The sequence below is a fragment of the Pseudomonas neuropathica genome (assembly GCF_015461835.1).
Classification (GTDB): Bacteria; Pseudomonadota; Gammaproteobacteria; order Pseudomonadales; family Pseudomonadaceae; genus Aquipseudomonas; species Aquipseudomonas neuropathica.
On the sequence record NZ_JACOPX010000016.1, the window covers coordinates 1 to 57,128 of the forward strand.

The following is a 57,128-nucleotide window of genomic DNA, read 5'->3' on the forward strand; positions in this document are numbered from 1 at the left end:
TAGGAGAGGCTCTGATTGGAGAGGACATCGCGCTGAAGGAAGTGGCTGATGACGCTTGGGAACTGTACCTTTGCAGCCACTGTTTAGGCAGGCTTGAAAGCGGCGCCAAACGCGTTTCAAGCCTGTAGAGGTGTAAACGATGTCCCCGGTCTAATTTGTAAAGGATGTACCGGTCTCTACAGTGAGGGGGTAAAGCCCTTGATCTTAAATGCGGAAACTACCCACCAACTGCTTCAACCGCGCCGCCTGCTGCTCAAGATCCGAGCACGCCCGCAACGTCGCCTGCAAGTTCTCCACACCTTCCTGATTCAGCGTGTTGATCTCGTTGATATCGACATTGATCGACTCGACCACCGCCGTCTGCTCTTCAGTCGCGGTGGCCACCGACTGGTTCATGCCGTCGATTTCGCCGATACGCTGAGTCACGCTGCCCAGACGTTCGCCGGCCTGGTTGGCGATGCCGACACTGCTTTCACTCTCACGCTGGCTCTCGGTCATGATGCTGACCGCCTGACGCGCGCCGACCTGCAGCTCTTCGATCATCTTTTGCACTTGCTGCGCCGAATCCTGGGTGCGGTGCGCGAGGTTGCGCACTTCATCTGCGACCACGGCGAAACCACGCCCGGCTTCACCGGCACGCGCTGCTTCGATCGCCGCGTTGAGCGCGAGCAGGTTGGTCTGCTGGGAAATGCTGGTGATCACTTCGAGAATCTGACCGATGTTCACCGTGTTGCTGTTCAGGGTTTCGATGTTGCCGCAGGAATCGCTGATCTTCGCCGACAGCTGTTGCATGGCCTGGATGGTTTTATCCACAACCTGCTGACCGTCGACCGCGAGGCTGCGGGCATCGCTGGAGTGCTGCGAGGCGAGGGCGGCGTTCTGGGCGATTTCCTGCGCGGCGGCGCCGAGTTGGTTGATCGCGGCGGCGACGCTGTTGGTACGGCTGGACTGCTGATCGGAGTTGTACATCGACGAGTTCGACGCCGCGACTACGCGCAGGGCGACTTCGTTGACCTGGCCGGTGGCCGAAGACACTTCACGGATCGAGGTGTGAATGCGCTCGACGAAACGGTTGAACGAGGTGCCTAGCGCGCCGAATTCGTCGTTGCCGTGGATCACCAGGCGTTTGGTCAGGTCGCCTTCACCTTCGGCGATGTCGTGCATCGCGCGGCCCATGGTCAGCAACGGTTGCATCAGCACGCGAATGAGCATGCCAAGCAGGGCGATGATGATCACCACGGCAATAACCATGGCGATCAGCGCCGAGGTGCGGAATTCGCTGAGCATCGCGAACGCGGTGTCCTTGTCCAGCACCAGCGCCACGTACCAGTCGGCCGATGGCACGCCGTTGATGTGGGTGAAGGAGATCAGTTGGGTCTTGCCGTCGAACTCGACTTCTTTCAGACCCGGGCTGACTTTCGGCGCACCATTGGGATAGGCCTCGGCAAGGGTCTTGAGTACCAGTTTGCTGTCCGGGTGGATCAGGATCTTGCCGTCGGCACTGACGATGAATGCGTGACCGTGGCCACCGAAGTTCAGCGAGTTGATGATTGCGCTGACGCTGGTCAGGTCGATGTCGGCACCGGCGACGCCGAGCATCTGCCCCTGGCGCTGAACAGGTGTTGCGACAGTGATCACCAGTTTGCCCGAGGACGCGGCGATGTACGGTTCGGTGACGATGGTCTGTTGTGCGCTGTTTGCCGCTTTGTACCAGCCACGTGCACGCGGATCGTAATCCGGCGCGCGATTGCCGGCCGGCACCGAGAACATCACGCCGTCAGCGCCGCCGAAATAGCTGAGCTGGAAATTGCCGGTGTAGGCGGGCAGGTCGATGATGCGTTTCAGGCTGGCGGGGGCATTACCGTCGACGGCGACTTGCTGCGACAGCGATTGCAGCAACTGAATGCGGCTTTCCAGCCAGGTCTGGATGTTGCTGGTCGTCAGGCTGCCCAGCTCCTGCATCGAGGCTTCGGTGCTGCTGTTCAAGGCTTCGCGCTGTCGATAGTCGTTGAAGAAAATGAAACAGGCGAACGCAACGGCCACCACGAGGGCGGCAGCCAGCAAGATCTTGTGGCTGAATTTCATGTTTCTGGTCATCGAATGAACTACCGCGAAGGGACTGGTCAAGAAAGGGCGGCAATTTGCCACACTTGGGGGCTTTGCGCTGCTTTTATGTCGACCGCGTTGCGCCAAAGATTAGGCGTCTCTGGCGAAAGGCGACGAAATGCTCGATAGCCCTACAAAGTGTCTGATTTATCGGCAAATGCCAGACGGGCGGCCTGATAAATAGCCGTTCGGCCACGGAACCAGATGAGGGTTTTCTCTTCTAAGCTTCTGGTTGGCACCATGCCATCCCCCCTCGTTCCAGGAGTTACACCATGTCGCTGCGATCTCTCGCCCTTCTGTCGTTTTGCGTGCTGTTGGCCGCATGCAGCAAGGTCAATCAGGAAAACTATTCGAAGCTCTCGGCCGGTATGGCCAAGGCCGAAGTCGAGACTTTGCTCGGCAAGCCCACCGATTGCTCGGGCGCGCTCGGCATGTCCAGTTGCACTTGGGGCGACAAGAACAGCTTTATCAGCGTGCAGTACGCCGGTGACAAAGTGCTGATGTTTTCCGGCCAAGGCCTGAAGTAAACCGGGGCTTCGCGCCCACGGAGAAGAAAAATGAAGCGGTTATTGCTGATCCTTTTTGCCGGCCTGGTACTGGCCGGCTGCGCCACTTCCGGCGTCGACCCGTTGGCGCCGAAAACCGTCAACAGCGTCAATCTCAAGCGCTATCAAGGCACCTGGTACGAGCTGGCGCGCTTGCCGATGTACTTCCAGCGCAATTGCGCACAGTCCGAAGCCCATTACACCCTCAAGCCTGACGGCAATGTCGCGGTGCTCAATCGCTGCCTGACCCCGGACTGGCAGTGGGAAGAGGCCAAGGGCACGGCTTATCCACAGGTGCCGGGCAAGACCGACAAACTGTGGGTCGAATTTGATACCTGGTTCTCGCGTCTGATTCCGGGTGTGGCGAAAGGTGAATACTGGGTGTTGTACGTCAGCGATGACTACAAGACCGCCATCGTCGGCGACCCGAGTCGCAAGTACATGTGGTTGCTGTCGCGCACACCGACCGTCAATGGTGTTGTGCGTGAGGAGTTGCTGAGCAAGGCACGTCAGCAGGGCTATGACACGACGCGATTGATCTGGCGCGCGTCGGATCGGCAGATGGCCAAGACTTCGAACTGAAGAACACCACAAACCCCCTGTAGGAGTGAGCCTGCTCGCGATAGCGGTGTGTCAGCCATGAATATGTGACTGATACACCGCTATCGCGAGCAGGCTCACTCCTACATTGGGTTATGTGTGTCAGCCTAAAAGGTCACGCAGGACCTGGGTGAAGGCGCGTGCACTGTCTTCTTCGCCAGCATGCCGGCCATCACGCACAACCCATTGGCCATTGACGAGCACATCGCGCACCTGACGATCGCCCCCGGCAAACAACCAGCGATTCAAAATCCCGTCACCTGTGGCGGTCGCCAGATACGGATCGTTGCCATCGAGCACAATCCAGTCCGCACGCTTGCCCACTTCCAGCGCACCGATCGGCTGCCCCAACGCTTGCGCGCCGCCTTCCAGCGCCGCGTCATACAGCGTGCGCCCGACCATCGGTTGATCCGCGCTATACAAGCGATTGCGCCGCTGATCGCGCAGGCGCTGGCCGTATTCCAGCCAACGCAATTCTTCGACCACGCTCAGTGACACATGGCTGTCGGAACCGATGCCCATGCGTCCGCCCTGCGCGAGGAAGTCCACCGCCGGGAAAATCCCGTCGCCCAGATTAGCCTCCGTGGTCAGGCACAGGCCGGCAATGGCGCGACTCTTGGCCATCAGCGTGACTTCTTCCGGATTGGCGTGAGTCGCGTGGACCAGGCACCAGCGCTGATCGACTTGGGTATTTTCGTAGAGCCATTGCAAAGGGCGACGACCGCTCCAGCTCAGGCAATCGTCGACTTCTTTTTGCTGCTCGGCGATGTGGATGTGCACCGGGCATTGCTTGTCGCTTGCCGCCAATACTTCACTGATTTGTTGCGGCGTGACCGCACGCAACGAGTGGAAGCACAACCCCAGCGATTGCGCCTTTTGTTGCGCCAGTAACGGCTGTAAGCGCGATTGCAGGTTCAGGTAATTTTCAGTGCTGTTGATGAAGCGGCGTTGGCCGTCATTCGGCGTCTGGCCGCCGAAACCAGAGTGGCTGTAGAGCACCGGCAACAGGGTCAGACCGATGCCGCTTTCACTCGCAGCCTGGCTGATGCGCAAGGCCAGTTCAGCCGGATCGGCGTAAGGCTGACCATTGCTGTCGTGGTGCACGTAGTGAAATTCAGCGACGGAGGTATAACCGGCCTTGAGCATTTCGATGTACAGCTGACGGGCAATCACGCCGAGTTGATCCGGGCTGATTTTTCCGACGAGCCGATACATCAGATCGCGCCACGTCCAGAAACTGTCATTCGGATTACCGGCCACTTCAGCCAGACCCGCCATCGCCCGCTGGAAGGCGTGGGAGTGCAGATTCGGCATGCCCGGCAGCAGCGGGCCGCTCAGCCGTTCGGCGCCGTCTGCGGTGGAATCGGCCTGAATCTGGGTCAGCAGGCCATCGGCGCTGACCTCAAGACGTACATTGTTGGCCCATCCGTTAGGCAGCAGCGCGCGTTCAGCAAAGAAGGCGGACATGGTTCAGCACCCCATCGTGTGTTATTTGTATATACATATACAGACGTTTGCCTGCCCGGTAAACTCCGGCAAGCTAGCCACTTTCACCAATGAACAGGGATCAACCGTGCCGACTCCGCCTCCAGTCTCCCCGTTGGCCGCGAACATGGGCGACAGTCCGGCGCCCTTGTACGCCCGCGTCAAACAGATGATCACCCAGCAGATCGACAGCGGAAACTGGCCGCCGCACTACCGCGTGCCGTCCGAAAGCGAGCTGGTCAATCAGCTCGGTTTCAGCCGCATGACCATCAACCGCGCCCTGCGCGAGATGACTGCTGATGGTCTGTTGGTGCGCATGCAAGGCGTCGGCACCTTTGTCGCCGAACCGAAGAGCCAGTCCGCGCTGTTCGAAGTGCACAACATCGCCGACGAAATCGCCTCCCGTGGCCATCGCCACACCTGCCAGGTCATCACTCTTGAAGAAGAGGCTGCCGGTTCCGAGCGCGCGCTGGCGCTGGACATGCGTGAAGGGCAGAAGGTATTCCACTCGCTGATCGTGCATTACGAAAATGATATTCCGGTGCAAATCGAAGACCGTTTCGTCAACGCACTGGTCGCGCCGGAATACCTCAAGCAGGATTTCACTCTGCAGACGCCTTACGCGTATCTCAATCAGGTGGCTCCGCTGACTGAGGGCGAGCACGTGGTTGAAGCGATTCTGGCCGAGCCCTCCGAGTGCAAGTTGCTGCAGATTGAAAAGGGCGAGCCGTGCTTGCTGATTCGTCGTCGCACGTGGTCGGGACGCCAGCCGGTTACCGCTGCTCGACTGATTCACCCAGGTTCCCGTCATCGTCTGGAAGGACGCTTTCATAAATGACTCAAGTGAAGGTTTTACGCGCCGAAGGCTACCCGCGCATGCCGTGGAAAAACGGTGGCGGCAGCACTGAAGAAATCACCCGTGACGCGGGTGCCGGTCTGGACGGTTTTGGCTGGCGCCTGTCGATTGCCGACATCGCTGAGTCGGGCGGTTTTTCGACGTTCGCCGGTTACCAGCGGGTGATCACCGTGTTGCAGGGTGACGGCATGACCTTGTGCGTTGACGGCGACGATACGCGGCCGCTGTTACCGCTCGACCCGTTTGCTTTTAGTGGTGAGAGCCAGGTGTCGTGCACGCTGCTCGGTGGCGCGATTCGCGACTTCAATCTGATCTACGCGCCACAGCGTTACAGCGCGCGCTTGCAGTGGCTGAATGGCGAGCAGCGCTTCTTCAGCTCGGCGGGGACGGTATTGGTGTTCAGTGTCAGTGAGCTGTTGGACGTTCAGGTCGGTGACACTGCATCGCAACTCGGTCGCCATGATTGCCTGCAGTTGGACGGTAACGCCGGGTTGGTCGAAGTCTCCGTCAATGCGGGTTGCTGCGTCATTGAACTGACTGCACGCTGATTCCGAAATCTTAAAAGATCGCAGCCTTCGGCAGCTCCTACAGGGTGTACATCAAACCCAATGTAGGAGCTGCCGAAGGCTGCGATCTTTTGCTTTTGGGGTGTTCCCAACCCACGCACCAACTTGTTACCGAACGCCCCAGCGTGGCGCAAAATCACGCTCTCGTAACAATCCCCCAACTCCCCAGAATACGCCCGCAAAAAATTTCATCCACGCCAGAACCCTCGATTCAGGCGCCCTCCAGCCCTGTCCGCAATTTTTCTTGAACGACCCTCCAACAAGTTGGCCGCTTGATTGCATATGCTTGTATGTACAAGTAAAGACGTATGCGTATGAGTTGTTCGAGACTCTCCGCAGCGTCCACTGATTCGCTTGTCGCGCATTGATGCACGCAGGCTGCTTGCCCACTGCCAGGGTTGGTTTGAATTGATCGCTGAGGAGTCTTTTTCGTGACTGACAATAAGCCTACAAAGTTTCGCAACGTTGAGATCCGCGCTGCCCGCGGCAACAAGCTGACCGCCAAGAGCTGGCTGACCGAAGCGCCGCTGCGCATGCTGATGAACAACCTCGACCCGGAAGTCGCCGAGAACCCCAAAGAGCTGGTGGTTTACGGTGGTATCGGTCGCGCTGCGCGTAACTGGGAGTGCTACGACAAGATCGTCGAAAGCCTGACCAATCTGAACGACGACGAGACCCTGCTGGTGCAATCCGGCAAGCCGGTCGGCGTGTTCAAGACCCACACTAACGCCCCGCGCGTACTGATCGCCAACTCCAACCTGGTGCCACACTGGGCGAGCTGGGAGCACTTCAACGAACTCGATGCCAAAGGCCTGGCCATGTACGGCCAGATGACCGCCGGCAGCTGGATCTACATCGGCAGCCAGGGCATCGTTCAAGGCACCTACGAAACCTTCGTTGAAGCCGGTCGCCAGCACTACAACGACAACCTCACCGGCAAGTGGGTCCTCACCGCCGGTCTGGGCGGCATGGGTGGTGCGCAACCGCTGGCGGCAACCCTCGCCGGCGCTTGCTCGCTGAACATCGAATGCCAACAAGTCAGCATCGATTTCCGCCTGAAAAGCCGTTACGTCGACGAGCAGGCCAAAGACCTCGACGACGCTCTGGCGCGCATCGACAAATACACCAAAGAAGGTAAAGCGATCTCCATCGCGCTGCTGGGTAACGCTGCAGAAATTCTCCCGGAACTGGTCAAGCGCGGCGTGCGCCCGGACATGGTCACCGACCAGACCAGCGCCCACGACCCGCTCAACGGTTACCTGCCGGCGGGCTGGACCTGGGACGAATACCGCGCTCGCGCCAAGACCGAACCGGCCGCTGTAATCAAAGCCGCCAAGCAGTCGATGGCGGTGCACGTCAAAGCCATGCTGGAATTCCAGAAGCAAGGCATCCCGACCTTCGACTACGGCAACAACATTCGTCAGATGGCGCAGGAAGAAGGCGTCGAAAACGCGTTCGACTTCCCGGGTTTCGTACCGGCTTACATCCGTCCGCTGTTCTGCCGTGGCATCGGCCCGTTCCGTTGGGCGGCGCTGTCGGGTGATCCGCAAGACATCTATAAAACCGACGCCAAGGTCAAAGAGCTGATCCCGGACGACGCTCATCTGCACAACTGGCTGGACATGGCCCGCGAGCGCATCAGCTTCCAGGGTCTGCCGGCGCGTATCTGCTGGGTCGGTCTGGGTCTGCGCGCCAAGCTTGGTCTGGCCTTTAACGAAATGGTCCGCAGCGGCGAGCTGTCGGCGCCGATCGTGATCGGTCGCGACCACCTCGACTCCGGCTCGGTCGCTAGCCCGAACCGTGAAACCGAATCGATGCAGGATGGTTCCGACGCTGTGTCCGACTGGCCACTGCTCAACGCGCTGCTGAACACCGCGAGCGGCGCGACCTGGGTTTCCCTGCACCACGGCGGCGGCGTCGGCATGGGCTTCTCGCAGCACTCGGGCATGGTGATTGTTTGCGACGGTACGGACGAAGCGGCCGAGCGTATTGCGCGCGTACTGCACAACGACCCGGCCACCGGTGTCATGCGTCACGCCGATGCCGGTTACCAGATCGCCATCGACTGCGCCAAGGAACAGGGGCTGAACCTGCCGATGATTACCGGTAAATAAATGCAAAACCCCTGTAGGAGTGAGCCTGCTCGCGATGAGGCCGGCACAGTCAGCAAATTTGCTGACTGACACACCGCAATCGCGAGCAGGCTCACTCCTACAAAAGCAAAAGCCAAAAAAGAACAAAACCCGGAACAATCCACAGAGGTTGAATCATGGCTGTTAACACCGATCGTGCAGGCAACAAACCGTTGATCGAGAGGCGTTCGATCGACTACATCCCGGAAGCGGAAAGACACGGTCGTCTGTTTAGCCAGTTCACCCTGTGGATGGGTGCCAACCTGCAAATCACCGCGATTGTCACCGGGGCCTTGGCCGTGGTGCTGGGCGGGGATGTGTTCTGGTCGTTGATTGGTTTGTTGATCGGCCAACTGCTCGGCGGCGGGGTGATGGCGTTGCACGCTGCGCAAGGGCCGAAACTGGGTCTGCCGCAGATGATTTCCAGCCGCGTGCAATTCGGCGTTTACGGCGCGGCAATCCCGATCGTGCTGGTGTGCCTGATGTACCTGGGTTTCACCGCGACGGGCACCGTGCTTTCCGGTCAAGCGTTGGGTCAGTTGTTTAACGTCAGTGACAGCGTCGGCATCCTGATTTTTGCCAGCGTCATCGTGCTGGTGACGGTACTCGGTTATCGGGTGATCCACTGGATCGGCCGTGTTGCCAGCGTGATTGGCGTGATCGCTTTCGTCTTCCTGTTCTGGCGCCTGATGAGCCAGACCGACGTCGGCGCACTCCTGCAAATTCGTCATTTCAGCTGGAGCAGCTTCCTGCTCGCGGTGTCGCTCGCGGCCTCCTGGCAGATCGCTTTCGGCCCCTACGTGGCTGACTATTCCCGTTACCTGCCGAGCAACACCTCGGCGGTAAAAACCTTCTTTGCCGCCGGTGCCGGTTCAGTGGTCGGCGCGCAAGTGGCGATGATCCTCGGTGTGTTCGCTGCGGCTTCGGCCAACGGCCAGTTCGCCGGTCATGAAGTCGCCTACATCGTCGGTCTGGGCGGCACCGGTGCCACCGCCGCGCTGCTGTACTTCAGCATCGCGTTCGGCAAGGTGACCATCTCGACGCTGAACTCCTACGGCAGCTTCATGTGCATCGCGACCATCATCAGTGGTTTCAAAGGTCACCTGACCGTTACGCGCATGCAGCGTCTGGTGTTCGTGCTGGTGATTGTCGGCGCAGCGACCCTGATTGCGCTGCTTGGTCAGCACTCGTTCCTCGGTGCGTTCAAGTCTTTCATCCTGTTCCTGCTCGCGTTCTTCACACCGTGGAGTGCGATCAACCTGGTGGATTACTACTGCATCACCCGCGAGCGCTACGACGTGCCGGCGCTGGCCAATCCGAACGGTCGCTACGGGCGCTGGAACCTGCTCGGCATCAGCGTCTATGTGTTCGGCGTGTTGGTGCAGTTGCCGTTCATCTCCACCAAGTTCTACACCGGCCCGCTGGTGGCGGCCCTCGGTGATGTGGACATTTCCTGGATCATCGGTCTGGTGCTGCCGGCTGCCGTCTACTACGTGTGTGCAAAAAAATGGCACAGCGCGGTACCTGATCAACTGATTCTGCCGGTCGAGCAGAACAGCGTTGTACCACCTGAAAAAAGTGGGGCCGGGCGCGCTGCGGCGCAGGCCTGATTGGACGTGGACAGGGCTGGATGCCTCTTGACTGCCGTAAGCCAATTCATGATTAGGAGCGTCGAAACAATGAAATCGAACAAGACCCTGCTCACCACACTGCTGTCCATGGGCCTGCTGGCCAGTGCCGGTGCGACCCAAGCCGCTGGCTGGTGCGAATCGGGCAAGCCGGTGAAATTCGCCGGCCTGAACTGGGAAAGCGGCATGCTGCTGACCGACGTGCTGCAAGTGGTGCTGGAAAAAGGTTACGACTGCAAGACCGACAGCCTGCCGGGCAACTCCATCACCATGGAAAACGCCCTGAGCAGCAACGATATTCAAGTGTTCGCCGAAGAGTGGGTCGGCCGCAGCGAGGTCTGGAACAAGGCCGAGAAGGCCGGCAAGGTTGTCGGTGTCGGCGCTCCGGTCGTGGGCGCGGTAGAAGGCTGGTACGTGCCGCGTTACGTGATCGAAGGCGACGCCAAGCGCAAGCTTGAGCCGAAGGCCCCAGACCTGAAAAACATCGCTGACCTAGGCAAATACGCCGCCGTGTTCAAGGACGCCGAAGAGCCGTCCAAGGGCCGTTTCTACAATTGCCCGGCCGGCTGGACTTGTGAACTCGACAACAGCGAAATGCTGAACAGCTACGGTCTGGAAAGCAGCTACACCAACTTCCGTCCGGGCACCGGCCCGGCGCTGGATGCGGCGGTGCTGTCGAGCTACAAGCGTGGCGAGCCGATCCTGTTCTACTACTGGTCGCCAACCCCGCTGATGGGCCAGGTGGATCTGGTCAAGCTCGAAGAAAAACCGGGTGTCGACAAGACCGTAAGCATCAAGGTCGGCCTGTCGAAGACCTTCCACGAGCAAGCCCCGGAACTGGTGGCCGTGCTGGAAAAGGTCAACCTGCCGATCGACCTTCTGAACCAGAACCTGGGCCGCATGGCCAAGGAACGTATCGAGTCGCCAAAACTGGCGAAAATCTTCCTCAAGGAACATCCTGAGGTCTGGCATGCGTGGGTCAGTGAAGACGCTGCCAAGAAAATCGACGCGGCGCTGTAGGTCGATACCTCCCGGTCAACCGTGAGGCTGGCCGGGAGATATGCCGTAAACGCTTGATTGAGATTTCTGATTGAGAGCCGCTTATGTTTCCCGAAAGCTTTACCTTTTCCATCGCCGACTGGGTCAACGGTTGGGTCGATTCGCTGGTCACCAACTACGGTGATGTGTTCCGCCACATCTCTGACACGCTGCTCTGGGCCATCGTCAACCTCGAAGGCCTGCTGCGTGCGGCGCCGTGGTGGTTGATGCTGGCGATCGTCGGTGTCGTCGCCTGGCACGCCACGCGCAAAGTGGTGACCACGGCGGTCATCGTCGGTCTGCTGTTCCTCGTCGGCGCCGTTGGCCTGTGGGACAAGCTGATGCAGACACTGGCGCTGATGATGGTCGCGACGATCATTTCGGTGCTGATCGGCATCCCGCTGGGGATTCTCTCGGCGCGCAGCAATCGCCTGCGTTCGGTGCTGATGCCGCTGCTCGACATCATGCAGACCATGCCCAGCTTCGTGTATCTGATCCCGGTGCTGATGCTGTTCGGTCTGGGCAAGGTCCCGGCGATTTTCGCCACGGTGATCTACGCCGCACCGCCGCTGATTCGCCTGACTGATCTGGGCATTCGCCAGGTCGACGGCGAAGTGATGGAAGCGATCAACGCGTTCGGCGCCAACCGCTGGCAGCAACTGTTCGGCGTGCAACTGCCGCTGGCCCTGCCAAGCATCATGGCCGGGATCAACCAGACCACCATGATGGCCCTGTCGATGGTGGTGATCGCTTCGATGATCGGTGCCCGAGGTCTGGGTGAAGATGTGTTGGTGGGGATTCAGACCCTCAATGTCGGGCGTGGCCTCGAAGCCGGTCTGGCGATCGTGATTCTCGCAGTGGTCATCGACCGCATTACTCAGGCGTACGGTCGGCCACGGCATGAGGTGAGCAAATGAGCAACGCAACCGTGAGCAAGATCGAAGTCAAAAACGTCTTCAAGATTTTCGGCAACCGCGCCAAGGATGCACTGGCGATGGTCGGCCAGGGCAAGACCAAGGATCAGGTGCTGAACGAAACCGGTTGCGTGGTCGGCGTTAACGATCTGTCGCTGAGCATCGGCACCGGCGAGATCTTCGTGATCATGGGCCTGTCCGGCTCGGGCAAGTCGACGCTGGTGCGCCACTTCAACCGGCTGATCGACCCGACCAGCGGCGCGATCCTCGTCGACGGCGTGGACATCCTGCAATACGACATGGACGCCCTGCGCGAATTTCGCCGGCACAAGATCAGCATGGTGTTCCAGAGCTTCGGCCTGCTGCCGCACAAGTCCGTACTCGACAACGTCGCCTATGGCCTGAAAGTGCGTGGCGAGAGCAAGCAAATGTGCTCGGAGCGCGCGCTGCACTGGATCAACACCGTGGGCCTGAAGGGCTACGAAAACAAATACCCGCACCAGCTCTCCGGCGGCATGCGCCAGCGTGTCGGCCTGGCCCGCGCCTTGGCGGCGGACACCGACATCATCCTCATGGACGAAGCGTTCAGTGCGCTGGATCCACTGATCCGCGCGGAGATGCAGGACCAGTTGCTGGAGCTGCAAAAGACCCTGCACAAGACCATCGTCTTCATCACCCATGACCTCGATGAAGCGGTGCGTATCGGCAACCGCATTGCGATTCTCAAGGATGGCCGGCTGATTCAGGTCGGTACGCCGCGCGAGATTCTGCACTCCCCGGCGGATGAGTACGTTGACCGGTTTGTGCAGCGGCGGGCGGCGGTGGTTTAGATAGATTTGTGTTGGCTGGGCTGGCCTCATCGCGAGCAGGCTCACTCCTACAGTTGGAATGCGTACCCCTGTAGGAGTGAGCCTGCTCGCGATAGCGTCGGTGAAGCTGCATCAATGTTCGAATGAGGTTAGTGATGTCCCAGGCTGAAAAAGTCGTTATCACAGGCAGCCCCCTGCGTTGGCAGGACGTGGTCGCCGTCGCCCGTCACGGTGCTCGTCTTGAGTTGTCGAGCGACACCTGGGCGCGCATCGAAAACGCGCAAGGCATCGTCCAGCGCATCGTCGCCAGCGGCGAGCGTGCCTATGGCGTCAACACCGGCCTGGGCGGTTTGTCCAATGTCTCGCTGCAGGACGAACAACTCAGCCAGTTGTCGCGCAACACCTTGCTCAGCCATGCCTGCGGCGTCGGCCCGGTGCTGCCCGATGAGCAGACTCGCGCGATCATCTGCGCGGCGATTCACAACTACAGCCACGGCAAATCCGGCATCCATCGCCGGGTCGTCGAAGGCCTGCTGGCGCTGCTCAATCGCGGCATCACCCCGCAAGTGCCGTCGCAAGGTTCGGTGGGTTATCTGACGCACATGGCGCACATCGGCATCGCGTTGCTCGGCGTCGGCAATGTCAGCTATCGCGGCCAGATCACCTCGGCGCAACAGGCATTGGCCGAAGAAGGCTTGAAACCGGTGCAACTGGGTGCGAAGGACGGTTTGTGCCTGGTCAACGGCACGCCGTGCATGACCGGCCTCAGTTGCCTGGCGATTGCCGATGCGACGCGGCTGCTGCAGTGGGCCGACGTCATCGGCGCCATGAGTTTCGAAGCCCAGCGCGGCCAGATCGATGCGTTCGATGCTGAGATCATCGCGCTGAAACCGCATCCGGGCATGCAGCAAGTGGGTATCAATCTGCGCGCCTTGCTCGATGGCAGTGAGGTGATCGCGTCGAGCAAAGGCATTCGTACTCAGGATGCGCTGAGCATCCGTTCGATCCCGCAGGTACACGGTGCCGCGCGTGATCAACTCGATCACGCGATCAAACAGGTCGAAGCCGAACTCAACGGCTGCACTGATAACCCGCTCCTGCTGGGCACGCCGGACAATTTCCGGGTGATGTCGCAAGCCAACCCGCACGGCCAATCGGTGGCGATGGCGGCGGATCTGCTGGCGATTGCCATGGCCGAAATCGGTTCGATTGCCGAGCGTCGTCTCGATCGTTTGGTGAACCCGCACGTCAGCGGTTTGCCGGCATTTCTGGTGGCCAATCCGGGAGTGAATTCCGGGATGATGATCGTGCAATACGTCGCCGCGTCACTGTGTGCGGAAAACCGTCAATTGGCGCAACCGGCGGTGCTCGATAACTACATCACCTCGGGCTTGCAGGAAGACCATTTGAGCATGGGCACCAATGCCGCGCTGAAGCTGCATCGCGCGCTGGAAAACTGCACGCAGATCCTCGCCATCGAGTACCTGCTGGCAGCGCAGGCGTTTGAATTCCTCAAGGAGCAGCGCTTTGGCGTGGGCACTGACCGCGCATGGCGACTGCTGCGCGAAACGGTTCCGGCCTACGATCAGGATCGCTGGCTGGCGCCGGATATCGCTGCTGCTGCGAGCGTGTTGAAAGCCCCGAATCTGCCGCACAACGCTTTACCGAATTTGCACTGAAAAATACCCACGCCAGCGTGCCAAGGCGCGACTCCCCAAAAGGCGAGACGCGACGGACAACGGACATCTCCGGAGCGTCTGGCGAGTTAATAACAAACTCTCAAAAGGAGCACAAAATGACTGCGCTGAACCTGATTCCCGGCCAACTGAGCCTGGCCCAACTGCGTGACGTCTACCAGAACCCGGTCAAGCTGACGCTCGACAACAGCGCCTCGGCGCAGATCGAAGCCAGCGTTGCCTGCGTTGAACAGATTCTCGCCGAGAACCGCACCGCCTACGGCATCAACACCGGTTTCGGCCTGCTGGCCTCTACGCGCATCGCCAGCGAAGACCTCGAGAACCTGCAGCGTTCGCTGGTGTTGTCCCACGCCGCCGGTGTTGGAGTGCCGATCAGCGATGAGCTGGTGCGGCTGATCATGGTGCTCAAGGTCAACAGCCTCAGCCGTGGCTTTTCCGGCATTCGCCGTGTGGTGATTGATGCGCTGATCGCGCTGATCAATGCCGAGGTTTATCCGCACATTCCGCTGAAGGGTTCGGTGGGCGCGTCGGGCGATCTGGCGCCGTTGGCGCATATGTCGCTGGTGCTGCTGGGTGAGGGCAAGGCGCGTTACAAGGGTGAGTGGGTGGAAGCCACTGAAGCGCTGAAAATCGCCGGTCTTACGCCGCTGACGTTGGCAGCGAAAGAAGGTCTGGCGCTGCTCAACGGTACTCAGGTTTCTACCGCGTTTGCCCTGCGCGGTCTGTTTGAAGGTGAAGACTTGTTCGCTGGCGCACTGGCGCTGGGCGGTCTGACGGTTGAAGCGGTATTGGGTTCGCGTTCGCCGTTCGATGCACGCATTCATGCGGCGCGTGGCCAGAAAGGTCAGATCGACGCTGCTGCCGCTTACCGCGATCTGCTCGGTGAACGCAGTGAAGTCTCCGACTCGCACCAGAACTGCGAAAAGGTTCAGGATCCGTATTCGTTGCGCTGCCAGCCGCAAGTCATGGGCGCTTGCCTGACGCAGTTCCGTCAGGCCGCAGAGGTTCTGGCTGTTGAAGCCAACGCCGTTTCCGACAATCCGCTGGTGTTTGCCGCTGAAGGCGACGTGATTTCCGGCGGCAACTTCCACGCCGAACCGGTGGCCATGGCCGCTGACAACATGGCGCTGGCTATCGCCGAAATCGGCTCGCTGAGCGAGCGTCGTATTTCGCTGATGATGGATAAACACATGTCGCAACTGCCGCCATTCCTCGTCGCCAATGGCGGGGTGAACTCCGGCTTCATGATTGCCCAGGTGACCGCTGCGGCGCTGGCCAGCGAGAACAAGGCGCTGTCCCATCCGCACTCGGTGGACAGTTTGCCGACCTCGGCCAACCAGGAAGACCACGTGTCGATGGCCCCGGCGGCTGGCAAGCGTCTGTGGGAAATGGCTGAAAACACTCGCGGGATTCTTGCGGTGGAATGGCTGGCGGCGGTGCAAGGTCTGGATCTGCGTAACGGTCTGAAGACCTCGGCGAAGCTGGAGCAGGCGCGGGCGATTCTGCGTAAGGAAGTGCCGTTTTATGAGAAGGACCGGTTCTTCGCGCCAGATATCAATGCGGCGACTGAGTTGTTGGCTTCGCGCTGCCTGACCGAGCTGGTTTCGGCGAAGCTTTTGCCTAGTTTGTAAGTGTTTTTTCAGGGAGAGCGTTGTTGTTGCTGACATCAATCCCCCTCACCCCAGCCCTCTCCCCCAAGGGGGAGAGGGGGAAGGGAGCCGATCTTCAAGTTTTTCAGAGCCTGGAGTTCGGCTCAAAATTTTCAGGTCGGTGTACCTCGACAGAACAACCCGGTCAGTCCCCTCTCCCTCCGGGAGAGGGCTAGGGTGAGGGGGCTTTTCAGAGGCTACCCACCAAACCAAACACAACGGAGGCCAACAGTGAAAACCCTCTGGCAACACTGCCACGTCGCAACCATGGCGCAGGGCGTCTACTCGATCATCGAAGATGCGGCCATCGTGACGTCCGGTGCGCTCATCGAGTGGATCGGCCCGCGTAATCAACTGCCATCTGGCGAATACCCGGCGGTCAATGATCTGCAAGGCGCGTGGGTCACCCCAGGCCTGATCGACTGCCACACTCACACGGTGTTCGGTGGCAACCGCAGCGGCGAATTCGAAAAACGTCTGCAAGGCGTTAGCTATGCCGAAATCGCAGCCTCCGGCGGCGGCATCGCCAGCACCGTGCGCGCGACGCGCGAAGCCACTGAAGACGAGCTGTTCGCCAGCGCCGCGAAACGCCTGAAAAGCCTGATGCGTGACGGCGTGACCACGGTTGAAATGAAGTCTGGTTACGGTCTCGATCTGGCCAGTGAACGCAAGATTCTTCGGGTCATCCGGCGTCTGGCCAAGGAGTTGCCGATCAGCGTGCGCAGCACCTGCCTGGCGGCCCACGCGTTGCCGCCGGAATACAAGGATCGCGCTGACGATTACATCGATCTGATCTGCACGGAGATGCTTCCGGCGCTGGCTGCCGAAGGGCTGGTCGACGCCGTGGACGCTTTCTGCGAGTACCTGGCGTTTTCGCCAGAGCAGGTCGAGCGTGTGTTCATTGCTGCGCAAAAACTCGGCCTGCCGGTGAAACTGCACGCCGAGCAACTGTCGTCGCTGCACGGCTCCAGCCTCGCCGCGCGCTATAAGGCGTTGTCCGCCGATCACCTGGAATTCATGGACGAAGCCGACGCCATCGCCATGGCCGAAGCCGACACCGTCGCGGTGCTGCTGCCGGGCGCATTCTACTTCCTGCGTGAAACCCAATTGCCGCCGATGGACGCCCTGCGCAAGCACAAGGTGAAGATCGCCATTGCCAGCGATCTCAACCCCGGTACTTCGCCGGCGCTGTCGTTGCGCCTGATGCTGAACATGGCCTGCACCTGTTTGCGCATGACCCCGGAAGAAGCCCTGGCCGGCGCGACCATTCACGCTGCACAAGCGCTGGGCATGGCCGACACCCACGGTTCGCTGGAAGTCGGCAAGGTCGCGGACTTTGTTGCCTGGCAAATCGATCGTCCAGCGGATCTGGCTTATTGGCTCGGTGGTGATCTGGATAAACGCGTCGTGCGTCACGGCGTCGAATCAAATCTGTAGGAGGGCGTTTGTGGATAAGGTTCTGAACTTCAAACAAGGTCGCGTGCCGCTGCTGATCAGCATGCCGCATGCCGGCGTGCGCCTGACCCCGGCGGTGGCGGCCGGGCTGATCCCGGACGCGAAAAGCCTGCCGGATACCGATTGGCACATCCCGCAGCTTTACGATTTTGCTGAAGAACTGGGCGCCAGCACCTTGGCCGCCGAGTATTCGCGTTTTGTGATTGACCTGAATCGCCCGTCCGACGACAAACCGCTGTACGCCGGTGCCACCACCGGTCTGTACCCGGCGACGCTGTTCGATGGCATTCCGTTGTTCCGCGAAGGGCACGAACCGTCGAAAGAAGAGCGTGCGACTTATCTGGAGCAGATCTGGACGCCGTACCACCGCACGCTTCAAGAAGAGCTGGCTCGATTGAAAGCCGAATTCGGCTACGCGCTGCTGTTCGACGCGCACTCGATCCGCTCGATCATCCCGCACCTGTTCGACGGCAAACTGCCGGACTTCAACCTCGGCACCTTCAACGGCGCCAGTTGCGATCCGCAATTGGCAGGCCAGTTGGAGGCGATCTGCGCCGGTCACGCCAATTACAGCCACGTATTGAACGGGCGCTTCAAGGGTGGCCACATCACCCGTCATTACGGCAACCCGGCCGAGAACATCCATGCCGTGCAACTGGAGTTGTGCCAGAGCACCTACATGGAAGAGTTCGAACCGTTCCGCTATCGCGCCGATCTGGCCGAGCCGACGCAGGTGGTACTAAAGGAATTGCTGCAGGGCTATCTGGCCTGGGGCGAAAAACACTACCGCAAATAATCACGCAATCCCCTGTGGGAGCGAGCTTGCTCGCGAAGGCGTCGTGTCAGTCGATATCAAATTCGACTGATCCGCCGCTTTCGCGAGCAAGCTCGCTCCCACAAGGTTTTGTATGCAGCAGAAAAATTGCGACAGCGCACAGGCATGCTCATTGACGTAAATCGGGTTTATGATGCCCAACGGCAGAATAATAGAAGTCCCCCCAGGGATGACCTCGACCCCTTACGGAGCGCGCAATGCAGACTTTGTTTCCGCAGATCAAACCTCACGCCCGGCACGATCTGGCTGTCGATGACACCCATACGCTGTACGTCGACGAAAGCGGTTCACCGGAGGGTTTGCCGGTTGTGTTCATCCACGGCGGCCCCGGCGCCGGTTGCGACGCGCAGAGCCGTCGCTATTTCGATCCGAACCTCTATCGCATTGTCACCTTCGACCAGCGCGGCTGCGGTCGCTCCACGCCGCACGCCAGCCTGGAAAACAACACCACCTGGGATCTGGTCGCCGACCTTGAGCGCATCCGCAAGCATCTGGGCATCGACAAATGGGTGCTGTTTGGCGGTTCGTGGGGTTCGACCCTGGCGCTGGCTTACGCGCAAACCCACCCGGAGCGTGTGCACGGTCTGATCCTGCGCGGGATCTTTCTCTGCCGTCCGCAGGAAATCGAGTGGTTCTATCAGGCCGGTGCCAGCCGTCTGTTCCCTGATTACTGGCAGGACTACATCGCGCCAATTCCGCTGGACGAGCGCGATGACCTGCTCAGCGCATTCCACAAGCGCCTGACCGGCAACGACCAGATCGCCCAGATGCACGCGGCCAAAGCCTGGTCGACCTGGGAAGGGCGCACCGCGACCCTGCGGCCGAACCCGTTGGTGGTCGATCGCTTCTCCGAGCCGCAGCGCGCGCTGTCGATTGCGCGGATCGAATGCCACTACTTCACCAACAATGCCTTCCTTGAGCCGAACCAGCTGATTCGCGACATGGGCAAGATCGCCCATCTGCCCGGCGTGATCATTCACGGTCGCTATGACGTGATCTGCCCGCTCGACAACGCCTGGGAATTGCACCAGGCCTGGCCGAACAGCGAACTGCAAGTGATCCGTGATGCCGGCCACGCGGCCTCTGAACCGGGCATCACCGATGCACTGGTGCGTGCGGCGGGCAACATGGCCCGACGCCTGCTCGATCTGCCGCCTGAAGAAGCATGAAGGGGCTGTTACAGCGTGTACGCGGTGCGCGGGTTGAAGTCGCCGGCGAAGTAGTTGGCGCGGTAGATCACGGTTTGCTGGTGCTGGTGGCGGTCGAACCCGACGACTCGCGTACCAGCGCCGACAAACTTCTGCATAAGCTGCTTAACTATCGGGTATTCAGTGATGCGGAGGGCAAGATGAACTTGTCCCTCGCCGATGTCGGTGGCGGGTTGCTGCTGGTCTCGCAGTTCACCCTAGCGGCCGACACCAAAAGCGGGTTGCGCCCGAGCTTTTCGACGGCGGCGCCTCCGGCCTTGGGCGAGGAATTGTTCGACTATCTATTAAGCAGTGCGAAACAGGTGCATGGCACTGTGGCATCAGGTAGATTCGGCGCCGATATGCAGGTGCATTTGGTCAACGATGGCCCGGTTACCTTTTTGTTACAGACCTGAAAGCGCTTGAAACACCTTTTTAGGAAATTTCGACTGTTTTTAGGGTGTTTTCGCGATAAATACTTTGTTACCCCTGATGCGTTGTCATGCGGGCTACTAGATAATCGCGCGCACTGGGATCAGCGTTCGCTGATTCATTTTTGACTTAGGTAGAGACTTGTCTGGATCCGATTGGGGAATCATTTTGCCCCAGCGGAGTCGGAACAATGCTCGCCAACTTGGCAAGGGTGCTCTGGAAGGTCGGCTTTTCACTGCCGAAAGCCTCACAGGCACTTCATCTGGCCGTTGGTTTTTTGATCTGTTTTCGGCGAGGGTTGCTCGTGATTGTTAGTCCCTGTAATGCAGCAAAAATGTCTGCCAAACGCATGCGAAGTGCCCTGGTAGCGGGTTCGGCGCTCCTGTGCCTGCTCAGCGCCGGTCAGCTTTGGGCGTTCAATCTTGACGATGTATCGGCCAAGGCCAAAGAGCTGGCCGGGCAGAAGTTCGAGGCCCCGCGCAGCAACCTGCCGAACGAATTCCGCGACATGAAATTCGCGGACTATCAGAAAATCCGCTTCCTCACCGAAAAGGCTGAGTGGGCTGATCAGAAGACCCCGTTCAAACTGTCCTTTTATCACCAGGGTATGCACTTCGATACACCGGTGAAAATCAACGAAATCACAGCGAACACCGTCGAAGAGATCAAATACGATCCGACCCGCTTTGATTTCGGCGACCTGAAATTCGATCCGAAAGCCACTGAACAACTGGGTTATGCCGGTTTCCGTGTGCTGTACCCGATCAACAAGGCCGACAAGCAAGACGAAATCATGACCATGCTCGGCGCGAGTTACTTCCGCGTTGTCGGCAAGGGCCACACCTACGGCCTTTCGGCGCGTGGTCTGGCGATTGATACCGCGCTGCCGTCGGGCGAAGAATTCCCGCGTTTTCGCGAGTTCTGGATTCAACAGCCGAAGCCGGGCGACAAGCACCTGGTGATCTTCGCCCTGCTGGATTCGCCGCGCGCCACCGGTGCCTACCGTCTGATCCTGCGTCCGGGCAGCGACACCATTGTCGACGTCAAGGCGCAGATGTTCCTGCGTGACAAGGTCGGCAAACTGGGTATCGCACCGCTGACCAGCATGTTCCTGTTCGGCGCCAACCAGCCGTCGAAAGTCCTCAACTACCGTCGTGAACTGCACGACTCCAGCGGTCTGTCGATCCATGCCGGCAACGGCGAGTGGATCTGGCGTCCGTTGAACAACCCTAAACACTTGGCCGTGAGCAACTTCAGCGTCGAGAACCTGCGTGGTTTCGGTCTGCTGCAGCGTGGTCGCGACTTCAGCCACTACGAAGACCTCGACGATCGCTACGACAAGCGCCCAAGCGCCTGGATCGAGCCGAAGGGCGAGTGGGGCAAAGGCACCGTTGATCTGGTAGAAATTCCGACCGCCGACGAAACCAACGACAACATCGTTGCGTTCTGGAGCCCGGAAAAAATGCCGGAGCCGGGTCAGCCGCTGGACTTCGCCTACCGCATGCACTGGACCATGGACGAAGCGGCGATTCATGCGCCGGACAGCGCCTGGGTTTCGCAGACTCTGCGTTCGACCGGTGACGTCAAGCAATCGAACCTGATCCGTCAGCCGGATGGCAGCGTTGCCTACCTGGTCGACTTCGAAGGTCCATCGCTGGCTGCACTGACTCCGGATGCTGACGTACGCAGTCAGGTCAGCGTCGGCGACAACGCCGAGCTGGTCGAGAACAGCGTGCGCTACAACCCGGAAACCAAAGGCTGGCGCTTGACCCTGCGCATGAAGATCAAGGACGCGAGCAAGTCGACCGAGATGCGTGCCGCCCTGGTTCAGCCAGTCGTGACTGCTGATCTGGCGAAATCGGTGCCGGCGTCCAACTCGTCCGTTGCCAAGGCCGACAAGGTTGCCGCCAAGCAACAAGAGAAACTCGACAAGGAAGCCAAGGCCGCCGAGGCCAAACAGGCCGACGCCAAGCCAGCTGCAGATGCCAAGGACAAGGCCAACAAAGACGCCAAGCAGCCAGCGGCTGCGGACGCGGCCCCAGCCACACCGGAATCGGCACCGACTGAAGAAGTCCTGACCGAGACCTGGAGCTATCAGTTGCCTGCCGATGAGTAACTCTCAAGTACAGCCAGAGACTTTGTCCGAGTATCTGGCGCATCTGCCGATGACCGACGAGCAGCGCGCGGAACTCGCGGGCTGTCAGTCGTTCAGCGAGCTGCATGAACGCCTGTCGTCTTCAACGTTCGACGCACCTGCCGAGGCCGCCCAGGCTTCGGTGGGCAAGCGCCTGATCCTCAGCACCGCCGAAGAGCTTGAAGACGCGGAGATGCTGGTGCTCGACGCCAGCGGTCGCGTCAGCATGAAGGCAACGCCGCCGATCCGTCGGACCAAGGTCGTGCCGGAGCCGTGGCGCACCAATATTCTGGTGCGTGGCTGGCGCCGTATGACCGGTCGCACTAACCCACCGCAGCCGCCAAAGGACGAAAACGTCCTGCCGGCCGCGCGCTGGCGCACCGTCGGTTCGATCCGTCGCTACATTCTGTTGCTGCTGATGCTTGGCCAGACCATCGTCGCCGGCTGGTACATGAAAGGCATCATGCCGTACCAGGGCTGGTCGTTCGTCGACCTCGAAGAAGTCCTGCACCAGCCGCTGCTGCAAACCGCTACGCAAGTGCTGCCGTATGCGCTGCAAACCAGCATCCTGATTCTGTTCGGGATTCTGTTCTGCTGGGTGTCGGCGGGTTTCTGGACCGCGTTGATGGGCTTCCTCGAGTTGCTCACCGGTCACGATAAATACCGTATCTCCGGCAAAAGCGCCGGTAACGAGCCGATTGCCAAAGACGCGCGTACCGCGCTGGTCATGCCGATCTGCAACGAAGACGTGCCGCGTGTGTTCGCCGGTTTGCGGGCGACGTTCGAATCGGTCGCTGCCACCGGTGATCTGGACCGCTTCGACTTCTTCGTCCTCAGCGACAGTAACGACACCGACATCTGTGTCGCCGAGCAACAGGCCTGGCTGGATGTCTGCCGCGAAGCCAAAGGCTTCGGCAAGATCTTCTATCGCCGTCGTCGCCGTCGGGTAAAACGTAAAAGCGGCAACCTCGACGACTTCTGCCGTCGCTGGGGCGGTGACTACAAGTACATGGTTGTGCTCGACGCTGACTCGGTGATGAGCGGCGAGTGCCTGACCAGTCTGGTGCGCTTGATGGAAGCCACGCCGGACGCCGGGATCATCCAGACCGCGCCGCGTGCGTCGGGCATGGACACCCTGTATGCGCGCATGCAGCAGTTCGCCACCCGCGTTTACGGCCCGCTGTTTACCGCCGGTCTGCACTTCTGGCAGTTGGGTGAATCCCACTACTGGGGTCACAACGCGATCATCCGCATGAAGCCGTTTATCGACCACTGCGCCCTGGCGCCGTTGCCGGGTAAAGGTGCGTTCTCCGGTGCGATCCTGTCTCACGACTTTGTTGAGGCCGCGCTGATGCGCCGTGCCGGCTGGGGCGTGTGGATTGCCTACGACCTGCCGGGCAGCTACGAAGAACTGCCGCCAAACCTGCTCGACGAACTCAAGCGTGACCGTCGCTGGTGCCACGGTAACCTGATGAACTTCCGTCTGTTCCTGGTTAAAGGCATGCACCCGGTGCACCGTGCGGTGTTCCTGACGGGCGTAATGTCGTACCTGTCGGCGCCGTTGTGGTTCTTCTTTCTGGTGTTGTCGACCGCCCTGCTGGCGGTGAACACGCTGATGGAGCCGCAGTACTTCCTCGAACCGCGTCAGCTCTATCCGTTGTGGCCACAATGGCACCCGGACAAGGCGATCGCGCTGTTCTCGACGACCATCGTGCTGCTGTTCCTGCCGAAACTGCTCAGCATCATCCTGATCTGGGCCAAGGGCGCGAAAGAGTTCGGCGGCAAGTTCAAGGTGACCCTGTCGATGCTGCTGGAGATGCTGTTCTCCATGCTGCTGGCGCCGGTGCGGATGATTTTCCACACCCGTTTCGTCCTCGCCGCATTCCTCGGCTGGGCCGCGACCTGGAATTCGCCGCAACGTGACGACGACTCGACACCTTGGAGCGAAGCGGTCAAACGCCACGGCCCGCAGACCCTGCTGGGTTTCTGCTGGGCGCTGCTGGTGATCTGGCTGAACCCGAGCTTCCTCTGGTGGCTGGTGCCGATTGTCGGTTCGCTGATGCTGTCGATCCCGGTGTCGGTGATCTCCAGCCGTGTCGGTCTGGGCCTGAAGTCCCGTGACGAGAGCCTGTTCCTCATCCCTGAGGAATACAATCCGCCGCAGGCGCTGCTGGCCACTGATCAGTACACCCACGAAAACCGTTACCACGCCCTCAACGACGGCTTTGTCCGCGCGGTGGTCGATCCTCAGCAGAACGCTTTGGCGTGCTCGCTGGCGACCTCCCGTCACGGTCAGGCCGAGCCGATCGAGTGGCTGCGTCAGGAACGTGTGCGTCACGCGATCAAGGTTGGCCCTGCGGGGTTGAACAACCATGATCGCCTGCAACTGCTCAGCGACCCGGTAGCCTTGGCACGCCTGCATGAGCAGGTCTGGGCAGAAGGTCACGCTGAGTGGCTGGATGCATGGCGCGCTTCGGTGAAAGCTGATCCGCATGCGCCGTTGCTGCCGCTTCAACCGGTGAGCTTGCAGGCGCAACCGGCCTGATAAAGAAACCCCGCGATAATGCGGGGTTTTTTTATTGCGCTGAAAAGCCCCTCACCCTAGCCCTCTCCCAGAGGGAGAGGGGACCGACCGCGTTGAGTATTCGAGTTACACCGACCTGAAATATCCAGTCGAACTCGGATTTGAACAGCATGAAGATCGGCTCCCTTTCCCCCTCGCCCCCTTGGGGGAGAGGGTTGGGGTGAGGGGGTAGCCCTTGATTGTTAAACAAATCGTCCATTAAACCTTGTGCAAAAAAACGAGTGCGTTAGCATCCGTCCCCGAATTGGCGCACCCGGGCTTTTTTGCCCGTCTCTGTTGGTTTTCGCGCCGCACACGCAATGGTTTTGGGGACTTGAAGATGAAGAAGTATCTGTCGATGCTGCTGGTCGGCGTCACGGCACTGGTTGCAGTCAATGCGGCGCAGGCTGGCGCAATCGATGACGCGGTCAAGCGCGGCACGTTGAAAGTCGGTATGGATCCGACATACATGCCGTTCGAAATGACCAACAAGCGCGGCGAAATCATCGGTTTCGAAGTCGACATCCTCAAAGCCATGTCCAAGGCCATGGGCGTCAAACTGGAACTGGTCTCCACCGGTTACGACGGCATCATTCCGGCGCTGATGACCGACAAATTCGACATGATCGGCAGCGGCATGACCCTGACTCAGGAACGCAACCTGCGCCTGAACTTCAGCGAACCGTTCATCGTGGTTGGCCAGACCCTGCTGATCCGCAAGGAGCTGGAAGGCACCATCAAGTCGTACAAAGACCTGAACAGCGCCGACTACCGCATCACCTCCAAGCTTGGCACCACCGGTGAAATGGTCGCCAAGAAGCTCATCTCCAAGGCCAAGTACCACGGCTACGACAACGAGCAGGAAGCCGTGCTCGACGTGGTCAACGGCAAGGCTGACGCCTTCATCTACGACGCGCCGTACAACGTCGTTGCGGTGACCAAGGTCGGCGCCGGCAAACTGGTGTTCCTCGACAAGCCGTTCACCTACGAGCCTTTGGCGTTTGGTCTGAAGAAGGGTGATTACGACAGCCTCAACTTCATCAACAACTTCCTGCACCAGATCCACGAAGACGGCACCTACGATCGCATCCATGACAAGTGGTTCAAGAGCACCGAGTGGCTCAAGGACATGGAATAAGCCCGGTCAGATAGACCGAGTCGCCCCATTCGCGAGCAAGCTCGCTCCCACAGAGGAATGCATTCCAATGTGGGAGCGAGCTTGCTCGCGAAGGGGCCCTCCAGAGCAACACAAAATCCGGAACCTGCAATGAAACAGAAAAAAGCCCAATGGCCCTGGCACGTCCTCACCGTGCTGGTGCTGGTCGGCCTGGCCGGCGCGTTGTATTACGCGACGTCGCTGATGTCCTACGAATGGCGCTGGAACCGCGTGCCGCAGTACTTCGCCTATCAGGCCGAGGAAACCCAGCGTGCCACCGACATCTCCACCGTCACCGAACTGGTGCGCAAGGGCGGGAGCGCGCAAGTCACCCTGCGCAACGACGCCGGTGACGAGCAGCACCTGACTGTCGACGAGAACAGCCTGCAATTCGCTCAGGGCGACGATGTCGCCGAAGGTGACGTCGTGGGCGTGACTCGCCATTGGGCGGCAGGGCCGCTGTTGTGGGGGCTGTGGACGACGCTTTGGCTGTCAGTGGTTTCCGGTGTCCTGGGTTTGCTGATCGGTCTGGTCACCGGCCTCTGCCGGCTGTCGAACAACCCGACCCTGCGCGACCTCTCGACCATTTACGTCGAACTGGTACGCGGTACGCCGTTGCTGGTGCAGATCTTCATTTTCTACTTCTTCATCGGCACGGTGATGAACCTGTCCCGCGAGTTCGCCGGGATCGCCGCGCTGTCGCTGTTCACTGGCGCCTACGTGGCGGAGATCATCCGCTCCGGCGTGCAATCGATTGCCCGTGGCCAGAACGAAGCGGCGCGCTCGCTCGGTCTGAGTGCCGGTCAATCGATGCGTCACGTGGTGTTGCCGCAAGCGCTGAAACGCGTGCTGCCGCCGCTGGCCGGGCAATTCATCAGTCTGGTCAAGGACACCTCGCTGGTGTCGGTGATCGCCATCACCGAACTGCTAAAAAGCGGCCGCGAGGTCATCACCACCTCGTTCTCGCCGTTCGAGATTCTGTTCTGCGTCGCCGGCCTGTACCTGTTGATCAACCTGCCGCTGTCGAAAATCGCCAGCCGGCTTGAGCGGAGGCTCGCGCAAAGTGATTGAAGTCCGCGATCTGGTAAAAGTTTTCGACACCCGTGGGCAAGTGGTGCGCGCGGTGGATAACGTCAGCACCACGGTCGCCAAAGGCGAAGTGCTGGTGGTGATCGGCCCGTCGGGTTCCGGCAAGTCGACCTTCCTGCGCTGCCTCAATGGCCTGGAAGAATTCGATTCCGGCTCGGTGAGCATCGACGGCCTGCAACTGGCCGACCCGAAAACCGACGTCAACGCCTACCGCCGCGAAGTCGGCATGGTCTTCCAGCACTTCAACCTGTTCCCGCACATGACCGTGCTGGAAAACCTCTGTCTGGCGCAGAAAGTCGTGCGCAAGCGTGGCAAGAAAGAGCGCGAAGCCAAGGCGATGGAATTGCTGAAAAAGGTCGGCATCGCACAAAAAGCCAACGAATTTCCGTCACGCCTGTCCGGTGGTCAGCAACAGCGCGTGGCGATTGCCCGGGCGCTGGCGATGGAGCCGAAGGTCATGCTGTTCGATGAGCCGACCTCGGCGCTCGACCCGGAAATGGTCGGCGAGGTGCTGGACGTGATGAAGAACCTGGCCGTGGAAGGCATGACCATGGTCTGCGTGACCCACGAGATGGGCTTTGCCCGGGAAGTGGCGGATCGGGTGTTGTTCTTCGATCACGGCAAGCTGCTGGAAGATGCCGCACCGGCGGAGTTCTTTGATGCACCGAAAGATCCGCGCGCCCAGGCCTTCCTGCGCCAGGTCCTGTAATCTCCGCGCCTGTCAGTAAGCCTTCGCGAGCAAGCTCGCTCCCACAGTGAATGGGTCGAATACAACCTTTTTGATCGACACAAATCCTGTGGGAGCGAGCTTGCTCGCGAAGGCATCACCTCGATTCTGAATGAATCGAGGTTTTCGGATCACCTCAAACCTTGAAGCGCCCCACCAGCATCTGCAAGTGAGTGCCCAAGCGCGCCAGCTCAACGCTGGACGCCGCCGTCTCTTCACTCGCCGCCGATGTCTGATCCGACACGTCCCGCACATTCAGCACGCTACGGTTGATCTCTTCCGCCACCGCGCTCTGCTGCTCGGCCGCTGCCGCAATCTGCTGGTTCATCGCCTGAATCGCCGACACGGTACGGGTGATGCTTTCCAGCGAACCGCCCGCGCGACGCGTCAGCTCAACGCTGCTGTCGGTCAGGGTGCGGCTGTTGTCCATGATCGTCGCCACTTGCTGGGTGCCGTTTTGCAGGCCGACGATCAGCTCTTCGATCTCTTCGGTGGATTTTTGCGTGCGCTGGGCGAGGCTGCGCACCTCGTCGGCAACTACCGCGAAACCGCGCCCGGCTTCACCGGCACGCGCGGCTTCGATGGCGGCGTTGAGGGCCAGCAGGTTGGTTTGTTGCGCTACCGACTTGATCACGTCGAGGACGCTGCCGATCTTGTCGCTTTCGCGTTTCAGTTCACCCATGGCTTCGGTCGAGTGACCGACTTCAGCGGCCAGCCGCTCGATCTGCGCGATCGCTTCGCCCACCACCTTGTCGCCTTCGCGAGCCTGTTGGTCGGCGGCGACGGCGGCCTCGGAGGCTTCTTCGGCATTACGCGCGACTTCCTGCACGGTGGCGGCCATTTCGTTCATGGCCGTGGCAACCTGATCGGTCTCGATTTTCTGGTTGTTGACCCCGGCGCTGGTCTGCTCGGTCACCGCCGAGAGTTCTTCAGCGGCGCTGGCGATCTGGGTGACGCCGTCGCTGATCCCGCCGACCAGTTCACGCAGGCCTTGGGTCATGCTCTGCATCGAGCGCTGCAATTGACCGAGCTCGTCGCGACGCAGGGACACCAGGTTGTGAGTCAGGTCGCCCGCGGCCACGCGCTCGGCGACTTTCAGGGTCTGGTTCAGCGGGATGATGATCTGGCGGGTGATCGCCCAGGCGGCAAGCAAGCCGAAAGCCACGGCGAGCAAGGTGGCGATGATCAGCATGTTTTTGGCGTGAGCGGCATCGGTGTCACGTACGACGGTTTGCGATTCAGTGAGTTTCTTGCTGACGTCGATGAGGATGTCGCCCTGCGTCGACATGCGCGCGGCGGCCTTGGCGTTGTTGACCTGTGAGTCGCGGAACTGCGCAACGGCCGCGCGATAGGCTTTGATCGAGTCGGTGGCCTGTTGCAGGTTGGCGATGTGCTGTTCCGGCAGTTTTGCCGGCAGGCTGTCGAGGTTTTTCAGGGCGTTGTCGATGGCGTCGAGCGCCGGTTGCTCCGCTTCGGCCTTGCCGCTGTAGGTGTAGCCGCGCACTTGGTAGCGGGCTTGCTGCAGCAGTTTGCTCAGCTCGATCACGCTGTTGAATTGCGCGACGCTGTCACCCGCCAGCATGGATTTTTCCACTTCCGCGACTTTCGCCACGGCGTTGTCGGCACTGGCGCCGAGCTTGCTGCGGGCGTCTTCGCGCTGCACGGTGGCTTGGGTCATGTCGGCAAAAGCGCGTTTGTATTCGGCAACGGCGGCCAGTTGTTGATCGACCATCGCCGCGTCGGACGGCTGTTCAATCAGGCTGCGCGCGGTTTGCAGGCCGCTGTCGAGTTTGCCGAGCAGGTCGTTGACCACGCCCGGTCCTTGTTCGCCACGGCGCGCTTCGTAGTCCAGACGCGCCAGGCGCAGGTCCTTGGTCAGTTCGTTGAGACTGGAGATAAAACCGAGCTTGTCACCGCGGCTGATAATACCGCTCATGCCGGTCCAGCCGGTGAAGGTGATCAACAGTGTCAGCAACAGCACCAGGCCGAAACCGATTCCCAGCTTGCGTTTGACGCTGACGTTTCCAAGACTCTCGGCTAACCAACGGTACATGCGACGACTCCCCGACCACTAATTGGACTTATGGAGAGGGTATCGGCCGAATAATGGCAATCTGTAACACCATTTATCCGGGACGCCGCCATCCTGTAGGAGCTGTCGAGTGAAACGAGGCTGCGATCTTTTGATCTTGTTTTTTTGAAGCAAAATCAAAAGATCGTCCGATCGCGGCCCGAGCCTTCGGCAGCTCCTGCACGGGAGCGGAGTTGAACTTAGAAGAGACGGGCGAGGAGGGCGGTGACGGCGGTTTCGACGCGCAGGATGCGTTCGCCGAGTTGCACCGGTTGCAGGCCGGACTTGGCCAGCAAATCGATTTCGTAAGGAATCCAGCCACCTTCGGGACCGATGGCCAGCGTTACCGGTTCGCTCAAGGCGCGTGGGCACGGCGGATAGTTGCCGGGGTGGCCGACCAGACCGAGGGTTCCGTCGGTGATCGCCGGCAACCGGTCTTCCACGAAAGGCTTGAAGCGTTTTTCGATGATGATTTCCGGCAGCACGGTGTCGCGGGCCTGTTCGAGGCCGAGGATCAGTTGCTCACGAATCGCTTCAGGTTCCAGAAACGGCGTCTGCCAAAAACTCTTCTCGACCCGATAGCTGTTGACCAGGATCACCTTCGACACGCCCATGGTCGCCACGGTCTGAAACACCCGACGGAGCATCTTCGGGCGTGGCAGAGCGAGTACCAAGGTCAGCGGCAGCTTGGCCGGTGGTGGCTGATCGAGGTTGACGCGCAGCTCGGCTTCACCTGCTTCGAGGCGCAACAGCTCAGCCGAACCCATCAGCCCGTTGATACGGCCAACGCGCAGGCTGTCACCGACTTCCGAGCGGTGGACTTCCTGCATGTGGGTCAAGCGGCGATCACGCAGCACCACGCGGTCGGCCGCAATGAAATCGGCCTCTTCGAGCAACAGCAGGTTCATGCCTGGGTCGCTGGCGGCTGGTCGTTGTGGTCGTCGGCCGGGTTCTCTTCCGGACGCTCGCGCTTGCTGATCAAGCCACCGAATAGAATTCCGATTTCAAACAACATCCACATCGGCACGGCCAGCAGGGTCTGCGAGAAGATGTCCGGCGGCGTCAGGATCATGCCGACCACGAAGCAGCCGATGATCACGTACGGGCGGATCTTCTTCAGGTATTTGACGTCGACCACGCCGATCCACACCAGCAGCACCACAGCCACCGGGATCTCGAACGCCACGCCGAAGGCGAAGAACAGCGTCATGACGAAATCGAGGTAACTGGCGATGTCGGTCATCATTTCCACGCCGGCCGGGGTAGCGGCAGCGAAGAACTTGAAGATCAGCGGGAACACGAAGTAATAGGCGAACGCCATGCCGGTGTAGAACAGCAGAATGCTCGACACCAGCAGTGGCACCGCGATGCGTTTCTCATGTTTGTACAGACCTGGCGCGATAAAGCCCCAGATTTGATGCAGGATCACCGGAATCGCAAGGAACAGCGAGACCATCATCGTCAGCTTCAGCGGCGTCAGGAACGGTGACGACACGTCGGTGGCGATCATCGTCGCGCCGACCGGCAGGTACTGGCGCAGCGGGGTCGAGACGAAGGTATAGATCTGCTGGGTGAACGCAAACAGCCCGGCGAAGATGATGAAGATCGCCGCCACACAACGCAGCAGGCGGGTGCGCAACTCGGTGAGGTGCGAAACCAGCGGCATGTGCTGGTCGTTTTCGGGGAGATCGCTCATGGGGCTCGCGGCGGCAGAGTAGGGTCGTGAGGCGCTGGTGTGATCGGCGCGGCAGTTGGAGCTACATGTTCAACTGAAGTGTCAGCAGCGGGCACTGGTTCTGTCGGCGCTACAACGGCAGCAGGTGCAGGTGTCGGAGCAGGCGCATGAATCGTCTGTTCGCCCACATGCTCAACCGGCGTCGGCTCTTGCTGAACCGGGCTGAAAATCTTCCGCGCCTCCTGCTCCAGCGACAGAATGTGCTCGTTGTGCAGTTGCCGACGAATCTCGTCGGCACCAATTTCACGTTCAACTTCCTGTTTGATCGCGTTGAAGCTGCGTTTCAGCCGGCCGACCCACAGGCCGGCGGTACGCGCAGCGCCCGGCAGACGCTCGGGGCCCAGCACCAGCAGGGCGACGAGGCCGACGAGCAGCAGTTCAGAGAAGCTGATACCAAACATTAGTCAGTGCTCACACGTCTTTGCGGATCGGCTCTTCGACTTTCTGCGCCTGCACGTCGATGGTGTGCGGCGGATTGGCCTGAGCGGTGGCTTGCGGCTGCACCGGTGGCACCGGTTGCGCAGGCGTAACGGTTGGATCAGCGGCCGGTTTTTCGTCGTCGTTCATGGCTTTGCGGAAGCCCTTGATCGACTCGCCAACGTCGGTGCCGAGATTTTTCAGTTTCTTGGTGCCGAACACCAGCACCACGACAACCAGAATGACGATCCAGTGTTTCCAGTCAAAAATGCCCATGTTGCTGTTCCTCTCTAAAAGTTGTTCAGGCGGACGGACGCGAGGCTTTCTCGACGTGTCCGGACAGACCGAAGCGGCGATCCAGTTCATCCAGCACGGCCTGCGGATGCTGCCCCAGTTGGGCGAGCATGACCATGCTGTGGAACCACAGGTCAGCGGTCTCGTAGATCACGTCGCTGCAGTCGCCGCTGATGGCAGCATCCTTGGCGGCAATAATGGTTTCGACCGACTCTTCGCCGACTTTCTCCAGAATCTTGTTCAAACCCTTGTGATACAGACTAGCCACATACGAGCTGTCGGCGGCTGCGCCTTTGCGCTCTTCGAGCACTTCGGCCAGGCGGGTCAGGGTGTCACTCATGTTTGTGTCCTGCGGAATAGATAGCGTGCGGGTCTTTCAGAACCGGGTCGACTGTCTTCCAGTCGCCGTTTTCGAAGACACGGTAGAAGCAGCTTTGACGGCCGGTATGGCAAGCGATGTCGCCGATCTGTTCAACCATCAGGATGATCACGTCGGCATCACAGTCCAGACGCATTTCATGCAGCGTCTGCACATGGCCGGACTCTTCGCCCTTGCGCCACAGCTTGCCACGGGAACGTGACCAGTAGATTGCACGGTTTTCCGCGGCGGTCAGTTCGAGCGCTTCGCGGTTCATCCAGGCCATCATCAGCACGCGTCCGGTCTTGTGATCCTGGGCAATCGCCGGCACCAGGCCATCAGCGTCCCACTTGATCTCGTCCAGCCAGTTTTTCATCTTCGACTCCGACAGCGAACCCCACACTTCAATAGTCGGGCTCAGGCATTGAAACAGTGTGCCAGCCGATCACGAAACTGGCTATCGGCGAACGACCAGATACAAGCCGACTGCCACCATGATCCCGGCCGGCCAATGCCCCAATTCGTGCAGCGGGCCACCGATGGCGAGGATCACCCCGCCGGCCAGATGCGCGCAACCGAGCAGGCGCAGGAACCAGTCGTCCTTGCGTTTGTGCCACGGTGGCGGCGGGTCGTAGGCGTGCGGCTGCGACATGCGTTCGAGCAGATCACGGGCCATGTTGGCCAGGTGCGGCAGTTGTTCGAACTGGCTCTGCACGTTGCCCAGCAAGGCTTTCGGGCTGACGCGCTCGCGCATCCAGCGTTCGAGGAACGGCTGCGCGGTGTTCCACAGATCCAGATCCGGATACAACTGACGGCCGAGGCCTTCGATGTTCAACAGGGTCTTTTGCAGCAGCACCAGTTGCGGCTGCACTTCCATATTGAAGCGTCGCGCAGTCTGGAACAGGCGCATCAGCACCTGGCCAAATGAAATATCTTTTAACGGTTTTTCGAAGATCGGTTCGCACACAGTGCGGATCGCCGCTTCGAATTCGTTGAGTTTGGTTTCCGCCGGCACCCAGCCCGAATCGATGTGCAATTGCGCCACACGACGGTAATCACGCTTGAAGAAGGCGAACAGGTTGCGCGCCAGATAATCCTGGTCTTCCGGGGTCAGACTGCCGACGATGCCGCAGTCGATCGCAATGTATTGCGGGCTCCACGGATTGACGGTGCTGACGAAGATGTTGCCCGGGTGCATGTCGGCGTGAAAGAAGCTGTCGCGGAACACTTGGGTGAAGAAGATCTCCACACCGCGCTCGGCGAGCATTTTCATGTCGGTGCGCTGGTCGGCGAGGGTCGCCAGATCGGTGACCTGAATGCCGTAGATGCGCTCCATCACCAGCACTTTCGGTCGGCACCAGTCCCAATAGACTTGCGGCACGTAGAGCAGCGGCGAACCTTCGAAGTTGCGCTTCAACTGGCTGGCGTTGGCCGCCTCGCGCAGCAGATCGAGTTCGTCGTAGATGGTTTTTTCGTAGTCCTGCACCACGTCGACCGGGTGCAGCAGGCGCGCATCGGCGGAGAGTTTTTCGGCAGCACGGGCGAGGATAAACAGCCACGCCAGATCCTGCGCGATGATCGGCTTCAGACCCGGACGGATCACCTTGACCACCACTTCTTCGCCGGTTTTCAACTGCGCGGCATGTACCTGCGCCACGGAGGCTGAGGCCAGTGGCTCAACGTCGAAACGGCTGAACACGTCGCTGATCTTTTTGCCCAACTGTTCTTCGATCAGCTTGATCGACAGTTGCGAATCGAACGGCGGCACGCGGTCCTGCAGCAGCATCAGCTCATCGGCGATGTCTTCCGGCAGCAGGTCGCGGCGGGTCGAAAGAATCTGCCCGAACTTGATGAAAATCGGCCCGAGATCCTGCAACGCCAGGCGCAGCCGCGCACCCCGACTCAGATCCAGCGGCTTACGCGGGAACCAGCGCCACGGCAGCACATAGCGCAGCGCCAGAAGGAGCCACGGCAACGGCAGATCGAACAGCAGGTCATCGAGGCGGTAGCGGATCACGACGCGCTGGATGCGCAACAGACGGCGGACGGCAAGCAGCTTCATGCGTTATCGCTTGGGTCGAGGGATCGGGAAAGGCGCTCGAAACGCGCCTCGAGACGTTCCAGATCAAGTTTGATCCGGTCCAGTTCGCTGAACCGCGCTTCGGCTTCGCGCTGCCCGACGAGGGTGCGCGATTCTTCGGCGAGGTATTCGGCGAGGTTCTGGTTGAGGCTGGCAAATCCTTGTTGATACCAGCGTGCGCGGCTGCGCAGATGACCACCGACCAGTTGCGTGGCGACCGGGCCGAGCCAGCGCGAGAGTTCGTACTCCCAGTCCAGCTCAAGGTCTTGCAGCACACCGGCCAGCTCCAGCAGCACGCCGCTGTCGCCATCGAGTTCGACTTCCGGGGCGTGCAGCACCGCAGTCTTGTCTTTGCTCACGGCCAGTTTGATCAGGCTCGAGGCCGGCGCACGCAGGGTGCAGTCGACGCCGGTTTCCCAATGCGCGGCCAGCATCAGACCTTCGTCACTCGGCAGGATGAACAGTTGCAGCGCCGGGCTGCGGCAGTCGACGGCAATCACCTTGCCGGTCAAATGCGCCAGCCGCGGCAGCGCCGTGCTGTCGAGACGCAGCACCCGGTTGAGGCCGAGTTCAACGCTGGCGAGCAGCCCGGTGAGCAACATCAGGGCTTGATGCCACGGTGCAGGGCGACGATGCCTGCGGTCATGTTGTGATAGGTCACGCGGTCGAAACCGGCGTCAACCATCATCGACTTCAACGTTTCCTGATTCGGGTGCATGCGGATCGATTCGGCCAGGTAGCGATAGCTTTCCGAGTCGTTGGTGATCAGCTTGCCCATCAGCGGCATGAAGGCGAACGAATAAGCGTCGTAGGCTTTCGACATCAGCGCGTTGGTCGGTTTGGAAAATTCCAGCACCAGCAGACGACCGCCGGGCTTGAGCACGCGCAGCATCGAGCGCAGCGCGTCTTCTTTATGCGTCACGTTGCGCAGGCCGAAGGCGATGGTCACGCAGTCGAAGTGGTTGTCCGGGAACGGCAGTTTTTCTGCGTCCGCCTGAACGAACTCGACGTTGCCAGCGACACCCAGATCGAGCAGGCGGTCACGGCCGACCTTGAGCATCGATTCGTTGATGTCGGCCAATACCACCTGACCGGTCGGGCCGACCAGGTGCGAGAACTTTTTGGTCAGGTCACCGGTACCGCCGGCGATGTCCAGCACGCGGTTACCGCTGCGTACGCCCGACAGTTCGATCGCGAAACGCTTCCACAGGCGGTGCATGCCGCCCGACAGAAGGTCGTTCATCAAGTCGTATTTCGCGGCTACCGAGTGGAAAACTTCAGCGACTTTTTCCGCTTTCTGGCTTTCCGGAACGTTTTTGAAGCCGAAGTGAGTGGTGGGTTCGGCATCGCTGCCTTTGCGCTGATCAGTCATATCGCTGTCACCAAAAGAGAATGCGCGACATTCTAATCCCCAAGCCATGCTTTGTCTTGGAATGGCTAAAGGTAAGATGGGCAACCTTCGGGACGATTTGCCGCAGCGGCGGTCAAGATTTACCGACACATCTTTTTAAATCAGGAGTCATGCAATGGCCAAAATCACTGTTGAGCGTGCCCACAACCTGGGTAAGGAAGCCGCCCGCGAGAAGGCCGACAAGCTGGCGCAAAAACTCTCCGATCAATATGGCCTGGAGCCGCAATGGTCCGGCGATACCCTGAACCTCAAGCGCTCGGGCGTGAAAGGCGCGGTGCATGTGGCGGACGATTCGATCAAGGTCGATGTGGAGTTGGGCATCATGATGTCGGCCATGAGCGGCATGATCAAAGCCGAGATCGAGAAAGCGTTGGACAAGGCGCTGGTCTGAAGATCAAAAGATCGCAGCCTTCGGCAGCTCCTGCTGGGGTACGCATTCCTCTGTAGGAGCTGCCGAAGGCTGCGATCTTTTCATTCAGGCACCACCGATTCATGTCAGTTGTTAGGGTGCCGTTTCTAATTTATCTCCTTACTTTGTGCCTGAGCCCGACACTTTCGCGGGCAGTTCCTCAAACCTTCTGCGCGTGAGGTGCACCATGGCCAAAGTTATTTTGAAGAAAAAAATCGACGCTTCGACTTCTGCTCTGGGCGACGTCAAATCCTATGCCCGCAAGATCTGGCTGGCAGGCCTGGGTGCCTACGCCAAGGTCGGCCAAGAGGGCAGCGACTACTTTCAAGAGCTGATCAAAGCTGGTCAAACTGTTGAAAAGAAAGGCAAAAAAGCCGTCACCGAAAAACTCGAAGCGGCCAACACCGAGATCGATGAAGCCAAGAGCGAAGTCAGCTCGTTCAAAGGTCGTGTCGAAGTTCAGCTCGACAAGGTCGAGAAGGCGTTCGACTCCCGTGTAGCAAGCGCCTTGAATCGTATCGGCATTCCGTCTAAACATGACGTTGAGACACTCTCTGCTAAGCTCGATGAGCTGACGGCATTGCTCGAACGCGTCGCGCGTAAATCTTAAGGAGAACGGGATGGCTGGTAAAAAGAACACCGATAAAGAAGGCAGCTCGTGGATCGGGAAAGTCGAAGACTACTCCCGCAAAATCTGGCTGGCTGGTTTAGGCGTGTACTCGAAGATCGACACTGACGGCAGCAAGCTCTTCGATACATTGGTCAAAGACGGCGAGAAAGCCGAGAAGCTCACCAAATCCGCAGTCGGCAAAAAAGTCGACGCTGCCAAGGATTCCGCTTCTTCGGCCAAGTCGCGCATCAGCGGCGTGAAAGATCGCGCACTGGGCAAATGGGACGAGCTGGAAGGGGCTTTCGACAAGCGCCTGAACAGCGCGATTTCGCGCCTGGGTGTACCGAGCCGCAATGAGGTCAAAGCACTGCATAGCAAGGTGGAAACCTTGACCAAGCAGATCGAAAAACTCACCGGTCTGAAAACCCAACCGGTGGCTGCGAAAACCGCTGCGGCAAAACCGGTAGCGAAAACGGCTGCGGCCAAGTCTGCTGCCAAGCCTCTGGCCAAAGCGGCGGCTAAACCTGCTGCAAAAGCTGCGGCCAAACCAGCAGCGAAAACCGCTGCCGCCAAGCCAGCAGCCAAAGCCGCCGCCAAACCGGTTGCCGCTAAAGCCGCTGCGAAACCGGCAGCAAAACCTGCGGCCAAAGCTGCAGCTAAACCAGCCGCCAAACCTGCAGCCAAAACCGCTGCCGCCAAACCGGCTGCCAAGCCTGCAGCCAAACCCGCTGCGGCGAAAAAACCGGCAGTGAAAAAACCGGCCGCGCCGAAAGCCGCTGCGCCGAAACCGGCCGCACCTGCTGCAGCCAAACCTGCCGCTCCGGCAGCTCCGGTGAGTGCGTCGAATTCCGCCGCAGCACCGACTCCGGCGGCCACCCCGACTGTTGCATCGACGCCGTCGACGCCAACCAGTCAGTCCTGATTTTTCAGGGCAAAACAAAACGCCCGGCCTGAGAAGGTCGGGCGTTTTTGTATCTGAATTCCAACAGCCCCTCACCCTAGCCCTCTCCCAGAGGGAGAGGGGACCGATTCGGGGATGCTTCAGCCTTACACCGACCTGAAAGTGTCGTATTGAATCCATAATCGACTCGATTTTTCAGGTCGCCATATAGCGCAAGACGATAAGGTCAGTCCCCTCTCCCTACGGGCGGTCCGACGTTTCGGGAGGGCTAGGGTGAGGGGCTTTTGATTTCAGTCGTGATCTTCAAGGTATTGCAGGGCCATCCGCTCCGTGGCGACCTTAACCGGCGGCAGCAAGTGCGGCGCCACCAGCATCATGATCTGATAAACCACCAACCTGACTTCACCCTGACGATCCAGAATCCGCTGATAATCCAGCGAAAACAGCAACGTCATGGTGATCTGCTCCACCAGTTGCCCCAAGGCCTGCGTATCACTGACCAACTGTCCCGAAGCCTTTAACCGCGCGAGCAACGACGCCAGCGTACGCTTCAGCGCATTGAGCAGATGACGAATGCCCTTGGCCAGTTTTGGCAAGCGCCCGGCGAGGTTCGACAGGTCCTGGAACAGAAAGCGGTACTGCGCCAACCGCTCGACGATCAAATGCAAAAACAGCCAGTAATCTTCCGGCGCCAGTTCCACATCCGAGGGTGGATCGAGCAGTGGCGCCAGTTCATTCTGGAAGCGTTCGAACAAGCCGAGAATCAGCGGTTCCTTGCCATGGAAGTGGTAGTAGAGATTGCCCGGGCTGATCCCCATTTCGTTCGCCACCTCCATGGTGGAGACGTTCGGCTCGCCCTTTTCGTTGAACAGTTGCAAAGCACATTCGAGAATCCGGTCGCGGGTTTTCATCCAGTCTTCTTAGAAAAGTTCGGTTAAGCGTCAGCGCACACGCACGTAAGTACCGGGCGCTGCCTCCATCGGTGGATAGTTCGGGTTGCCGAGGGTGAACGTGGTTTCGTGTTGCGCCCCGGAGCGTTGCTGAATCCACTCCAGCCACTGCGGCCACCAACTGCCGTCGACGTGCTTGCCGTCGTAGTACCAGGCCCGCGGGTCGCTGCTCATCTTGCCGTTGTCGATGTACGCGGCTTTCGGATTGCTCGGCGGGTTGAGGATGCTCTGCACGTGACCGCTGTTGGACAGCACGAAACGCCGTTCGCCGCCGAGCAGCAGGGTCGAGCGATACACCGCATCCCACGGGGTGATGTGATCGTTCATGCCGGCGACGCTGAAGCTGTCGACAGTGACTTTCTGCAAGTCGATCGGCGTGCCGCACACTTCCAGGCCACCCGGATGGGTCAGCGGGTTGTGCTTGAAGAAGTCCAGCAGGTCGCCGTGAAATGCCGCCGGCAGCCGGGTGTTGTCGTTGTTCCAGTAGAGGATGTCGAAGGCTGGCGGCTCTTTGCCCAGCAGGTAATTGTTGACGAAGTAGCTCCAGATCAAATCGTTGGGGCGCATCCAGGCGAAGACCTTGGCCATGTCACGACCATCGAGCACGCCTTTCTGGTACGAGCGGCGCTTGGCGGCTTCCAGGGTCTGTTCGTCGGCGAAGAGAGTTGCCGGGGTTTCGATCTGGCTGTCGAGCAGGCTGACCAGGTAGGTCGCACTGGAGACGCGGCGCAGTTGCCGTTTGGCCTGCAAATGCCCTTGCAGGGCGGCGATGGTCAGGCCGCCGGCGCAGGCGCCCATCAGATTGACCTCGCGGGCGCCGGTGATCGCCCGGCAGATGTTCATCGCCTCTTCCACCGCCTCGACATATGTCGACAGGCCCCATTCGCGATGGCGCACATCCGGATTGCGCCAACTGATCATGAAGGTCTGCAGGCCGTTTTTCAGTGCGTACTGGACGAAGCTGTTGTGCGGGCTGAGGTCGAAAATGTAGTACTTGTTGATTTGCGGCGGAACCACCAGCAGCGGCTTGGCGTACTGCTTTTCGCTCATCGGTCGGTACTGGATCAGCTCTAGCATCTCGTTGCGAAACACCACCGAGCCGGTGGTGGTGGCGACGGTCTTGCCGACCTCGAAAGCCTGCTTGGTCACTTGGCGCGGCAGGCCATCGTTGTGCAGCAAATCATCGAACAAATGGCTGAGACCACGCACCAGACTGTGCCCGCCGGAGTTGAACAGCTCCTTGACCGCCAGCGGGTTGAGCAAGGTGTTCGACGGTGCCACGGCGTCATTGAGCAGGGTGAAAGCGAAGTGCGCGCGGGCGCGATCGTCATCACTCATGTTGCTTTCGTCGATCCAGCTTTTGACCTGTTTCTGCCAGGCCAGATAGGCCTGCAGGCTGCGTCGGTAGAACGGGTTGAGGCTCCACGCCGGGTCAGCGAAACGGCTGTCGTTCGGATTGGTCGGGTGCAGGGTTTCGCCGAGCAGAACGCGACCCAATTGGCCGCCGAGTTTCAACGCGTGCTTCGCACTGTGGATCGGGTTGCGCAGGCCATGGGCTGCCACACTGCGCAAGGTCGAGATCAGGTCCCGGCCACGCAGGCCGGTGATCGCACTTTGTGCATTGATGAACACGGCGGGGCTGGGCACTACGCCCGTCGCTGGTTTGTCGCGCATGACTCAACACTCCTTCGTCTTCAGGCCAAAAACAAACTCACCGAACCAGAACACCATAGACGCTGTTGCGGGTTGCTGCCTGCGCGGCGTCCTGCCGCGCACTCTTTCTTAAAGCACTGCATAAAGCCTGCCGCCGGGGTCAGCCGCCGAGCGGTGTCGGATGCGGGTGCATCACCGCCCGCTGACGTTCCTCCTGGAGGAATTTCATGATGATCGGCGCCACCGCTTCAGCACGGGTAATCAGGAACAGATGACCGTCGTCGATGATGTGCAGTTGGGCATTGGGAATGCGCCAGGCGAGCATGCGCATGTTGATCAGCGGGATCAGCGGATCGTCATCACCGGCCAGCACCAGCGTCGGCTGATGGATCTTGTGCAGCCAGTGAATGCTGGTCCAGCCGAGGCCGGCGAACAGTTGCCAGTAGTAACCGAGCTTGCCCGCCGAACGCACTTTCGCCGCGTGACTGGCCGCCAGCGTCGGGTCACGACGGAACGAGCCGCCGTAGATCAGCGGGGCAATGCGGATCACGTGGGAAGGCTGAATGTAGCGCCGTGGACTGGCCATCATCCACAGCACTTTCGGCTTGCCCGGCACCATCACCGCACCGGCAGCGGTCGCCGCCAGCACCAGTTTCTTGCAGCGCTCGGGGTAGTCGTAGGCGAACTGCTGCGCGAGTGCGCCGCCCCACGACACGCCGATGACGTTGACCTGACCGTAGTCGAGGTAATCGAGCATTCTCGACGTCAGCTTGGCCAGCCCGGGAAAGCGATACGGCCGGTTCGGCGTCGAGGAACCACCGACACCGGGCACGTCGAAGGCGATCACTTCCAGATCCGGGTCCAGCGCCGCGACAAACGGGAATACCAGCTCCAGGTTGGCGCCAATGCCGTTGAAAATCAGCAAGGGCGTCAAGTGAGGCTTGCCGGGGCGCACCGCCGTGCGGAGGGTCTGGCCATCCAGATCGACGGTACGGAATATGAACGGTTGCGGCATGCGTCAGGCCCTGTGGATTTCAAGTACACCCCGCCCCCTGTGTAGGAGCTGCCGAAGGCTGCGATCTGTTGATCTTGATTTTAAAAACAGAATCAAAAGATCGCAGCCTGCGGCAGCTCCTACATTGGGCCGGGTGTGTCAGTTACCGCTCATGTACATAAGTGCCCGGCGAGGCTTCACCGGCCGGGTACGCTTTGTTGCCCAGTTTCAGCGGGGCCTTTTTCAGGTTGCCCGAGCGCTCGGCCTGCCACGCCTGCCAGTACAGCCACCAGGAATCGGTGTGCTTGGTCGAGTTCTCTTGCCACTCATCGGCATTGGCCGCCATTTCTTCGCCGGTCATGTAGCGCGATTTCGGGTTGCCCGGCGGGTTCAGAATGCTCTGGATATGCCCGCTGCTCGACAGCACGAACTCGACCTTGCCGCCAAACAGCTGCGCCGACTTGTAGCAGGACTTCCACGGCGTGATGTGGTCGTTGGTGCCGGCCAGCGAGAAGATGTCGGCGGTGACCTGCTTGAGGTCGATCGGCGTACCGCACACTTCCAGTGCATTGGGGCGAATCAGTGGGTTGTTTTTGAACATCTCGATCAGGTCGCCATGGAACGCGGCGGGCAAGCGTGTGGTGTCGTTGTTCCAGAACAGGATGTCGAACACCGGCGGCTCGTTGCCGAGCAGGTAGTTGTTGACCCAGTAGTTCCAGATCAGATCATTGGGGCGCATCCACGCGAAGACCTTGGCCATGTCTTTGCCTTCCAGTACACCGGCCTGATAGGAATGGCGCTTGGCGGTCTCCAGGGTCTGCTCGTCGACGAACAAGGCGACGTCGCTGTCCAGGGTGGTGTCGAGCACGCTGACCAGCAGCGTGAGGGCATTGACCTTCTTCTCGCCGATCGCCGCGTAATGGCCGAGCAGGGCGGTGCAGGTGATGCCACCGGAGCAGGCACCGAGCATGTTCACGTCTTTGCTGCCGGTGATCGCGGTGACCACGTCGACGGCTTCTTTCAGGGCATCGATGTACGTCGACAGGCCCCACTCGCGCTGGGCCTTGGTCGGGTTGCGCCAGCTGACGATGAACGTCTGCACGTTATTGCGCAGGCAGAAGCGCGCCAGACTCTTGTCCGGGCTCAGATCGAAGACATAGAACTTGTTGATCTGCGGTGGCACCACCAGCAATGGGCGCTCGTGGACTTGCTCGGTGATCGGCTTGTACTGGATCAGTTCCAGCACGTCGTTGCGAAACACCACCGCACCTTCGGTCACGCCGAGGCTTTTGCCGACTTCGAACGCGCCCATGTTGACCTGACTCGGCATGCCGCCGTTGTGCACCAGATCCTTGGCCAGATGCGAGAGGCCATCGAGCAGGCTTTTACCGCCGGTTTCGAAGAAACGTTTGACTGCTGCGGGGTTGGCCGCGGTGTTGGTCGGGGCCATGGCTTCGGTCATCAGATTGATGACGAAGTGGCCGCGGGCGATGTCTTTGGGTGAGAGGCTGCTGTCATCGATCCAGGCATGGAGCTCCTTGCGCCACGCCAGGTAAGTTTGCAGATAACGTTTGTAGAGCGGGTTCTGGCTCCACGCAGGATCAGCGAAGCGACGGTCATCGCCTGCCGGTTGCAGTTCGGATTTGCCGAACAGCACGTTCTTCAGTTCGAGGCCGAAATGGGTGACGTGCCTGACGCTATGGATCGGTTGTTTGATGGCCTGTTTCAGCACCATACGAGCAGAGGCCAGCAGATCCTTTCCGCGTAGCCCAACGACGGGATTAAGCCCCAGGGTGTTTTCCGAGGCTTGGTACTTCAGGTCATCGTTATTCTTGTTACTCATCTACGACGCTCCATTGTCCTGAGACGAGTACCCGGTTTTCTGCTGTGCAGTTCCACAGCCAATGCCAGGTACTACTGCTCGGGTGACCGTTAATTCTGCATAGCTGCTTTACAGTCGTAGAGCACTGCAGGGAACTTGCCAGCTCCATTGGTTACCCGAGTTTAATTTTTTTCGCAAGCAGGCCGATCCTCGGCCACACAGCAGAGCATTCAAACAGATGAATTTAGAAAATGCCCTCTAATGAGCGCAAGGCTCGGACTAGAGCATCAGCTTGACGATCGACTCGCTCGGGTCGCGGGTTTTTCCGGCGGCTTTGAGCTCGGCCAGATAATCGGCCCAGAGTGCGTCATAACGTCGCCCCAGCTCGTAGAGATAATCCCAGGTGAACAAGCCGCTGTCGTGACCGTCGTCGAAGGTCAGTTTCAGTGCGTAGTGACCGGCCGGTTCCAGCTTGCTCAGACCGACGTTGATCTTGCCGAATTGCAGGATCGGTTTGCCGTGGCCCTGGACCTCGGCGGAGGGGGAATGCACGCGCAGGAATTCGGCGGGCAGGGTGTATTCCTCGCCGGACGCATAGGTGAGCGTCAGGGTTTTCGAGGCTTTGTGCAGTTTGATGTCGGTGGGGATTTGAGTCATGGGCTGGCGTCCGATGTGTGGGCGACCCTTGAGCAAATGTGGGAGCGAGCTTGCTCGCGAGAGCGGTGTGTCAGACAACATTGATGTCGACTGACACGGCCTCTTCGCGAGCAAGCTCGCTCCCACAGGGTCCGCTACTGCTGTAAGTATGGCTTACAGGATATAACGGGACAGGTCTTCGTTCTGCGCCAATTCGCCGAGGTGGCTGTTGACGTATTCGGCGTCGATCAGAATCGGCTTCTCATCGTGGGTGCTGGCCAGATCGCCGGCACTGAACGAAACCTCTTCCAGCAGACGCTCAAGCAGCGTGTGCAAGCGACGGGCACCGATGTTCTCGGTTTTCTCGTTGACCTGCCAGGCGATCTCCGCCAGACGCTTGATGCCTTCCGGCTGGAACTGGATGTTCAGGCCTTCGGTTTTCAGCAGCGCGCAATATTGCTCGGTCAGCGAGGCATGCGGTTCGCTGAGGATGCGTTCGAAGTCCGACGGGCTCAGGGCCTTGAGTTCAACGCGAATCGGCAGACGACCTTGCAACTCAGGCACCAGATCGCTCGGCTTGCTCAGGTGGAACGCACCGGAGGCGATAAACAGGATGTGGTCAGTCTTGACCATGCCCAGTTTGGTGTTGACGGTGCAGCCTTCGATCAGCGGCAGCAGGTCGCGCTGTACGCCTTCACGGGACACATCAGCGCCACCGACGTTACCGCGCTTGGCGACTTTGTCGATTTCGTCGATGAACACGATGCCGTGCTGTTCAACGGCTTCCAGCGCCTTGGCCTTCAGCTCTTCTTCGTTGACCAGACGCCCGGCTTCTTCGTCGCGCACCAGCTTCAGCGCTTCTTTGACCTTGAGCTTGCGCGCTTTCTTTTTGCCCTTGCCCATGTTGGCGAACAGCGACTGCAACTGGTTGGTCATCTCTTCCATGCCAGGCGGCGTGGCAATTTCGATGCCGGCAACTTCGGCGACTTCGATTTCGATTTCCTTGTCATCCAGCTGACCTTCGCGCAGGCGCTTGCGGAACAGCTGACGGGTGTTGGAATCGGAGCTCGGCGCTTCTTCATTGCTGAAGCCCATGCGGGCCGGCGGCAGCAGTGCGTCGAGGATACGATCCTCGGCAGCGTCTTCGGCGCGATGGCGAACGCGGGTCATTTCCTGCTCACGGAGCATCTTGATCGCGGCGTCGGCCAGATCACGGATGATCGATTCGACGTCACGACCGACGTAGCCGACTTCGGTGAACTTGGTCGCTTCGACCTTGATGAACGGTGCGTTGGCCAGTTTCGCCAGGCGACGGGCGATCTCGGTTTTACCGACACCGGTCGGGCCGATCATCAGGATGTTCTTCGGGGTCACTTCAACGCGCAGCTCTTCAGGCAGCTGCATGCGGCGCCAGCGGTTGCGCAGGGCAATCGCGACGGCGCGCTTGGCATCGTCCTGGCCGATGATATGGCGGTTGAGTTCGTGGACGATTTCGCGGGGAGTCATGGACATAATAATTGACGGTCCTCAAGCAGAAACAAGCCGTGGCACAGGGCCGCGTCAGGCTTATTCAGCGAGATCCTGCTCCTCAATGGTCTGAGTGTGGTTGGTGAATACACAGATGTCGCCGGCGATACCGAGGGCGGTTTCGACGATTTCACGGGCCGACAGATCGGTCTTTTTCAGCAGGGCACTGGCCGCGGCTTGCGCGTAGCCGCCGCCGGAACCCATGGCGATCAGGCCATCTTCGGGCTCGACCACGTCACCGTTGCCGGTAATGATCAGCGAGGCGTCCTTGTTGGCGACCGCGAGCATGGCTTCGAGGCGGCTCAGGGAGCGGTCGGTGCGCCATTCTTTGGCGAGTTCGACAGCGGCGCGCACCAAGTGGCCCTGATGTTTTTCAAGTTGGCCTTCGAAACGTTCGAAGAGGGTAAAGGCGTCGGCGGTGGCACCGGCAAAACCAGCGATGACCTGACCGTGGTACAGGCGACGGACTTTTTTCGCGTTGCCTTTCATCACGGTATTGCCGAGAGAAACCTGGCCGTCGCCGCCCATGACGACTTTGCCGTGACGGCGGACTGAAACGATGGTGGTCAAGGGAAGAGTCTCCACACAGCGGGGCGAAAGTGCCTTATGCCCATTCATATGGGGGTGCTGGAGAGGATTTCAACCGGGGAGGGTGCGGAGGGACGAACGGCGACCCCCTGTAGGAGCTGCCGAAGGCTGCGATCTTTTGATCTTGATCTGAAACAAAATCAAAAGATCGCAGCCTTCGGCAGCTCCTACAGGGGATTTGTGGCGCCCGTGTGGGAGGGAATCAGCGGCTTTGGCGTTGTTGTAACAACAGGTTGCTGAAGCCGGCGCCGGCCAGTTGTTTCTGTGCCGTGGTCAGTTGTTCGCGGTTGCTGAACGGACCAACCAAAACGCGATACCAGGTTTCATCCTTCACTGTGCCGGACTCAACCGCTACGGCCTGACCGAGCAGAATGATCTGCGCGCGGACCTTGTCGGCATCGGTTTCCTTGCGGAACGATCCGGCCTGCAAGAAGAACTTGGTTACCGGCGCCGCTTTGCTCACCGGTGGTGCTGGCGGCGGGGTAATCCCGGCCAGTGCGGCCTGCGCGCGTGCGGTGTCGATCTTCGCCGCTTCCGCCGGGGTCACCGGCGTGGTCGGGATGGCCGGCACTTGTGGCGTCGGCAGGGTCTTCTCCGGCACGGCGTCCGGCGGCACGATCACTTCCGATTCCGGCAGCAGGGTGTAGAAGTCGTACTTCGGCTTCACCGGTTGCGTCGGGCTCGGCGGGGTCTTGTTGGCCTCGGCGATCTTCGATGCTTTCTGCTGTTGCGCCTGTTCGACCTTCTCGCGCTTGACCGTGTCGCTGCCCTTGCCCGGCTCCAGCTTCATCAGGAACACGATGAACGCGCCGACCGTGAGGCCGATGGCCATCCACAGCCAACCCGGAATCGGTTGCTTCGCAGGAGCTTGGTAACGGCTGGCGCCACGCTTGGGTGCAGGTTTTTTCTTGGCAGCCAACTTACATACGCTCCAGAGTTTCCAGACCCAACAGCTCCAGGCCTTGCTTGAGGGTGCGACCGGTCAGCGCGGCCAGACGCAGACGGCTCTGCATCTGGGCCGGGGTTTCGGCGGCGAGGATCGGGCAGTTCTCGTAGAAGCTGGAGAACAGGCCGGCAACGTCGTACAGATAAGTGCAGAGAATGTGCGGCGTGCCTTTGTCGGATACGTTGTTCAGCACTTCGCCGAACTGCGCCAGTTTCGCCGCCAGTTCTTGTTCGTGCGCCGCTTCCAGGACGATCTGGCCATCGACTTCGCTGAAGTCCTTGCCCAGTTTGCGGAACACACCGGCGACGCGGGTGTAGGCGTACAGCAGGTATGGCGCGGTATTGCCTTCGAAGTTCAGCATCAGGTCGAAGTTAAAGCTGTAGTCGCTGGTGCGGTGCTTCGACAGGTCGGCGTACTTCACCGCGCCGATGCCGACGACTTTGGCGATGTTGCGCAGTTCGTCTTCGGCCAGCTCCGGGTTCTTCTCTTTCACCAGGCTGTAGGCGCGTTCCTGCGCTTCGGTGAGCAGATCGATCAGCTTCACGGTGCCGCCGTCACGGGTCTTGAACGGACGGCCGTCGGCGCCGTTCATGGTGCCGAAGCCCATGTGTTCCATTTCCATCGGATGGGTGACGAAACCGGCCTTGCGCGCCACGGCGAACACTTGCTGGAAGTGCAGGGCCTGACGCTGGTCGACAAAGTACAGCGCGCGATCGGCTTTCAGTTTGCCGCTGCGATAGCGCACGGCTGCCAGGTCAGTGGTGGCATAGAGGTAGCCGCCGTCAGCCTTGACGATGATCACCGGCAGCGGGTCGCCGTCGGCGTTCTTGAACTCGTCGAGGAATACGCATTGGGCGCCATTACTCTCGACCAGCATGCCAGCGGCTTTCAGGTCGTTGACCACGTTGATCAGGTCGTCGTTGTAGGCGCTTTCGCCCATCACGTCGGCCATGGTCAGTTTAACGTTGAGCAGTTCGTAGATCTTCTGGCAGTGCGACAGCGAGATGTCCTTGAACTTGGTCCACAGCGCCAGGCACTCGGCATCGCCGGCCTGCAGCTTGACCACCAGACCACGGGCGCGGTCGGCGAATTCTGCGGATTCGTCGAAACGCTGTTTGGCGGCGCGGTAGAAATTTTCCAGGTCAGACAGCTCGTCGCTGGTGATCGGGTTTTCCTGCAGATACGCCATCAACATGCCGAACTGGGTGCCCCAGTCGCCAACGTGGTTCTGACGGATCACTTCATCGCCGAGGAATTCGAGTACGCGGGCCACGCCGTCGCCGATGATGGTCGAGCGCAAGTGGCCGACGTGCATCTCTTTGGCCAGGTTCGGTGCCGACAGGTCGACCACGGTGCGCTGCGCCGGGCCAGCCTTGCGCACGCCAATGTGAGCATCAGCCAGTGCGGCATCGAGGCGGTTGGCCAAGGCCTGGGTGTTCTGGAAGAAATTGATGAAGCCCGGGCCGGCGATTTCGGCCTTGGTGACGTTCTCGTCGGCAGGCAGTGCGGCAATGATTTTTTCCGCCAGATCGCGCGGCTTCATACCCGCAGGCTTGGCCAGCATCATGGCGATGTTGCTGGCGAAGTCGCCGTGGGTCTTGTCACGGGCGTTCTCCACCTGGATCGCCGGCGACAGGCCTTCAGGCAACACACCTTCGTTGACGAGTTGGGTGAGGGCTTGTTGGATCAGCTGGCGAATGGTGTCTTTCATGGTCTTCTCTTTCGACCGCAAGCGCGGCGGGCGCATCGATGCGCGGGTGGAAAAACTGGGCATTATCCGTTGCGAAGACGGGCTTGCCAACCTTAGCAGGCAGCTTATGGATATGTGGTGACATTCAGATCAAAAGATCGCCGCCTGCGGCGGCTCCTACAAGGGGATAGGCGTTTTCCTGCAAGAGTTGCCGCTGGCGGCGATCTTTTGATCTTCAATACAAATCGACGGGATCGACATCCAGCGACCAGCGCACCGCGCGCCCGCTCGGCATTTGCTCCAGCACCAGCAACCAACTGGCCAGCAACCGATGCAGCGGCGCCCGTGCTGTCGCCTGCAACAACAACTGCGCACGATAACGCCCGGCGCGGCGTTCCATCGGTGCTGGCACTGGCCCGAGCAATTCGATCCCGCTCAGGTTCTGCTCAGCCAGCAAACGCTCGGCTTCGCTACACGCCTCATCGAGAAAACCTTCCGCTTGCCCCGGTTTGTGCGCTTCGGCGCGCAACAACGCCAGATGCGCAAACGGCGGCAACCCGGCGGCGCGGCGCTCGCTCAAGGCCTGTTCAGCAAAGGCGAAATAGCCCTGTTCGGTGAGTTGCACCAATAAAGGATGGTCAGCGAGGTGTGTCTGGATGATCACCTTGCCCGGTTCCTCTGCTCGCCCGGCACGACCTGCGACCTGCACGATCAACTGCGCCATGCGCTCGCTGGCGCGGAAGTCGCCGGAGAACAGACCGCCGTCAGCATCCAGAATCGACACCAGCGTCACCCGTGGAAAGTGGTGACCCTTGGCGAGCATCTGCGTGCCGACCAGAATGCACGGCTGGCCCTTCTGAATCGTTGCGAACAACTGATTCATCGCGTCCTTGCGCGAGGTACTGTCGCGGTCGACGCGCAGCACCGGGTAGTCGGGAAACAGAATCGCCAGACGTTCCTCGGCGCGCTCGGTACCGGCGCCCACTGGTCGCAAATCGACCTTGTTGCACTTCGGGCACTGGCGTGGCGTGCGCTCGACATAGCCGCAATGATGGCAGCGCAACTCGCCATGACGCTGGTGCACAGTCATTCGCGCATCGCAACGCGAACACTCGGACATCCAGCCGCAATCGTGGCACAGCAACGTCGGCGCGAAACCGCGACGATTGAGGAACACCAAAACCTGTTGGCCGTTGGCGAGGGTCTGGCCGATGGCTTGCTGCATCGGCCCGGAAATACCGCTGTCCAGTGGACGGCTTTTCACATCCAGCCGCAGGAAGCGTGGCTGCTTGGCACCGCCGGCACGTTCATTCAGGCGTAAGAGGCCGTAACGGCCGGTGTAGGCGTTGTGCAGGCTTTCCAGCGATGGCGTCGCGGAACCGAGGACGATCGGGATGTTTTCCTGCCGCGCACGCACCAGCGCCAGATCGCGGGCGTGGTAGCGCAAACCTTCCTGCTGTTTATATGAGCCGTCGTGCTCTTCATCGATGATGATCAGCCCGGGATTTTTCATCGGCGTGAACAGCGCCGAGCGGGTGCCGATAATAATGTCGGCCTCGCCATCGCGGGCGGCGAGCCAGGCGTCGAGGCGCTCGCGATCATTGACCGCCGAGTGCAGCAGGGCGATGCGCGCGTTGAAGCGCTGCTCGAAACGCGCCAGGGTCTGCGGGCCGAGGTTGATCTCCGGGATCAGCACCAGCGCCTGTTTGCCGGCTTCGAGGGTTTCGCGGATCAGTTGCAAATAGACTTCGGTCTTGCCGCTGCCGGTGACCCCGGCCAGCAGGAATGCGTGATAACTGTCGAACCCGGCGCGGATCGCCTCGTAGGCGGCGCGCTGTTCGGCGTTCAGCGGCAATTCCGGCTGCGCCAGCCAATGCTCATGGCGCACGCCGGGTGCATGCCGGCGGATTTCCACTTGCACCAGATTTTTCGCCAGCAGCAGATCAAGGCTGTCCTTGCTCAGCATCAGTTTGCTCAGCAACTGATGGGCGACGCCGTGGGGGTGCTGGGCCAGTGTCGCCAAGGCCTCACGCTGGCGCGGGGCGCGGGCGATGCGCGGATCATCAAGGCTGGCGCCGGGGACGATCGACCAGAAACGTTCCTGCCGCGCCTCGGCCAGCTCGCCTTGGCGCAGCAGGACTGGCAGCGCCCAGCTCAGGGTGTCGCCGAGGCTGTGCTGATAATACTGCGACGTCCACAGGCACAGCTTGAACAGCGCCGGTGGCAGTGGCGCTGTGGCGTCGAGCAGGGCCAGCGCTGGTTTCAGTTTCTCCACCGGCACTTCGCTGGTGTCCGTGACCTCGACCAGAATCCCGATCATCTCGCGTCGACCGAACGGCACTCGCAGGCGCATGCCCGGCTGCAATTGCTCACGCAGCACGCCGGCCGGCGCTCGATAGTCGAACAGGCGGCGCAAGGGTGAAGGCAGGGCTAGGCGCAGAATGGCGTCGGGCACGCGGGGGGATCTCTATAAACGGGCGGTATGGCTCGGCACATAACCTTGTAGGAATGAGCCTGCTCGCGATAGCGGTCTGTCATTCAACATTTATGTCGTCTGAAATACCGCTATCGCGAGCAGCCTCACTCCTACAAGGGAATCGCGTATTGGGCCGGGAGCCTAGCAGACGGTCGGTCTCGGTGACAGCTTGCGTGATTGAAAAGGTCTGGTAGAATCCGCGGCCTAATTACGTGCGGTATTCAACAATAGTGTTGGGTGGCGGCACGCTAGCCTGAGGAATACACCATGAAAGCCGAAATTCACCCGAATTACCCAGAAATCGCTGTTACCTGCTCGTGCGGTAACAAGTTCGAAACTCGTTCGACCTACGGCAAAGCCCTGGCGATCGACGTTTGCAACGAATGCCACCCGTTCTACACCGGTAAGCAGAAGACTCTGGATACCGGCGGCCGTGTGCAGAAGTTCGCAGACCGTTTCGCTACTTTCGGCGTCGGCAAAAAAGCCTGAGGCTGATCATTTTGGAAAGTCGTTTCGGCTTCTCCAGACTGATGAAAAAGGCGTCCCTCGCGGGCGCCTTTTTTGTGTCTGCGATTTGGCTATCCGGCGCTCAGGCCTTTTGCCCGGCGCCCGCGGGGCTGACCAGCGTCACGGTGCAGCGCGTGGTCGATGGCGACACGCTGCGCCTGAGCGACGGTCGCAGCGTGCGGATGATCGGCCTCAACACGCCTGAACTGGGCAAGCAGGGCCGCAGCGACGAACCGTTTGCTGTAGCCGCACGCAAACGCCTGCAAGCGCTGGTTGATGCCAGTGACGGACGCGTCGGTTTACTGCCCGGCAAGCAAGCCAAAGACCATTACGGGCGTACGCTCGCGCATATTTACAGCACCAGCGGCGCCAATCTCGAAGCGCAAATGCTCGCCGATGGCCTCGGTTTCCAGGTCGCGGTTGCGCCGAATGTCGATCTTGTTGCCTGTCAGCAAGCCGCCGAACGTAGTGCGCGAAAGGCCGGGCTGGGCCTCTGGCGGCAATCACCTGTACTGAAAGCGGAGCAGATCCAGCGCTCGGGTTTCGCCGTGATCAGTGGACGTGTGAGCAAGGTTCAGCGCAATCGTGGCGGAATCTGGATCGAGTTGCAGGACTCGCTTGTATTGCGCGTTGCTCCCAATCTGGTCGGACAATTTGACAATGCCCGGTTGCAGGCGTTGAAAGGCAAGCAGATCGAGGCTCGCGGCTGGATCGTTGATCGTTCCCGGCGCGGTGGATTGCAATCCGGCCAGTCGCGCTGGCTGCTTCCGTTGACGGATCCTTCGATGTTGCAAACGCCGCGCTGAAGAAAAATTGTAGACATTTTTTCTGTCGATTGTGAACAGTCCAGCCCTTGTGCGCCGTGGCTCTTGGCCCAAAGTCGTAGGGCAGGGCGCTTGACAGGGGTGACCGCTCAGTCTTGTGGGGACTTTGCGAGGCGCGTATCCTCGCTGACCAGTCTGTCCAACAGTAAAAAGCGGAATGCCAAAATGTCTGATCTGAAAACTGCCGCTCTCGAATATCATGCCAATCCTCGTCCAGGGAAGCTGAGTGTCGAGCTCACCAAGGCCACTGCTACCGCTCGCGACTTGTCGCTGGCCTACAGCCCCGGCGTAGCTGAACCAGTGCGTGAGATCGCTCGCGATCCTGAACTGGCCTACAAATACACCGGCAAGGGCAACCTGGTTGCAGTCATTTCCGATGGCACCGCGATTCTCGGTCTGGGCAACCTCGGCCCATTGGCTTCCAAGCCAGTAATGGAAGGTAAAGGCGTACTGTTCAAGCGCTTCGCCGGCATCGACGTTTTCGACATCGAAGTCGACTCCGAAAGCCCGCAAGCCTTCATCGATACCGTAAAACGCATCTCCATCACTTTCGGTGGTATCAACCTGGAAGACATCAAGGCGCCAGAGTGCTTTGAGATCGAACGCGCTCTGATCGAACAGTGCGACATTCCGGTGTTCCACGATGACCAGCACGGCACTGCGATCGTGACTGCTGCGGGCATGATCAACGCCCTGGAAATCGCTGGCAAAACCCTGCCGGAAGCCAAGATTGTTTGCCTGGGCGCCGGCGCTGCGGCCATCTCCTGCATGAAACTGCTGGTGAGCATGGGTGCACGCATCGAAAACATCTTCATGGTTGACCGTACCGGCGTGATCCACTCCGGCCGTGACGACCTGAACCAGTACAAAGCAGTATTCGCTCACGCCACCGACAAGCGCAGCCTGGCTGACGCACTGGCAGGCGCTGACGTGTTCGTCGGTCTGTCCGGCCCGAACCTGCTGAGCGCTGAAGGCCTGCTGTCGATGGCGGCCAACCCGATCGTGTTCGCCTGCTCGAACCCGGATCCGGAAATCTCCCCGGAGCTGGCGCACGCTACCCGTAGCGACGTGATCATGGCTACCGGCCGTTCGGACTACCCGAACCAGGTCAACAACGTACTGGGCTTCCCGTTCATCTTCCGTGGTGCTCTGGACGTTCGCGCCAAGCGCATCAACGAAGAAATGAAAGTGGCGGCCGCCAATGCCCTGCGTGAACTGGCCAAGCTGCCTGTTCCACAGGACGTGTGCGATGCCTACGGTGGCGCGCCGCTGGAATTCGGCCGTGAGTACATCATTCCGAAGCCAATGGACAAGCGCCTGATCACCCTGATCTCCGACGCTGTGGCCAAAGCCGCAATCGAGACCGGTGTGGCCACTCTGCCGTATCCGAAGAACTACCCGCTGAAAAGCGTGGATGACGTGTTCAACGGCTAAGCCGTTGTAGCGCTTCAAACGAAAGCCCCGGCTCGTGAGAGTCGGGGCTTTTTTGTTTTTGGGAATTTTCAGGATCGCATTTCATATCAACAAGGGCCCTCACCCTAACCCTCTCCCAGGGGGAGAGGGGACTGATTGGGGGATGCTTGCGAGCTACGCCGACCTGAACGTATTGTTTTGAATCCATAGGCGCTGATGCACTTTCAGGTCGGTGTAACTTGCGAATCTCTCGCGGTCGGTCCCCTCTCCCTCCGGGAGAGGGCTAGGGTGAGGGGCTCTTGATCTTCAGGCAATAAAAAGCCCCGCACTTCAACCGAAGGCGGGGCTTTTCAATGAAGCTGGATCAGAACAGATCGATTGGCGCCTGCTCATCCGCTGGCAGCGGGCTGCCCGGTACGGCGCCATTACCCAGCTCATTCACCGACGGCGGCGTGTCTTCAGACTTGAACAGCTCGAAATACGCGCCTGGCGTGCTCGGCGTCGCCGCTCGGCCACTGACCGGGTCCACGCGCAGGCTCAGCAAACCTTCCGGCTCAGGCTGCACGTGCGGCGGCTTGTCCTTCAGCGCAGCCGACATGTAGTTCATCCAGATCGGCAGCGCCACAGTGCCGCCGAACTCGCGACGACCGAGGCTCTCCGGCTGGTCAAAGCCAGTCCACACGGTGGTCACGTAATCGGCGTTGTAACCAGAGAACCACGCGTCTTTCGATTCGTTGGTGGTACCGGTTTTACCGGCGATATCGCTGCGGCCCATGGCCAACGCGCGACGGCCGGTGCCAAGCTTGATCACGTCCTGCAACATGCTGTTGAGGATGTAGGTGGTGCGGCCATCGACAATTCGCTCGGCCACTGCCGGTGTTTGCGGCACGGCCGTGCTGCCCGGCACTTCGCCGGCAACCGGTGTGGCGTTGACCGTAAACGAATCGGTGTGCGGTGCGGCGATACCGTCCGTCGCCGAACCGCCCTGAGGCACGGTTGGCGGGTTGGCGACGAACAGCGTGTCGCCATTACGGCTTTCGATCTTGTCGATGATGTACGGGGTGATCTTGTAACCGCCGTTGGCGAACGTACTCCAACCGGTCGCAATTTCCATTGGTGTCAGCGTCGCGGTACCCAGCGCCAGTGACAGGTTGGGCGGCAGATCCTGCTTGTTGAAGCCGAAACGGGTGATGTAGTCGATGGTCTTGCCTACGCCCATCGCCTGCAACAAGCGAATCGACACCAGGTTGCGCGACTTGTACAGCGCCTCACGCAAACGGATCGGGCCGAGGAAGGTGTTGGTGTCGTTCTTCGGGCGCCAGACCTTGTCCAGGTACTCGTCGACGAACACGATCGGCGCATCGTTGACCAGCGTGGCAGCGGTGTAGCCGCTATCCAGCGCGGCGCTGTAGACGAACGGCTTGAAGCTCGAGCCCGGCTGACGCTTGGCCTGCATCGCACGGTTGTAGTTGCTCTGTTCGAAGGCGAAGCCGCCGACCAGCGAGCGAATCGCGCCGTTCTGCGGATCCAGCGACACCAGCGCACCTTGCGCCTGCGGGATCTGGCTGAACTTCAGTGAATTGTCTTTCTGACGCTGCACGCGAACCAGATCACCGACCGCCGCGACATCCGACGGCTGGCGCGGATTGGCGCCCATGCTGTTGGTGTTGAGGAACGGTCGTGCCCATTTCATGGTGTCCCAGGCGACGTGTTCTTCGCCGGTGCGGGTCAGCACCTGCAGGCCGTTCTTGTCGACCTGGGTGACGATGGCCGGCTCGAGGCTGCTGATGGTGCGCTGCTTGGTCAGTTCGTTGGCCCAGGCCTCACGGGTCTTGCCCGGCAGGCGCGATTCGGGGCCACGGTAGCCGTGACGCTGGTCGTAGGTCATCAAACCTTCGTGCAGCGCGGTGTTGGCCATTTCCTGCAGGTTGCTCGGCACCGTGGTGGTGACGCGGAAACCTTCGGTGTAAGCGTCGCTGCCATAACGGCCGACCATCTCGGCACGGGCCATTTCAGCGATATACGGTGCATTCACTTCCGGGGTCGGCACGTGATAGCTGGCGTTCAGCGGCTCATTGATCGCAGCGGTGTAGTCGGCTTCGCTGATCTTGCCGAGCTTGTACATGCGCCCTAGGATCCAGTCGCGGCGTTCTTTGCTGCGTGCCGGGTTGGCCAGGGGGTTGAAGCGCGACGGGGCTTTCGGCAGGCCGGCGATCATCGCCATCTGCGCCAGGCTGACATCACGGATCGACTTGCCGTAATACACCTGCGCCGCCGCTTCGATGCCATAGGCGCGGTTGCCCAGATAGATCTTGTTCACGTACAGCTCAAGGATTTCATCCTTGGTCAGCTGCCGCTCGATCTGCAGGGCCAGAAGAATTTCGGTGGTTTTGCGCGAGAAGCTGCGTTCGCTGGTCAGGAAGAAGTTCTTCGCTACCTGCATGGTGATGGTGCTGCCGCCGGACTGAATGTGTCCGCTTTTGACCAGTTGGGTCGCGGCGCGCATCAGGCTGCTCGGATCGACGCCATAGTGGTTGGCGAAATTGTCGTCTTCAGCACTTAGTAACGCATTAATGAAATTGGGGGGAATGTCGGCGAAACGGATCGGTGTACGGCGCATTTCGCCAAATTCGGCGATCAACTTGTTGTCGCTGGAGTAGACCCGCAGTGGAATCTGCAACTGAATGCTTCGCAGAGCCTCCACAGAAGGCAAACCCGGACTAAGGTAAAGAAACGCGCCGCTGAGACCTAAAAGCAGTCCGCAGAAAACGGCGACGATGGACCAACCGAAAAATTTCAGCAGACGAATCAAGGCTTTTGGACATCCAGTGCAAAGAATGAATTTGGCGACGGGGCTCCGGCTACACACAGAGCCATCCGCGCTTGCAGTAAAAAGCGGAAAAAAACGCTGGGCATTATAAGCACTTTTCTGCTGGGGGCGTCATTTGCGCTTCTGTCAAGACGGGGTGAAGGAACGCAATGCGTATTACAGAGTCCGTAACTCACGGAAAGTCATAGGGAATTGGTAGTGCTGGGACTCTTCAATAAAAAGGCCAATACGTTACTGGGGATCGACATCAGTTCCACGTCAGTGAAGCTGCTGGAACTGAGCCGTCAGGGTGATCGCTACCGGGTCGAGGCGTATGCGGTAGAGCCATTGCCAGTCAACGCCGTGGTCGAAAAGAACATCGCCGAGCTTGAAGGCGTCGGTCA

Annotated in this window: 51 protein-coding genes and 3 pseudogenes (1 of these 54 running past the window's edge); 29 read left to right on the forward strand and 25 right to left on the reverse strand. The window is 60.1% G+C overall.

The features are described 5' to 3' along the window. A pseudogene (locus tag H8F23_RS29340) lies at positions 1-128 on the forward strand (IS481 family transposase); the annotation flags it as partial. A 76-nt stretch (positions 129-204) separates the two neighbouring features. Here the strand turns inward: H8F23_RS29340 and H8F23_RS29345 are convergent. Both H8F23_RS29345 and H8F23_RS29350 read right to left on the reverse strand, forming a co-directional pair. Continuing rightward, positions 205-969 carry a methyl-accepting chemotaxis protein gene (locus tag H8F23_RS29345; RefSeq protein ID WP_371748298.1) on the reverse strand — a complete coding sequence of 255 codons (765 nt, stop codon included), beginning with the start codon at positions 967-969 and terminating at the stop codon, positions 205-207. Between the two features lie 93 nt (positions 970-1,062). Further along, a pseudogene (locus H8F23_RS29350) lies at positions 1,063-2,097 on the reverse strand (HAMP domain-containing protein); the annotation flags it as partial. 281 nt (positions 2,098-2,378) lie between these two features. Here H8F23_RS29350 and H8F23_RS22330 point away from each other — a divergent pair. Beyond that, positions 2,379-2,633, forward strand: a complete 255-nt coding sequence (locus H8F23_RS22330; protein WP_034152995.1) for a lipoprotein — start codon at positions 2,379-2,381, stop codon at positions 2,631-2,633. Between the two features lie 30 nt (positions 2,634-2,663). Then, the gene (locus H8F23_RS22335; RefSeq protein WP_093430049.1) at positions 2,664-3,233 is read left to right on the forward strand and encodes a lipocalin family protein; all 570 of its coding nucleotides are present in this window, start codon (positions 2,664-2,666) and stop codon (positions 3,231-3,233) included. A 120-nt stretch (positions 3,234-3,353) separates the two neighbouring features. On the opposite strand, the gene H8F23_RS22340 is transcribed toward H8F23_RS22335, so the two are convergent. Then, the gene (locus tag H8F23_RS22340) at positions 3,354-4,718 is read right to left on the reverse strand and encodes a formimidoylglutamate deiminase (protein WP_194935797.1); all 1,365 of its coding nucleotides are present in this window, start codon (positions 4,716-4,718) and stop codon (positions 3,354-3,356) included. A 145-nt stretch (positions 4,719-4,863) separates the two neighbouring features. Here H8F23_RS22340 and hutC point away from each other — a divergent pair, with 145 nt between their 5' ends. From hutC to H8F23_RS22430, 18 genes are all read left to right on the forward strand, one after another. Continuing rightward, a complete protein-coding gene (gene hutC / locus H8F23_RS22345) occupies positions 4,864-5,574 on the forward strand; it encodes a histidine utilization repressor (RefSeq protein ID WP_163013658.1) in 711 nt (236 codons plus the stop codon). Further along, positions 5,571-6,140, forward strand: a complete 570-nt coding sequence (locus tag H8F23_RS22350; RefSeq protein WP_194935798.1) for a HutD/Ves family protein — start codon at positions 5,571-5,573, stop codon at positions 6,138-6,140. The genes hutC and H8F23_RS22350 overlap by 4 nt, the downstream gene beginning before the upstream one ends. Before the next feature lie 449 nt (positions 6,141-6,589). After that, on the forward strand, positions 6,590-8,272 hold the full coding sequence (gene hutU / locus H8F23_RS22355) for a urocanate hydratase (protein WP_194935799.1): 1,683 nt from the start codon (positions 6,590-6,592) through the stop codon (positions 8,270-8,272). Positions 8,273-8,427: 155 nt separating this feature from the next. Next, the gene (locus H8F23_RS22360) at positions 8,428-9,900 is read left to right on the forward strand and encodes a purine-cytosine permease family protein (RefSeq protein WP_093430053.1); all 1,473 of its coding nucleotides are present in this window, start codon (positions 8,428-8,430) and stop codon (positions 9,898-9,900) included. 69 nt (positions 9,901-9,969) lie between these two features. Beyond that, positions 9,970-10,938 carry an ABC transporter substrate-binding protein gene (locus tag H8F23_RS22365; protein WP_194935800.1) on the forward strand — a complete coding sequence of 323 codons (969 nt, stop codon included), beginning with the start codon at positions 9,970-9,972 and terminating at the stop codon, positions 10,936-10,938. Positions 10,939-11,021: 83 nt separating this feature from the next. Beyond that, positions 11,022-11,873 (forward strand): ABC transporter permease, encoded by an 852-nt coding sequence (locus H8F23_RS22370; RefSeq protein ID WP_007949591.1) that lies wholly within the window; start codon positions 11,022-11,024, stop codon positions 11,871-11,873. Further along, positions 11,870-12,700, forward strand: coding sequence for a quaternary amine ABC transporter ATP-binding protein (locus tag H8F23_RS22375; protein ID WP_123449374.1), 831 nt, complete (start codon positions 11,870-11,872; stop codon positions 12,698-12,700). The genes H8F23_RS22370 and H8F23_RS22375 overlap by 4 nt, the downstream gene beginning before the upstream one ends. Before the next feature lie 134 nt (positions 12,701-12,834). Beyond that, positions 12,835-14,358, forward strand: coding sequence for a histidine ammonia-lyase (gene hutH, locus H8F23_RS22380; RefSeq protein ID WP_194935801.1), 1,524 nt, complete (start codon positions 12,835-12,837; stop codon positions 14,356-14,358). A gap of 116 nt (positions 14,359-14,474) precedes the next feature. Continuing rightward, on the forward strand, positions 14,475-16,007 hold the full coding sequence (gene hutH, locus H8F23_RS22385) for a histidine ammonia-lyase (protein ID WP_194935802.1): 1,533 nt from the start codon (positions 14,475-14,477) through the stop codon (positions 16,005-16,007). Positions 16,008-16,256: 249 nt separating this feature from the next. Next, positions 16,257-17,462 (forward strand): imidazolonepropionase, encoded by a 1,206-nt coding sequence (gene hutI, locus H8F23_RS22390; RefSeq protein ID WP_194935803.1) that lies wholly within the window; start codon positions 16,257-16,259, stop codon positions 17,460-17,462. Positions 17,463-17,472: 10 nt separating this feature from the next. Beyond that, on the forward strand, positions 17,473-18,276 hold the full coding sequence (gene hutG / locus H8F23_RS22395; RefSeq protein WP_194935804.1) for an N-formylglutamate deformylase: 804 nt from the start codon (positions 17,473-17,475) through the stop codon (positions 18,274-18,276). Positions 18,277-18,512: 236 nt separating this feature from the next. Then, entirely contained in the window at positions 18,513-19,484 is a 972-nt protein-coding gene (gene pip, locus H8F23_RS22400; RefSeq protein WP_008080611.1) for a prolyl aminopeptidase, read from the forward strand. After that, positions 19,481-19,918 carry a D-aminoacyl-tRNA deacylase gene (dtd, locus tag H8F23_RS22405; protein ID WP_194935805.1) on the forward strand — a complete coding sequence of 146 codons (438 nt, stop codon included), beginning with the start codon at positions 19,481-19,483 and terminating at the stop codon, positions 19,916-19,918. Before pip ends, dtd begins: the two co-directional genes overlap by 4 nt. Before the next feature lie 350 nt (positions 19,919-20,268). Then, on the forward strand, positions 20,269-22,050 hold the full coding sequence (locus H8F23_RS22410) for a glucan biosynthesis protein G (protein WP_228759339.1): 1,782 nt from the start codon (positions 20,269-20,271) through the stop codon (positions 22,048-22,050). Continuing rightward, positions 22,043-24,613 (forward strand): glucans biosynthesis glucosyltransferase MdoH, encoded by a 2,571-nt coding sequence (gene mdoH / locus H8F23_RS22415; protein WP_093430060.1) that lies wholly within the window; start codon positions 22,043-22,045, stop codon positions 24,611-24,613. Before H8F23_RS22410 ends, mdoH begins: the two co-directional genes overlap by 8 nt. 358 nt (positions 24,614-24,971) lie before the next feature. Then, the gene (locus tag H8F23_RS22420; RefSeq protein ID WP_093430341.1) at positions 24,972-25,769 is read left to right on the forward strand and encodes a transporter substrate-binding domain-containing protein; all 798 of its coding nucleotides are present in this window, start codon (positions 24,972-24,974) and stop codon (positions 25,767-25,769) included. A 129-nt stretch (positions 25,770-25,898) separates the two neighbouring features. Further along, the gene (locus H8F23_RS22425; RefSeq protein WP_194935806.1) at positions 25,899-26,858 is read left to right on the forward strand and encodes an amino acid ABC transporter permease; all 960 of its coding nucleotides are present in this window, start codon (positions 25,899-25,901) and stop codon (positions 26,856-26,858) included. Further along, entirely contained in the window at positions 26,851-27,585 is a 735-nt protein-coding gene (locus tag H8F23_RS22430) for an amino acid ABC transporter ATP-binding protein (RefSeq protein ID WP_064388890.1), read from the forward strand. The genes H8F23_RS22425 and H8F23_RS22430 overlap by 8 nt, the downstream gene beginning before the upstream one ends. A 154-nt stretch (positions 27,586-27,739) precedes the next feature. On the opposite strand, the gene H8F23_RS29355 is transcribed toward H8F23_RS22430, so the two are convergent. The 11 genes and pseudogenes from H8F23_RS29355 to ubiE all read right to left on the reverse strand — a co-directional run bounded on the left by H8F23_RS29355 (position 27,740) and on the right by ubiE (position 35,930). Beyond that, positions 27,740-28,612, reverse strand: a complete 873-nt coding sequence (locus H8F23_RS29355; protein ID WP_371748299.1) for a methyl-accepting chemotaxis protein — start codon at positions 28,610-28,612, stop codon at positions 27,740-27,742. Beyond that, a pseudogene (locus H8F23_RS29360) lies at positions 28,595-29,656 on the reverse strand (methyl-accepting chemotaxis protein); the annotation flags it as partial. The gene H8F23_RS29355 and the pseudogene H8F23_RS29360, both read right to left, overlap by 18 nt. 218 nt (positions 29,657-29,874) lie before the next feature. Next, on the reverse strand, positions 29,875-30,582 hold the full coding sequence (locus H8F23_RS22440) for a 16S rRNA (uracil(1498)-N(3))-methyltransferase (protein WP_194935808.1): 708 nt from the start codon (positions 30,580-30,582) through the stop codon (positions 29,875-29,877). Continuing rightward, positions 30,579-31,370, reverse strand: coding sequence for a twin-arginine translocase subunit TatC (tatC, locus tag H8F23_RS22445; protein ID WP_093430065.1), 792 nt, complete (start codon positions 31,368-31,370; stop codon positions 30,579-30,581). Before tatC ends, H8F23_RS22440 begins: the two co-directional genes overlap by 4 nt. Continuing rightward, positions 31,367-31,810: a Sec-independent protein translocase protein TatB gene (gene tatB, locus H8F23_RS22450; RefSeq protein WP_194935809.1), complete on the reverse strand. Its 444-nt coding sequence runs from the start codon at positions 31,808-31,810 to the stop codon at positions 31,367-31,369. The genes tatC and tatB overlap by 4 nt, the downstream gene beginning before the upstream one ends. A gap of 10 nt (positions 31,811-31,820) precedes the next feature. Continuing rightward, on the reverse strand, positions 31,821-32,102 hold the full coding sequence (locus H8F23_RS22455; RefSeq protein WP_003220847.1) for a twin-arginine translocase TatA/TatE family subunit: 282 nt from the start codon (positions 32,100-32,102) through the stop codon (positions 31,821-31,823). Positions 32,103-32,127: 25 nt separating this feature from the next. Further along, complete coding sequence (locus H8F23_RS22460) at positions 32,128-32,460, reverse strand: phosphoribosyl-ATP diphosphatase (RefSeq protein WP_007909355.1); 333 nt, start codon at positions 32,458-32,460, stop codon at positions 32,128-32,130. Then, positions 32,453-32,854 carry a phosphoribosyl-AMP cyclohydrolase gene (gene hisI / locus H8F23_RS22465; protein ID WP_007909357.1) on the reverse strand — a complete coding sequence of 134 codons (402 nt, stop codon included), beginning with the start codon at positions 32,852-32,854 and terminating at the stop codon, positions 32,453-32,455. The genes H8F23_RS22460 and hisI overlap by 8 nt, the downstream gene beginning before the upstream one ends. A gap of 81 nt (positions 32,855-32,935) precedes the next feature. Continuing rightward, positions 32,936-34,540: a ubiquinone biosynthesis regulatory protein kinase UbiB gene (gene ubiB, locus H8F23_RS22470; RefSeq protein WP_194935810.1), complete on the reverse strand. Its 1,605-nt coding sequence runs from the start codon at positions 34,538-34,540 to the stop codon at positions 32,936-32,938. Beyond that, the gene (locus tag H8F23_RS22475) at positions 34,537-35,160 is read right to left on the reverse strand and encodes a ubiquinone biosynthesis accessory factor UbiJ (protein ID WP_194935811.1); all 624 of its coding nucleotides are present in this window, start codon (positions 35,158-35,160) and stop codon (positions 34,537-34,539) included. The genes ubiB and H8F23_RS22475 overlap by 4 nt, the downstream gene beginning before the upstream one ends. Continuing rightward, complete coding sequence (ubiE, locus tag H8F23_RS22480; protein ID WP_008080626.1) at positions 35,160-35,930, reverse strand: bifunctional demethylmenaquinone methyltransferase/2-methoxy-6-polyprenyl-1,4-benzoquinol methylase UbiE; 771 nt, start codon at positions 35,928-35,930, stop codon at positions 35,160-35,162. The genes H8F23_RS22475 and ubiE overlap by 1 nt, the downstream gene beginning before the upstream one ends. Before the next feature lie 154 nt (positions 35,931-36,084). Between ubiE and H8F23_RS22485 the strand changes: the two genes are divergently transcribed. From H8F23_RS22485 to H8F23_RS22495, 3 genes are all read left to right on the forward strand, one after another. Continuing rightward, on the forward strand, positions 36,085-36,360 hold the full coding sequence (locus tag H8F23_RS22485; RefSeq protein ID WP_093430067.1) for a polyhydroxyalkanoic acid system family protein: 276 nt from the start codon (positions 36,085-36,087) through the stop codon (positions 36,358-36,360). 205 nt (positions 36,361-36,565) lie between these two features. Next, positions 36,566-36,988, forward strand: coding sequence for a phasin family protein (locus H8F23_RS22490; RefSeq protein ID WP_194935812.1), 423 nt, complete (start codon positions 36,566-36,568; stop codon positions 36,986-36,988). Positions 36,989-36,998: 10 nt separating this feature from the next. Next, positions 36,999-37,910, forward strand: a complete 912-nt coding sequence (locus H8F23_RS22495) for a phasin family protein (RefSeq protein WP_194935813.1) — start codon at positions 36,999-37,001, stop codon at positions 37,908-37,910. Between the two features lie 269 nt (positions 37,911-38,179). Here the strand turns inward: H8F23_RS22495 and H8F23_RS22500 are convergent, their stop codons facing one another. The 9 genes from H8F23_RS22500 to argS form a co-directional block, all read right to left on the reverse strand. Continuing rightward, positions 38,180-38,800, reverse strand: coding sequence for a TetR/AcrR family transcriptional regulator (locus H8F23_RS22500; RefSeq protein ID WP_194935814.1), 621 nt, complete (start codon positions 38,798-38,800; stop codon positions 38,180-38,182). Positions 38,801-38,830: 30 nt separating this feature from the next. Beyond that, positions 38,831-40,513, reverse strand: coding sequence for a class II poly(R)-hydroxyalkanoic acid synthase (gene phaC / locus H8F23_RS22505; RefSeq protein WP_194935815.1), 1,683 nt, complete (start codon positions 40,511-40,513; stop codon positions 38,831-38,833). Between the two features lie 139 nt (positions 40,514-40,652). Continuing rightward, positions 40,653-41,507: a poly(3-hydroxyalkanoate) depolymerase gene (gene phaZ / locus H8F23_RS22510; RefSeq protein ID WP_034152967.1), complete on the reverse strand. Its 855-nt coding sequence runs from the start codon at positions 41,505-41,507 to the stop codon at positions 40,653-40,655. A gap of 142 nt (positions 41,508-41,649) precedes the next feature. Beyond that, positions 41,650-43,329, reverse strand: coding sequence for a class II poly(R)-hydroxyalkanoic acid synthase (gene phaC / locus H8F23_RS22515; RefSeq protein ID WP_093430071.1), 1,680 nt, complete (start codon positions 43,327-43,329; stop codon positions 41,650-41,652). Positions 43,330-43,587: 258 nt separating this feature from the next. Continuing rightward, positions 43,588-43,965, reverse strand: a complete 378-nt coding sequence (locus H8F23_RS22520; protein ID WP_093430072.1) for a gamma-butyrobetaine hydroxylase-like domain-containing protein — start codon at positions 43,963-43,965, stop codon at positions 43,588-43,590. 153 nt (positions 43,966-44,118) lie between these two features. After that, a complete protein-coding gene (gene hslU / locus H8F23_RS22525) occupies positions 44,119-45,456 on the reverse strand; it encodes an ATP-dependent protease ATPase subunit HslU (RefSeq protein ID WP_064388878.1) in 1,338 nt (445 codons plus the stop codon). Positions 45,457-45,510: 54 nt separating this feature from the next. After that, positions 45,511-46,041, reverse strand: coding sequence for an ATP-dependent protease subunit HslV (hslV, locus tag H8F23_RS22530; protein ID WP_016984593.1), 531 nt, complete (start codon positions 46,039-46,041; stop codon positions 45,511-45,513). Positions 46,042-46,261: 220 nt separating this feature from the next. Then, on the reverse strand, positions 46,262-46,978 hold the full coding sequence (locus H8F23_RS22535) for an SPOR domain-containing protein (protein WP_007909385.1): 717 nt from the start codon (positions 46,976-46,978) through the stop codon (positions 46,262-46,264). A 1-nt stretch (position 46,979) separates the two neighbouring features. After that, positions 46,980-48,716: an arginine--tRNA ligase gene (gene argS / locus H8F23_RS22540; RefSeq protein ID WP_194935816.1), complete on the reverse strand. Its 1,737-nt coding sequence runs from the start codon at positions 48,714-48,716 to the stop codon at positions 46,980-46,982. On the opposite strand from argS, the gene H8F23_RS29055 reads away from it, so the two are divergent. After that, on the forward strand, positions 48,715-48,837 hold the full coding sequence (locus H8F23_RS29055) for a hypothetical protein (protein ID WP_256579857.1): 123 nt from the start codon (positions 48,715-48,717) through the stop codon (positions 48,835-48,837). The two genes, argS and H8F23_RS29055, sit on opposite strands and share 2 nt — an antisense overlap. A 93-nt stretch (positions 48,838-48,930) precedes the next feature. On the opposite strand, the gene H8F23_RS22545 is transcribed toward H8F23_RS29055, so the two are convergent. Beyond that, on the reverse strand, positions 48,931-51,150 hold the full coding sequence (locus tag H8F23_RS22545; RefSeq protein WP_194935817.1) for a primosomal protein N': 2,220 nt from the start codon (positions 51,148-51,150) through the stop codon (positions 48,931-48,933). Positions 51,151-51,438: 288 nt separating this feature from the next. On the opposite strand from H8F23_RS22545, the gene rpmE reads away from it, so the two are divergent. From rpmE to H8F23_RS22560, 3 genes are all read left to right on the forward strand, one after another. Continuing rightward, positions 51,439-51,660, forward strand: coding sequence for a 50S ribosomal protein L31 (gene rpmE, locus H8F23_RS22550; RefSeq protein WP_016772055.1), 222 nt, complete (start codon positions 51,439-51,441; stop codon positions 51,658-51,660). 41 nt (positions 51,661-51,701) lie between these two features. Next, positions 51,702-52,484, forward strand: a complete 783-nt coding sequence (locus H8F23_RS22555) for a thermonuclease family protein (protein ID WP_194935818.1) — start codon at positions 51,702-51,704, stop codon at positions 52,482-52,484. Between the two features lie 183 nt (positions 52,485-52,667). Beyond that, positions 52,668-53,936, forward strand: coding sequence for a malic enzyme-like NAD(P)-binding protein (locus H8F23_RS22560; RefSeq protein ID WP_064117089.1), 1,269 nt, complete (start codon positions 52,668-52,670; stop codon positions 53,934-53,936). Positions 53,937-54,279: 343 nt separating this feature from the next. On the opposite strand, the gene H8F23_RS22565 is transcribed toward H8F23_RS22560, so the two are convergent. Continuing rightward, on the reverse strand, positions 54,280-56,724 hold the full coding sequence (locus H8F23_RS22565; RefSeq protein WP_407692566.1) for a penicillin-binding protein 1A: 2,445 nt from the start codon (positions 56,722-56,724) through the stop codon (positions 54,280-54,282). A gap of 219 nt (positions 56,725-56,943) precedes the next feature. Between H8F23_RS22565 and H8F23_RS22570 the strand changes: the two genes are divergently transcribed. Further along, a protein-coding gene (locus tag H8F23_RS22570; protein WP_093430076.1) for a pilus assembly protein PilM crosses the window boundary here: on the forward strand, positions 56,944-57,128 show its beginning. The gene runs 880 nt beyond the window's last position; 185 of the gene's 1,065 nt are visible here — the first part of the coding sequence; it begins with the start codon at positions 56,944-56,946; the stop codon falls past the right edge of the window.

What these genes read in the sequence shown, in the direction of transcription:
- H8F23_RS22370 (WP_007949591.1), top strand. Translation starts at nt 11,022, where the DNA reads ATGTTTCCCGAAAGCTTTACCTTTTCCATCGCCGACTGGGTCAACGGT.
- H8F23_RS22410 (WP_228759339.1), top strand. Translation starts at nt 20,269, where the DNA reads ATGTCTGCCAAACGCATGCGAAGTGCCCTGGTAGCGGGTTCGGCGCTC.
- H8F23_RS29055 (WP_256579857.1), top strand. Translation starts at nt 48,715, where the DNA reads ATGGTCTTCTCTTTCGACCGCAAGCGCGGCGGGCGCATCGATGCGCGG.
- phaC (WP_194935815.1), bottom strand. Translation starts at nt 40,513, where the DNA reads ATGCGCGACAAACCAGCGACGGGCGTAGTGCCCAGCCCCGCCGTGTTC.
- H8F23_RS22495 (WP_194935813.1), top strand. Translation starts at nt 36,999, where the DNA reads ATGGCTGGTAAAAAGAACACCGATAAAGAAGGCAGCTCGTGGATCGGG.
- H8F23_RS22455 (WP_003220847.1), bottom strand. Translation starts at nt 32,102, where the DNA reads ATGGGCATTTTTGACTGGAAACACTGGATCGTCATTCTGGTTGTCGTG.
- hutH (WP_194935802.1), top strand. Translation starts at nt 14,475, where the DNA reads ATGACTGCGCTGAACCTGATTCCCGGCCAACTGAGCCTGGCCCAACTG.
- phaZ (WP_034152967.1), bottom strand. Translation starts at nt 41,507, where the DNA reads ATGCCGCAACCGTTCATATTCCGTACCGTCGATCTGGATGGCCAGACC.
- argS (WP_194935816.1), bottom strand. Translation starts at nt 48,716, where the DNA reads ATGAAAGACACCATTCGCCAGCTGATCCAACAAGCCCTCACCCAACTC.
- H8F23_RS22520 (WP_093430072.1), bottom strand. Translation starts at nt 43,965, where the DNA reads ATGACTCAAATCCCCACCGACATCAAACTGCACAAAGCCTCGAAAACC.
- H8F23_RS22335 (WP_093430049.1), top strand. Translation starts at nt 2,664, where the DNA reads ATGAAGCGGTTATTGCTGATCCTTTTTGCCGGCCTGGTACTGGCCGGC.
- H8F23_RS22555 (WP_194935818.1), top strand. Translation starts at nt 51,702, where the DNA reads ATGAAAAAGGCGTCCCTCGCGGGCGCCTTTTTTGTGTCTGCGATTTGG.
- hslU (WP_064388878.1), bottom strand. Translation starts at nt 45,456, where the DNA reads ATGTCCATGACTCCCCGCGAAATCGTCCACGAACTCAACCGCCATATC.
- hutC (WP_163013658.1), top strand. Translation starts at nt 4,864, where the DNA reads ATGGGCGACAGTCCGGCGCCCTTGTACGCCCGCGTCAAACAGATGATC.
- dtd (WP_194935805.1), top strand. Translation starts at nt 19,481, where the DNA reads ATGAAGGGGCTGTTACAGCGTGTACGCGGTGCGCGGGTTGAAGTCGCC.
- rpmE (WP_016772055.1), top strand. Translation starts at nt 51,439, where the DNA reads ATGAAAGCCGAAATTCACCCGAATTACCCAGAAATCGCTGTTACCTGC.
- H8F23_RS22420 (WP_093430341.1), top strand. Translation starts at nt 24,972, where the DNA reads ATGAAGAAGTATCTGTCGATGCTGCTGGTCGGCGTCACGGCACTGGTT.
- H8F23_RS29355 (WP_371748299.1), bottom strand. Translation starts at nt 28,612, where the DNA reads ATGCAGAGCATGACCCAAGGCCTGCGTGAACTGGTCGGCGGGATCAGC.
- pip (WP_008080611.1), top strand. Translation starts at nt 18,513, where the DNA reads ATGCAGACTTTGTTTCCGCAGATCAAACCTCACGCCCGGCACGATCTG.
- phaC (WP_093430071.1), bottom strand. Translation starts at nt 43,329, where the DNA reads ATGAGTAACAAGAATAACGATGACCTGAAGTACCAAGCCTCGGAAAAC.
- H8F23_RS22330 (WP_034152995.1), top strand. Translation starts at nt 2,379, where the DNA reads ATGTCGCTGCGATCTCTCGCCCTTCTGTCGTTTTGCGTGCTGTTGGCC.
- H8F23_RS22375 (WP_123449374.1), top strand. Translation starts at nt 11,870, where the DNA reads ATGAGCAACGCAACCGTGAGCAAGATCGAAGTCAAAAACGTCTTCAAG.
- tatC (WP_093430065.1), bottom strand. Translation starts at nt 31,370, where the DNA reads ATGAGCGATCTCCCCGAAAACGACCAGCACATGCCGCTGGTTTCGCAC.
- ubiE (WP_008080626.1), bottom strand. Translation starts at nt 35,930, where the DNA reads ATGACTGATCAGCGCAAAGGCAGCGATGCCGAACCCACCACTCACTTC.
- H8F23_RS22365 (WP_194935800.1), top strand. Translation starts at nt 9,970, where the DNA reads ATGAAATCGAACAAGACCCTGCTCACCACACTGCTGTCCATGGGCCTG.
- H8F23_RS22485 (WP_093430067.1), top strand. Translation starts at nt 36,085, where the DNA reads ATGGCCAAAATCACTGTTGAGCGTGCCCACAACCTGGGTAAGGAAGCC.
- H8F23_RS22360 (WP_093430053.1), top strand. Translation starts at nt 8,428, where the DNA reads ATGGCTGTTAACACCGATCGTGCAGGCAACAAACCGTTGATCGAGAGG.
- tatB (WP_194935809.1), bottom strand. Translation starts at nt 31,810, where the DNA reads ATGTTTGGTATCAGCTTCTCTGAACTGCTGCTCGTCGGCCTCGTCGCC.
- H8F23_RS22340 (WP_194935797.1), bottom strand. Translation starts at nt 4,718, where the DNA reads ATGTCCGCCTTCTTTGCTGAACGCGCGCTGCTGCCTAACGGATGGGCC.
- hutH (WP_194935801.1), top strand. Translation starts at nt 12,835, where the DNA reads ATGTCCCAGGCTGAAAAAGTCGTTATCACAGGCAGCCCCCTGCGTTGG.
- H8F23_RS22500 (WP_194935814.1), bottom strand. Translation starts at nt 38,800, where the DNA reads ATGAAAACCCGCGACCGGATTCTCGAATGTGCTTTGCAACTGTTCAAC.
- H8F23_RS22425 (WP_194935806.1), top strand. Translation starts at nt 25,899, where the DNA reads ATGAAACAGAAAAAAGCCCAATGGCCCTGGCACGTCCTCACCGTGCTG.
- H8F23_RS29345 (WP_371748298.1), bottom strand. Translation starts at nt 969, where the DNA reads ATGTACAACTCCGATCAGCAGTCCAGCCGTACCAACAGCGTCGCCGCC.
- H8F23_RS22440 (WP_194935808.1), bottom strand. Translation starts at nt 30,582, where the DNA reads ATGAACCTGCTGTTGCTCGAAGAGGCCGATTTCATTGCGGCCGACCGC.
- hisI (WP_007909357.1), bottom strand. Translation starts at nt 32,854, where the DNA reads ATGAAAAACTGGCTGGACGAGATCAAGTGGGACGCTGATGGCCTGGTG.
- ubiB (WP_194935810.1), bottom strand. Translation starts at nt 34,540, where the DNA reads ATGAAGCTGCTTGCCGTCCGCCGTCTGTTGCGCATCCAGCGCGTCGTG.
- H8F23_RS22350 (WP_194935798.1), top strand. Translation starts at nt 5,571, where the DNA reads ATGACTCAAGTGAAGGTTTTACGCGCCGAAGGCTACCCGCGCATGCCG.
- mdoH (WP_093430060.1), top strand. Translation starts at nt 22,043, where the DNA reads ATGAGTAACTCTCAAGTACAGCCAGAGACTTTGTCCGAGTATCTGGCG.
- H8F23_RS22560 (WP_064117089.1), top strand. Translation starts at nt 52,668, where the DNA reads ATGTCTGATCTGAAAACTGCCGCTCTCGAATATCATGCCAATCCTCGT.
- H8F23_RS22460 (WP_007909355.1), bottom strand. Translation starts at nt 32,460, where the DNA reads ATGAGTGACACCCTGACCCGCCTGGCCGAAGTGCTCGAAGAGCGCAAA.
- H8F23_RS22475 (WP_194935811.1), bottom strand. Translation starts at nt 35,160, where the DNA reads ATGTTGCTCACCGGGCTGCTCGCCAGCGTTGAACTCGGCCTCAACCGG.
- H8F23_RS22490 (WP_194935812.1), top strand. Translation starts at nt 36,566, where the DNA reads ATGGCCAAAGTTATTTTGAAGAAAAAAATCGACGCTTCGACTTCTGCT.